This window comes from Eionea flava (assembly GCF_055393785.1).
In genome coordinates, this window is sequence record NZ_AP036018.1 from 1855458 (window position 1) to 1913128 (window position 57671).

At 43.7% G+C, this 57671-nt stretch carries 50 protein-coding genes and 1 other RNA gene (2 of these 51 cut by a window edge); 24 read left to right on the plus strand and 27 right to left on the minus strand.

The genetic code is table 11. The features are described from left to right. On the plus strand, positions 1 to 91 hold the 3' end of the coding sequence (locus ACZ5O6_RS08095; RefSeq protein ID WP_447092775.1) for a glutaminyl-peptide cyclotransferase. It extends 764 nt beyond the left edge of the window; the window shows 91 of its 855 coding nt (coding positions 765-855); its start codon lies off the left edge, out of view; the stop codon is at positions 89 to 91. Between the two features lie 107 nt (positions 92 to 198). Beyond that, positions 199 to 2190, plus strand: a complete 1992-nt coding sequence (locus ACZ5O6_RS08100) for a VacB/RNase II family 3'-5' exoribonuclease (protein WP_447092774.1) — start codon at positions 199 to 201, stop codon at positions 2188 to 2190. 71 nt (positions 2191 to 2261) lie between these two features. Here ACZ5O6_RS08100 and purU read toward each other — a convergent pair whose 3' ends face one another. Together purU and ACZ5O6_RS08110 are read right to left on the minus strand one after the other, a co-directional pair. After that, positions 2262 to 3128 (minus strand): formyltetrahydrofolate deformylase, encoded by an 867-nt coding sequence (gene purU / locus ACZ5O6_RS08105; protein ID WP_447092773.1) that lies wholly within the window; start codon positions 3126 to 3128, stop codon positions 2262 to 2264. A gap of 89 nt (positions 3129 to 3217) precedes the next feature. After that, positions 3218 to 4354, minus strand: coding sequence for a M15 family metallopeptidase (locus tag ACZ5O6_RS08110; protein ID WP_447092772.1), 1137 nt, complete (start codon positions 4352 to 4354; stop codon positions 3218 to 3220). A 383-nt stretch (positions 4355 to 4737) separates the two neighbouring features. On the opposite strand from ACZ5O6_RS08110, the gene ACZ5O6_RS08115 reads away from it, so the two are divergent. From ACZ5O6_RS08115 to prpF, 5 genes are all read left to right on the plus strand, one after another. Then, positions 4738 to 5412 (plus strand): GntR family transcriptional regulator, encoded by a 675-nt coding sequence (locus ACZ5O6_RS08115; RefSeq protein WP_447092771.1) that lies wholly within the window; start codon positions 4738 to 4740, stop codon positions 5410 to 5412. 8 nt (positions 5413 to 5420) lie between these two features. Next, positions 5421 to 6302 (plus strand): methylisocitrate lyase, encoded by an 882-nt coding sequence (prpB, locus tag ACZ5O6_RS08120; RefSeq protein ID WP_447092770.1) that lies wholly within the window; start codon positions 5421 to 5423, stop codon positions 6300 to 6302. Positions 6303 to 6422: 120 nt separating this feature from the next. Further along, entirely contained in the window at positions 6423 to 7547 is a 1125-nt protein-coding gene (prpC, locus tag ACZ5O6_RS08125) for a bifunctional 2-methylcitrate synthase/citrate synthase (RefSeq protein ID WP_447092769.1), read from the plus strand. Between the two features lie 115 nt (positions 7548 to 7662). After that, complete coding sequence (gene acnD, locus ACZ5O6_RS08130) at positions 7663 to 10257, plus strand: Fe/S-dependent 2-methylisocitrate dehydratase AcnD (protein ID WP_447092768.1); 2595 nt, start codon at positions 7663 to 7665, stop codon at positions 10255 to 10257. Positions 10258 to 10637: 380 nt separating this feature from the next. After that, a complete protein-coding gene (gene prpF, locus ACZ5O6_RS08135) occupies positions 10638 to 11816 on the plus strand; it encodes a 2-methylaconitate cis-trans isomerase PrpF (protein ID WP_447092767.1) in 1179 nt (392 codons plus the stop codon). 26 nt (positions 11817 to 11842) lie between these two features. Here the strand turns inward: prpF and ACZ5O6_RS08140 are convergent, their stop codons facing one another. Continuing rightward, positions 11843 to 13465, minus strand: a complete 1623-nt coding sequence (locus tag ACZ5O6_RS08140; protein ID WP_447092766.1) for a sigma 54-interacting transcriptional regulator — start codon at positions 13463 to 13465, stop codon at positions 11843 to 11845. A gap of 291 nt (positions 13466 to 13756) precedes the next feature. On the opposite strand from ACZ5O6_RS08140, the gene ACZ5O6_RS08145 reads away from it, so the two are divergent. The 5 genes from ACZ5O6_RS08145 (at position 13757) to ACZ5O6_RS08165 (ending at position 20453) form a co-directional block, all read left to right on the plus strand. Then, complete coding sequence (locus ACZ5O6_RS08145) at positions 13757 to 14992, plus strand: methionine gamma-lyase (protein WP_447092765.1); 1236 nt, start codon at positions 13757 to 13759, stop codon at positions 14990 to 14992. Positions 14993 to 15125: 133 nt separating this feature from the next. After that, positions 15126 to 17798, plus strand: coding sequence for an alpha-ketoglutarate dehydrogenase (gene mdeB / locus ACZ5O6_RS08150; protein WP_447092764.1), 2673 nt, complete (start codon positions 15126 to 15128; stop codon positions 17796 to 17798). A 119-nt stretch (positions 17799 to 17917) separates the two neighbouring features. Continuing rightward, entirely contained in the window at positions 17918 to 18886 is a 969-nt protein-coding gene (dusA, locus tag ACZ5O6_RS08155) for a tRNA dihydrouridine(20/20a) synthase DusA (protein WP_447092763.1), read from the plus strand. A gap of 42 nt (positions 18887 to 18928) precedes the next feature. Continuing rightward, positions 18929 to 19897, plus strand: a complete 969-nt coding sequence (gene tal, locus ACZ5O6_RS08160; protein ID WP_447092762.1) for a transaldolase — start codon at positions 18929 to 18931, stop codon at positions 19895 to 19897. 97 nt (positions 19898 to 19994) lie between these two features. Next, on the plus strand, positions 19995 to 20453 hold the full coding sequence (locus tag ACZ5O6_RS08165) for a tellurite resistance TerB family protein (RefSeq protein WP_447092761.1): 459 nt from the start codon (positions 19995 to 19997) through the stop codon (positions 20451 to 20453). A 9-nt stretch (positions 20454 to 20462) separates the two neighbouring features. Here the strand turns inward: ACZ5O6_RS08165 and ACZ5O6_RS08170 are convergent, their stop codons facing one another. The 3 genes from ACZ5O6_RS08170 to ACZ5O6_RS08180 are packed head-to-tail and all read right to left on the minus strand — an operon-like array spanning position 20463 to position 23505. Then, complete coding sequence (locus ACZ5O6_RS08170) at positions 20463 to 21731, minus strand: glycosyltransferase family 4 protein (RefSeq protein ID WP_447092760.1); 1269 nt, start codon at positions 21729 to 21731, stop codon at positions 20463 to 20465. A gap of 53 nt (positions 21732 to 21784) precedes the next feature. Then, the gene (locus tag ACZ5O6_RS08175) at positions 21785 to 22285 is read right to left on the minus strand and encodes an STAS domain-containing protein (RefSeq protein ID WP_447092759.1); all 501 of its coding nucleotides are present in this window, start codon (positions 22283 to 22285) and stop codon (positions 21785 to 21787) included. A gap of 29 nt (positions 22286 to 22314) precedes the next feature. Further along, positions 22315 to 23505 carry a SpoIIE family protein phosphatase gene (locus ACZ5O6_RS08180; protein WP_447092758.1) on the minus strand — a complete coding sequence of 397 codons (1191 nt, stop codon included), beginning with the start codon at positions 23503 to 23505 and terminating at the stop codon, positions 22315 to 22317. A gap of 211 nt (positions 23506 to 23716) precedes the next feature. Here ACZ5O6_RS08180 and ACZ5O6_RS08185 point away from each other — a divergent pair, with 211 nt between their 5' ends. After that, positions 23717 to 24043, plus strand: coding sequence for a PilZ domain-containing protein (locus tag ACZ5O6_RS08185; RefSeq protein WP_447092757.1), 327 nt, complete (start codon positions 23717 to 23719; stop codon positions 24041 to 24043). 68 nt (positions 24044 to 24111) lie between these two features. On the opposite strand, the gene ACZ5O6_RS08190 is transcribed toward ACZ5O6_RS08185, so the two are convergent. The 3 genes from ACZ5O6_RS08190 to ACZ5O6_RS08200 all read right to left on the minus strand — a co-directional run bounded on the left by ACZ5O6_RS08190 (position 24112) and on the right by ACZ5O6_RS08200 (position 30683). After that, positions 24112 to 24849 carry an MlaA family lipoprotein gene (locus tag ACZ5O6_RS08190; protein WP_447092756.1) on the minus strand — a complete coding sequence of 246 codons (738 nt, stop codon included), beginning with the start codon at positions 24847 to 24849 and terminating at the stop codon, positions 24112 to 24114. Positions 24850 to 24960: 111 nt separating this feature from the next. Next, entirely contained in the window at positions 24961 to 29070 is a 4110-nt protein-coding gene (gene hrpA, locus ACZ5O6_RS08195) for an ATP-dependent RNA helicase HrpA (RefSeq protein ID WP_447092806.1), read from the minus strand. 437 nt (positions 29071 to 29507) lie between these two features. Next, positions 29508 to 30683, minus strand: a complete 1176-nt coding sequence (locus ACZ5O6_RS08200; RefSeq protein ID WP_447093035.1) for an IS4 family transposase — start codon at positions 30681 to 30683, stop codon at positions 29508 to 29510. 316 nt (positions 30684 to 30999) lie between these two features. Here ACZ5O6_RS08200 and ACZ5O6_RS08205 point away from each other — a divergent pair, with 316 nt between their 5' ends. Both ACZ5O6_RS08205 and ACZ5O6_RS08210 read left to right on the plus strand, forming a co-directional pair. Further along, positions 31000 to 35178 (plus strand): hypothetical protein, encoded by a 4179-nt coding sequence (locus tag ACZ5O6_RS08205; RefSeq protein WP_447092962.1) that lies wholly within the window; start codon positions 31000 to 31002, stop codon positions 35176 to 35178. 75 nt (positions 35179 to 35253) lie between these two features. Continuing rightward, positions 35254 to 35748, plus strand: coding sequence for a YHS domain-containing (seleno)protein (locus tag ACZ5O6_RS08210; RefSeq protein WP_447092961.1), 495 nt, complete (start codon positions 35254 to 35256; stop codon positions 35746 to 35748). Between the two features lie 4 nt (positions 35749 to 35752). Here the strand turns inward: ACZ5O6_RS08210 and ACZ5O6_RS08215 are convergent, their stop codons facing one another. Together ACZ5O6_RS08215 and ACZ5O6_RS08220 are read right to left on the minus strand one after the other, a co-directional pair. Beyond that, positions 35753 to 36139, minus strand: a complete 387-nt coding sequence (locus ACZ5O6_RS08215) for a hypothetical protein (protein ID WP_447092960.1) — start codon at positions 36137 to 36139, stop codon at positions 35753 to 35755. Positions 36140 to 36163: 24 nt separating this feature from the next. After that, entirely contained in the window at positions 36164 to 37993 is a 1830-nt protein-coding gene (locus ACZ5O6_RS08220; protein ID WP_447092959.1) for an ABC transporter ATP-binding protein, read from the minus strand. 434 nt (positions 37994 to 38427) lie between these two features. Here ACZ5O6_RS08220 and ACZ5O6_RS08225 point away from each other — a divergent pair, with 434 nt between their 5' ends. After that, a complete protein-coding gene (locus ACZ5O6_RS08225) occupies positions 38428 to 38946 on the plus strand; it encodes a pilus assembly FimT family protein (RefSeq protein ID WP_447092958.1) in 519 nt (172 codons plus the stop codon). A gap of 7 nt (positions 38947 to 38953) precedes the next feature. On the opposite strand, the gene ACZ5O6_RS08230 is transcribed toward ACZ5O6_RS08225, so the two are convergent. The 3 genes from ACZ5O6_RS08230 to ACZ5O6_RS08240 all read right to left on the minus strand — a co-directional run bounded on the left by ACZ5O6_RS08230 (position 38954) and on the right by ACZ5O6_RS08240 (position 42362). After that, positions 38954 to 39547 carry a hypothetical protein gene (locus ACZ5O6_RS08230; protein WP_447092957.1) on the minus strand — a complete coding sequence of 198 codons (594 nt, stop codon included), beginning with the start codon at positions 39545 to 39547 and terminating at the stop codon, positions 38954 to 38956. A gap of 97 nt (positions 39548 to 39644) precedes the next feature. Further along, positions 39645 to 41861 (minus strand): VWA domain-containing protein, encoded by a 2217-nt coding sequence (locus tag ACZ5O6_RS08235; RefSeq protein WP_447092956.1) that lies wholly within the window; start codon positions 41859 to 41861, stop codon positions 39645 to 39647. A 276-nt stretch (positions 41862 to 42137) separates the two neighbouring features. Further along, positions 42138 to 42362: a hypothetical protein gene (locus ACZ5O6_RS08240; protein ID WP_447092955.1), complete on the minus strand. Its 225-nt coding sequence runs from the start codon at positions 42360 to 42362 to the stop codon at positions 42138 to 42140. Positions 42363 to 42517: 155 nt separating this feature from the next. Here ACZ5O6_RS08240 and ACZ5O6_RS08245 point away from each other — a divergent pair, with 155 nt between their 5' ends. Next, complete coding sequence (locus tag ACZ5O6_RS08245; protein ID WP_447092954.1) at positions 42518 to 42910, plus strand: hypothetical protein; 393 nt, start codon at positions 42518 to 42520, stop codon at positions 42908 to 42910. 364 nt (positions 42911 to 43274) lie between these two features. Next, the gene (locus ACZ5O6_RS08250; protein WP_447092953.1) at positions 43275 to 44612 is read left to right on the plus strand and encodes a hypothetical protein; all 1338 of its coding nucleotides are present in this window, start codon (positions 43275 to 43277) and stop codon (positions 44610 to 44612) included. A 47-nt stretch (positions 44613 to 44659) separates the two neighbouring features. Here the strand turns inward: ACZ5O6_RS08250 and ACZ5O6_RS08255 are convergent, their stop codons facing one another. Both ACZ5O6_RS08255 and ACZ5O6_RS08260 read right to left on the minus strand, forming a co-directional pair. Further along, the gene (locus ACZ5O6_RS08255; protein WP_447092952.1) at positions 44660 to 45088 is read right to left on the minus strand and encodes a DM13 domain-containing protein; all 429 of its coding nucleotides are present in this window, start codon (positions 45086 to 45088) and stop codon (positions 44660 to 44662) included. Positions 45089 to 45236: 148 nt separating this feature from the next. Then, positions 45237 to 46040 carry an isocitrate lyase/PEP mutase family protein gene (locus tag ACZ5O6_RS08260; protein ID WP_447092951.1) on the minus strand — a complete coding sequence of 268 codons (804 nt, stop codon included), beginning with the start codon at positions 46038 to 46040 and terminating at the stop codon, positions 45237 to 45239. A 546-nt stretch (positions 46041 to 46586) separates the two neighbouring features. Here ACZ5O6_RS08260 and ACZ5O6_RS08265 point away from each other — a divergent pair. From ACZ5O6_RS08265 to ACZ5O6_RS08280, 4 genes are all read left to right on the plus strand, one after another. After that, positions 46587 to 46832: a type II toxin-antitoxin system CcdA family antitoxin gene (locus ACZ5O6_RS08265; protein ID WP_447092950.1), complete on the plus strand. Its 246-nt coding sequence runs from the start codon at positions 46587 to 46589 to the stop codon at positions 46830 to 46832. Further along, positions 46832 to 47146, plus strand: coding sequence for a CcdB family protein (locus ACZ5O6_RS08270; RefSeq protein WP_447092949.1), 315 nt, complete (start codon positions 46832 to 46834; stop codon positions 47144 to 47146). Before ACZ5O6_RS08265 ends, ACZ5O6_RS08270 begins: the two co-directional genes overlap by 1 nt. A 127-nt stretch (positions 47147 to 47273) precedes the next feature. Next, the gene (locus ACZ5O6_RS08275; RefSeq protein ID WP_447092948.1) at positions 47274 to 47495 is read left to right on the plus strand and encodes a TA system antitoxin ParD family protein; all 222 of its coding nucleotides are present in this window, start codon (positions 47274 to 47276) and stop codon (positions 47493 to 47495) included. Continuing rightward, the gene (locus ACZ5O6_RS08280; RefSeq protein ID WP_447092947.1) at positions 47488 to 47772 is read left to right on the plus strand and encodes a type II toxin-antitoxin system RelE/ParE family toxin; all 285 of its coding nucleotides are present in this window, start codon (positions 47488 to 47490) and stop codon (positions 47770 to 47772) included. The genes ACZ5O6_RS08275 and ACZ5O6_RS08280 overlap by 8 nt, the downstream gene beginning before the upstream one ends. A gap of 23 nt (positions 47773 to 47795) precedes the next feature. On the opposite strand, the gene ACZ5O6_RS08285 is transcribed toward ACZ5O6_RS08280, so the two are convergent. The 10 genes from ACZ5O6_RS08285 to ffs form a co-directional block, all read right to left on the minus strand. Beyond that, positions 47796 to 48983, minus strand: coding sequence for a coiled-coil domain-containing protein (locus tag ACZ5O6_RS08285; protein ID WP_447092946.1), 1188 nt, complete (start codon positions 48981 to 48983; stop codon positions 47796 to 47798). A gap of 134 nt (positions 48984 to 49117) precedes the next feature. Continuing rightward, the gene (locus tag ACZ5O6_RS08290) at positions 49118 to 49477 is read right to left on the minus strand and encodes a hypothetical protein (RefSeq protein ID WP_464283501.1); all 360 of its coding nucleotides are present in this window, start codon (positions 49475 to 49477) and stop codon (positions 49118 to 49120) included. A 269-nt stretch (positions 49478 to 49746) separates the two neighbouring features. After that, complete coding sequence (locus ACZ5O6_RS08295; protein WP_447092944.1) at positions 49747 to 50103, minus strand: hypothetical protein; 357 nt, start codon at positions 50101 to 50103, stop codon at positions 49747 to 49749. 105 nt (positions 50104 to 50208) lie between these two features. After that, entirely contained in the window at positions 50209 to 50658 is a 450-nt protein-coding gene (locus ACZ5O6_RS08300) for a YcgN family cysteine cluster protein (protein WP_447092943.1), read from the minus strand. Between the two features lie 31 nt (positions 50659 to 50689). Further along, the gene (locus ACZ5O6_RS08305) at positions 50690 to 50983 is read right to left on the minus strand and encodes a YcgL domain-containing protein (RefSeq protein WP_447092942.1); all 294 of its coding nucleotides are present in this window, start codon (positions 50981 to 50983) and stop codon (positions 50690 to 50692) included. 51 nt (positions 50984 to 51034) lie between these two features. After that, positions 51035 to 52186, minus strand: a complete 1152-nt coding sequence (gene rnd / locus ACZ5O6_RS08310) for a ribonuclease D (protein WP_447092941.1) — start codon at positions 52184 to 52186, stop codon at positions 51035 to 51037. 48 nt (positions 52187 to 52234) lie between these two features. After that, positions 52235 to 52885, minus strand: coding sequence for a recombination mediator RecR (locus ACZ5O6_RS08315; RefSeq protein WP_447092940.1), 651 nt, complete (start codon positions 52883 to 52885; stop codon positions 52235 to 52237). A 42-nt stretch (positions 52886 to 52927) separates the two neighbouring features. Next, positions 52928 to 53248, minus strand: coding sequence for a YbaB/EbfC family nucleoid-associated protein (locus tag ACZ5O6_RS08320; protein WP_447092939.1), 321 nt, complete (start codon positions 53246 to 53248; stop codon positions 52928 to 52930). Positions 53249 to 53278: 30 nt separating this feature from the next. Then, on the minus strand, positions 53279 to 55381 hold the full coding sequence (dnaX, locus tag ACZ5O6_RS08325) for a DNA polymerase III subunit gamma/tau (protein WP_447092938.1): 2103 nt from the start codon (positions 55379 to 55381) through the stop codon (positions 53279 to 53281). A gap of 157 nt (positions 55382 to 55538) precedes the next feature. Beyond that, positions 55539 to 55635, minus strand: an RNA gene (ffs, locus tag ACZ5O6_RS08330) — signal recognition particle sRNA small type. 230 nt (positions 55636 to 55865) lie between these two features. Between ffs and ACZ5O6_RS08335 the strand changes: the two genes are divergently transcribed. Continuing rightward, the gene (locus ACZ5O6_RS08335) at positions 55866 to 56480 is read left to right on the plus strand and encodes a lytic transglycosylase domain-containing protein (RefSeq protein ID WP_447092937.1); all 615 of its coding nucleotides are present in this window, start codon (positions 55866 to 55868) and stop codon (positions 56478 to 56480) included. Positions 56481 to 56526: 46 nt separating this feature from the next. Here the strand turns inward: ACZ5O6_RS08335 and ACZ5O6_RS08340 are convergent, their stop codons facing one another. Continuing rightward, positions 56527 to 56949: a hypothetical protein gene (locus ACZ5O6_RS08340; RefSeq protein ID WP_447092936.1), complete on the minus strand. Its 423-nt coding sequence runs from the start codon at positions 56947 to 56949 to the stop codon at positions 56527 to 56529. Positions 56950 to 57219: 270 nt separating this feature from the next. Here ACZ5O6_RS08340 and ACZ5O6_RS08345 point away from each other — a divergent pair, with 270 nt between their 5' ends. Beyond that, positions 57220 to 57671 carry the 5' portion of a 6-carboxytetrahydropterin synthase gene (locus ACZ5O6_RS08345; RefSeq protein WP_447092935.1) on the plus strand. The gene runs 397 nt beyond the window's last position, so only the first 452 of its 849 coding nucleotides appear in the window; its start codon is at positions 57220 to 57222; its stop codon lies beyond the right edge, outside the window.

Consider the following 57671-nt stretch of genomic DNA (forward strand, 5'->3'; position numbering starts at 1 on the left):
GCTATGGGTCACGGGAAAATATTGGCCGTCCCGTTACCTGATTCAGTATCCCGAAATAGACACCCAGAAAATTCATAACACGGCCTGCTAGGTAAGAGCCTGTTAACACTAATAAAAGCCAATAGATAACGTGTTTATTCTGGGATTTCATTGTAAACTGTCGCCCTCTTTTTAAGCCCTACAGAATCGATACCCCTTATGTTTTCTAACGATCAACTTTCTGCCCTGACACAACTTAAACAAAACATTCGCTCCAGCCGAGACATTGCCCAAGGCATTGTTCGCGCTACGTCAGGCCGCTTTGGTTTTGTCGGTTTAGATGATGGCAGAGATGCTTACCTTAACCCTGAACAGATGGAACGAGTATTTCCGGGAGACCGAGTAGAAGTTGAAACCAAACAAAACGATAAAGAACAATTTGAAGCTAAGTTAGAAAAGCTCATCAGCTCGTCTGTCGATTTTCTTTCTGGTCGCTACCGTATTCGTGGTAAAGGCCATTTTATTGCGACCGACATGCACAACTTTGATCGCTGGATTTTTATTCCTCCAAAGCTACGCATGAAATGTACTGACGGTTGCTACATTACTGCCAAAGTCACTCAGCACCCATTTAAAGAGGGCCGAGCACAAGCGAAGGTGACACAAAATCTAGGTGATGAAAACACGCCGTTTATTGAGAAACTGTATACCATTGCAAAGCATGGCTTATCCAACACATTTGACACCTCAGTAGAAACTGCCGCTACAGCACTCATTGAAAACGCAAAAGAAGAAAACACTTCCAGCGATAATCACTGTGCTCAAGTATCAACTGAAGACCTACGACACATCCCTTTTGTGACCATTGATTCTGCCGCTACACGCGATATGGATGATGCTTTGGCGATTGAAAGCCTTGATACTGGCTGGAAACTGTCGGTTGCCATTGCAGCACCCAGCGTGGATATTTCCTTCAATAGCCCATTAGATAAGGCCGCTAAAAAACGAGCGCAAACAACCTACTTTGCTGATAAGCCTCTAACCATGTTGCCCGAAGGACTATCAATTGAGCGTTACTCACTCAAAGAAAACGAAGAGCGCCAAAGTTTAGTATTCCAGTGTCACGTTGATGATAGTGGGCGTGTTAGCAATAGCACATTTATTCCAGCCACTATCAAGTCACACGGTAAACTCAGCTATATGCACGTAGCCGCATTTTTACAGGGTGATGAATATAAAACCAGCCCAACGTTGTCAGACCCGGCTAATTTTTCTGAGCCATTAAAGCAACTACACGCCTGTACACAAGCATTACATCTGTATCGCCAAACACATCATATTGTCTTAGATAATCGTGCTGATTTTGCGCTATATGTCGATGCTAAAGGCAAGCTTGATAAAATAGAAAAAATCGAGCGTAACTGCGCTCATCGTATTGTAGAAGAGGCGATGCTGCTCACCAATCGCTGTGCAGGTGACTTTTTAGCATCGCATAATGTTGGACTATTTGTGCATCATCAGGGCTATCGTGACGAGCGTCGAAAAGATATCGAAACACTCTTAACAGAAAAAACGCAACAAACCATTGCCAACACTCAAGAACTATCCAACTACATTGACACCCTAAGAACATTACAAAAACATGAAGAGGCTGAGGCCTTACTCTCTATTCAACAGCGCTTTTTAGAAGCCAGCCAATTGAGTGGCACACCTCAACCTCATTTTGGCTTGGGCTTTGATTACTATGCTACCATCACTTCACCGATTCGACGCTATCAAGACCTATACAACCAGCGAGTTATTTATCAACTATTAGGACAGCAAGCCACTGACAAACTGTCGCAAGTAGACATAGAGCAGTTACAAGAGAGCATTAAAACTAGTCGTAATGCCTCACTGTTTATGGAAAAGTGGCTCATTTGTGATTATATGCAGAGCAAAATCGGCGAACAATTTACTGGTTCCGTTAGTTTGCTGACTAACCAAGGTATCGGCGTGCGCTTAAACGATACCGGTATCGAAGGATTTGTTGCGGCAAAAAAAGCCGATAAACGTAAGCCCAACGCAGCATTTGATAAAGTGTCTTTTAACAACCAACGTATGGAATTAACGTGGAATGACCAAGCCATCGCGCTCGATCAAACGATCACCGTCACGTTACTGCGCTGTGATCATGAGAAGAAAAAACTAGAATTTGGTTTTGCAGAATAGAGAAATCATTCCCCCATGCCGATATCAGGCTTGATTCGGCATAGGCATAAACAGCAACAACTGTTTACAGGCTAACGGTCAAACACGACCGTTTTATCGCCATTTATCAGTACACGGTGTTCGGCGTGCCAGCGTACCGCTCGACTCAGCACGACAGCCTCAATATCTTGGCCTATCTCGACCAATTCTTCTGGGCTATTAGCATGGCTAACACGCTCAACAGCTTGTTCGATAATAGGCCCTTCATCCAAGTCTGCCGTTACATAGTGGGCGGTTGCACCAATCAATTTAACCCCGCGGTCATAGGCTTGATGATAAGGCTTTGCTCCTTTAAACCCAGGCAAGAACGAATGATGAATATTGATTGCTCGCCCCGATAGGGTTTCACATAATTCATTCGACAAGATTTGCATATACCTCGCCAACACTAAAAAATCAGCATTAAGCGTATCATTCATTAGCGTTAACAACTGAGACTCTTGCTGAGGTTTTGTCTCGGCTGTTATCGGTCGATAATAAAATGGCACTTCATACCAATCACATAAAGAACGCATGACTTCGTGATTAGAAACCACACCCACAATATCAACGGATAATGAACCACGCTTCCATGCATTGAGCAAGTGGCTCAAACAATGCCCCCATTGAGACACTGCGATAAGCACTTTAGGTTTTTGCTGAGTATTCACCAGCTCCCAAGTCATACCATAACGTTCAGCTAATGGTTGAAAGCAAACATTCATGTCATCTAAAGGCTTACCCCCTTCACACGATTCAAAGACGGTACGCATAAAAAAGCGAGAGGCCGATACATCCTCAAACTGAGATGATGCACGAATATTGAACCCTTGCAGAGCAAATAAGTTAGCAACGGCAGCCACAATGCCTGGCTGGTCTTTACAGCTAAGTTTAAGAACAAGATCGGTGGTATGAGTCATAAGCCATATACTGAATAAGTAAAGGCAGGAATACTAACTGAAGGGAAAAAGATATGAAACTATTTTACTGCTCTATTTTAATATCACGCTTACACGACTTGAATATGCCAAGGTTCGAAACGCACACCCAAATGATTACCTTCATCGTAGCGAATAGTGACATAACCCAAGTCTTGCATCCGTTTAAATTCATCCGTTTGAGAGAAGGCATCGGTAAAGTTTTTGCCCCCCCATCCTTTACGACCCACATCAAAGTCACCTATGCCATGATAAGAGTATCCAGGAGGTGCTAATGATCGCGAAGCTCGAGATAAATTGCCTTTTACTCGCACCACTTTCGCTAAAAACAGATGTAACTGCTTAACGTTAGAACGAATACCCGATGTGAGAATAATCCCTTCGCCTATGTGCTCTCGTAATTTTTTATAATACTGAAATGATTGGTCTTTAAATAAATAATGGCCCGTATAGGGAACCTTAAACGTATGTTGCTTATTAATATTATCCGTGAGCGATGGTATAACTTTTTCGCCATAAAAGCCGTAATCTGCCGCATTCGTCGTAAATATTTTCTCAATAAATGCTAATTCAACCGGTGTGAATTTTCCGACAACATCAAAACGTTTAGCGAACGTTAGCGCATCATCAAAATTTAAAATATTAAAATGCCCATAACCAATTTGGCGCTGGAGATTTTTGAGCCTTAAGTGCACTGAATGCAACACCGCATGATCGCTGTCACTAACAAAAATATCATCGTCGTAATCTTGCTCAAAGTAGATCACCTTATTAAGGGATGACGGATTCACTGATGGTGGTGGCGTAGGATGAGTCGCGTTGGCTGACTGAGCGTCAACCGTATGCGCTAAGGCATCAACCGAGGGGGTAATGCCATTTTCTTGTGAATTAGTACCTAACGAAGCTAAAGGGCTTGGTGGAATAGCGGGCGTTTTTGTAGCAAGAGAATCCGTCGTTAACTGTGTAGAAAGTTCCAGTACTGATTCGGGCGCTGCTTGTTTAAGCACTTGCTCTATATTCACCACATGGCGATTTTCGTGATCACTGAGCGGTTCAACAAGCGGCGGTTCTATATCGGCCATGGTATTACTAGGTAATTCATCGCCTGTATTTATGGTATCAGTCATTATTCGATGACGTGAAGCATAGGGAATAGCCCCAACAACACCTGCTGCCAATAAACCGGTAATGACTTGTCTACGCTTCATAAGGCCTAACACCTCTCACTGTAAGCACCACTATATGGTATTAATTGTAGCAATAAACTCGTGTTTACGCGCGAAAAACCCATAAAGGGCAGCCTTAACAAACAATAAGCCCGTAAACTCGTTAAAACATGCCATTCCAACATCGTATAGATGAACACTCGCTTAAAGAATATCTCAATAAACCGTAGAGACTCGCCTTAAATGTGTCGACAGGTATTGCATTTCATATCCTCTCAAAAAAACACAAGCTATTGATTTTAAAAGGCATCCCAAAAAATCAATATCATAAAAAATTAAAAAACAATAAAGTTGTCGACAAAAACTAGTGTTTTTCGCTATTATGGTAAAAATAGAGCCAATTAATCATATATTTGTCGACAAAAATGACTAAAACATCCGAACAAACACTCGCCAGTGACATCAGTGAAAAACTAATCGCATCAATCGTCAATGGCGAAATACCTCCAGGCAGTAAACTGAGTGAGCCGAAGTTAGCCCAGCAGTTTACCGTGAGCCGAGGACCACTTAGAGAAGCGATTAGGCGATTAGAAGGGCTCAATTTAGTTCGCCATGTGCCTCGCGAAGGTGCCAGAGTTGTCACACTAGACCTAAAAGAAGTGATAGAAATTTATCATGTTCGAGAAGCCCTCGAAGGGCTTGCTGCAGGGTTAGCCGCACGCAACATGACAACACAAGAAATAGACGAGTTATACCAGCTACTTGACGTGCATGAACAATATATTGATGACAACGGTGAGTATTTTAGGCAAGAAGGTGATTTCGATTTTCACTATAAAATCATTCTTGGTAGTAAAAACCAACTTCTTATCAAGCAACTATGCCATGAGCTATATCACCTCGTACGCATGTTTCGTTATCAAACACGAAAACTTAAATCACGTACACAACAAGCACTCATTGAACACAAACAGCTCGTTAATGCGATTGAACAGCGTGACGAACAGTTAGCCGAATTATTAATGCGCCGCCATATATCTCGCGCGCGAGAAAATATTGAAAGTAAATTGCGCGAACAACCTAACCTCAACCACACATGAGAACCGCTATGATGAACAGCACACCCGGTTATCGATTTCGTCAAGCCTTAGCCGATACCAAGCCCTTACAAATTGTCGGCACCATTAATGCCTACACCGCCATGATGGCCACACAAATTGGCCATAAAGCCATTTATATTTCTGGGGGCGCTTGCGCTAATGCATCTTATGGCTTGCCTGATTTAGGAATGACCAGTCTCAATGATGTTGCCGAAGATGCCCGGCGTATTACCGCGGCAGTCGACACTCCTCTCATGGTAGATATTGATACCGGATGGGGAGGTGCATTTAATATTGCACGCACCATTAAAACCATGGAAAGCGCTGGAGTAGCGGCGGTTCATCTTGAAGACCAAGTGGCACAAAAGCGTTGCGGCCATCGCCCTAATAAAGAAATTGTCAGCGAACAAGAGATGGTTGATCGCATCAAAGCCGCCGTTGATGCCAAAACTGACAAAAACTTTTTTATTATGGCTCGCACCGACGCCTATGCCATTGATGGTTTACAAGCCGCTATTGATCGCGCTGCCGCCTGTATAGAAGCGGGTGCTGATGGTGTCTTCGCCGAAGCAATGTCTAGTCTAGACGAATATAGCGCATTCAAACAACGTATTGACGCACCCCTACTCGCTAATATGACGGAGTTTGGTATGTCGCCCTTATTTGATACGACGGAGTTATCCGGTAGCGGCGTCGATATGGTGTTATACCCGCTCACCGCAACACGAGCGATGCATAAAGCCGCCGAAATGGTCTATCAAGATATTCTCAATAAAGGCCATCAAAAAGATATGGTTGAACACATGCAAACCCGTATGGAATTGTATGATTACTTAAATTATCACGAGTATGAACAACGTTTAGATACATTATTTAGCGATAAAAAATAATCTCAATCCGTTAACAACAATCACAAAAAACCAAAAATGGTTACTGTTACAAACTTCACAAGAGATTGTTTACCAGAGCCATCATTATGATTGCCATCAAAAATGGCAGAGGAGCAAACAATGACAGATAAAAAAATAGGTGGTGCAGGCTTACGTGGTCAAGTCGCAGGACAAACAGCATTATGTACCGTTGGCACACAGGGTTCAGGGCTTAACTATCGTGGTTATGACATCGACGATCTTGCCGACAATTGTACTTTTGAAGAAGTCGCCTACCTTATTTTAAAAGGCGAACTCCCCAACCAAGCAGAGTTAACTGCATACCAAGATAAATTAATCTCTCTACGCACATTACCGGAAGCACTGAAAAAAACCTTAGAGCTCATCCCCGCTAATGCTCACCCTATGGATGTACTTCGCACGGGTGTATCCATGCTGGGGAATATAGAAACTGAAGAAAATTTTGATCAACAAGAAGATGCGGTTGATCGCATACTCGCGACGCTGCCGGGTATCATCACCTACTGGCACCGCTTTGTCACCGACGGTGTAAGAGTAGATACCAACACCAATGCATCATCGATTGGCGGACAATTTTTAGAGCTATTACACGGTCAATCACCGAGCGAATTACACGAACGAGTCATGAATGTATCGCTGATTTTATATGCCGAGCATGAATTTAATGCATCCACCTTTGCAGGTCGTGTGTGTGCTTCTACTCTTTCTGATATTCACAGCGTTATTACCGGCGCTATTGGCACATTACGCGGCCCATTACACGGTGGCGCCAACGAAGCGGCAATGGCTATGATTGAAAACTGGCAGTCCCCCGACGAAGCCGAGCAAGCCATCATGGGGAAGCTAACGCGCAAAGAGTTAATTATGGGTTTTGGTCACGCGGTTTATCGTGATCGTGATCCGCGCAATGACATTATCAAAAAGTGGTCAGAAAAACTGTCTCACGCAGTGGGTGACAAGGTGTTATATCCCGTCTCGGTTCGCTGTGAAGCAGTGATGAAACGTGAAAAAGGCTTATTCTGTAATGCTGATTTTTTCCATGCATCTGCTTATCATTTTATGGGCATACCCACTCTCTTGTTCACCCCTATTTTTGTTATGTCTCGCGTAACAGGCTGGGCAGCACATGCCTTTGAACAGCGCGCCAACAATCGCATCATTCGCCCAAGTGCAGAATATACAGGCCCTGCTCATCGCAAGGTTATAGCTATTAACGAACGATAAGCATCAAGGGGTCAGAGTCATTGATTTTTGATCCAACGAGATATTTTTTGTATCAAGTATCAAGTGAAATCAATGACTCTGACCCCTTGATACTTGATATGTATTGGAACAATTTATGAATACTTTATACCGTAAATCATTACCGGGAACAGCACTAGATTTTTTTGATACGCGTGAAGCAGTAAACGCTATTAAACCTGATGCTTATGCCACACTACCTTATACTTCTCGCGTATTTGCTGAAAATTTGGTTCGTCGATGCGATCCTAATCAACTGACTGATGCGCTGACACAAATCATCGAACGTAAGCGCGATTTAGATTTTCCGTGGTTTCCCGCACGGGTGGTTTGTCACGATATTCTAGGGCAAACCGCGCTCGTTGATTTAGCGGGTCTGCGTGATGCCATTGCTGAAAAAGGTGGCGATCCCTCGCAAGTGAACCCAGTCGTCCCCACACAATTAATTGTGGATCACTCACTTGCCGTTGAGCACGGTGGCTTTGACAAAGACGCATTGAGTAAAAATAGAGCCATAGAAGATCGTCGCAACGAAGATCGCTTTCACTTTATTAACTGGACTAAAAAAGCCTTCAAAAATGTTGATGTCATTCCACCCGGCAACGGCATTATGCATCAAATTAACTTGGAAAAAATGTCACCGGTAGTCCACGCTCGTGATGGCATTGCGTTTCCCGACACGCTCGTCGGTACCGATAGTCATACCCCACATGTTGATGCATTAGGCGTTATTGCTATCGGTGTGGGTGGCCTTGAAGCCGAAAGTGTGATGTTAGGCAGAGCTTCTTATATGCGTCTGCCCAATATTATTGGCGTGCAATTAACAGGTAAACGCCAACTGGGCATTACCGCCACGGATATTGTATTAGCACTCACTGAATTTTTACGTGAGCAAAAAGTCGTCTCCTCTTATCTAGAATTTTTTGGTGAAGGCGCCCGTGATCTCACTCTTGGTGATCGCGCCACTATTTCTAATATGACACCTGAATTTGGCGCCACCGCTGCCATGTTTTATATCGATGAAAAAACCATCGATTATCTCACACTCACCGGTCGCGATGACGAGCAAGTCAAACTCGTAGAACAATACGCAAAAGAAACCGGCCTATGGGCAGATAGTCTCAACGACGCCGAATATGAACGAGTACTCACCTTTGACCTATCGTCGGTCGGGAGAAATATTGCAGGACCATCTAATCCGCATCGCCGAGTACCCACCAACGCACTTGCCGCCCATGGTATTAGTGGTGATTTTGATTGCAACGGCGATCAAATGCCCGACGGTGCGGTCATTATTGCAGCCATTACAAGCTGCACTAATACGAGTAATCCGCGCAACGTTATCGCCGCTGGTTTACTCGCACGTAATGCCAACCGTTTAGGGCTAACACGTAAACCTTGGGTTAAGACCTCCCTCGCGCCCGGCTCAAAAGCGGTACAACTATACTTAGAAGACGCAAACTTATTACCCGAACTCGAACAATTAGGTTTTGGTATTGTAGGCTTTGCTTGCACTACCTGTAACGGCATGAGTGGCGCACTTGATCCGTCTATTCAACAAGAAGTCATTGAGCGTGATTTATATGCCACGGCGGTATTATCAGGCAATCGCAATTTTGATGGACGTATTCATCCGTATGCGAAGCAAGCCTTTCTCGCTTCACCCCCTTTAGTGGTTGCCTACGCCATCGCGGGCACCATACGTTTTGATATTGAAAAAGATATTTTAGGACACGATAGCCAAGGCAAACCAATTACCCTTATGGATATTTGGCCCAGCGACGAAGAGATTGATGGGATGGTGAGCGCCAGTGTTAAACCTGAACAATTTAACCAAGTGTACATTCCGATGTTCAATATCAGCGATGAAGACAACCAAGCCACATCCCCCCTCTATGACTGGCGACCACAAAGCACCTATATTCGCCGCCCACCCTATTGGGAAGGCGCACTCGCAGGTGAACGTACCATGAAAGGCATGCGCCCACTGGCCATCTTGCCCGACAACATCACCACAGATCATTTATCGCCCTCGAATGCGATTATGATGGATAGCGCGGCGGGTGAATACTTACATAAAATGGGTGTACCCGAAGAAGACTTTAACTCCTACGCAACACACCGTGGCGACCACCTAACCGCCCAGCGTGCCACCTTAGCCAACCCAAAACTGATGAACGAAATGGTGAAGGAAAACGGAGAGGTTAAACAAGGCTCTCTCGCGCGTATCGAACCGGAAGGCGAAGTCACTCGTATGTGGGAAGCCATCGAAACCTATATGGAGCGTAAACAACCGTTAATTATTGTTGCCGGCGCTGACTACGGCCAAGGCTCTTCTCGTGACTGGGCCGCCAAAGGCGTTCGTCTTGCGGGTGCTGAAGTCATTGCCGCTGAAGGGTTTGAACGCATTCACCGCACCAATCTTATTGGCATGGGCGTACTGCCGTTAGAATTTACGGCGGGTACCACTCGCCATACACTCGAACTTGACGGAACCGAAACCTATGACGTCACCGGTGATATCACACCGGGTGCCACACTCAACCTCACGATTACCCGACAAAATGGTGATGTCGTGAGTGTACCGATGACGTGTCGTTTAGATACTAGAGAGGAAGTGATGATCTACCAAGCCGGTGGTGTATTACAACGCTTTGCTCAAGATTTTCTTGAATCGACAGCGAACGGCTAAGTATCAGAATCACAAAAGTGCAAGGGACGATAAAGCGGAAAGACGAGCAAGAGTGCCGCCAAGGATGGCAGATAGGTGCAAGACACGCTGCGAGTACGTGCATGTAAGCTCTACTTCGGCATCCATGCCTCAGAAGGTCTTGCACCTATCTGCCACCCTTGGCTAGTGAAATGTATAAAGTCACTTCAGAGCCTCACAAAATAGATATTGTATTCAGCAACCATCGGCAGCAGGGAAGCTGCCGTTGAGTTTATAAGGACATATTTACAACGTGTTGCTGAATACAATATCTATTTTGTGAGGCGGTGTTTCAGAATGCGCCTAAGGTTTAGAAAATACTCACTAAAAAAACTGCAAAAACATTAATTAGAGAAAAAATTATGTCTCACTCACCACAAATAAAAATCCCTGCGACTTATATGCGTGGCGGCACCAGCAAAGGGGTTTTCTTTAATTTGCACGACCTACCGCCAGAAGCACAAACACCCGGCCCCACACGAGATGCCATCCTGCTTCGCGTTATCGGCAGCCCCGATCCTTACGGCAAACATACCGACGGTATGGGAGGCGCCACTTCCAGTACCAGCAAAATTGTTATCGTTTCTAAAAGCGACCGCGATGATCACGATGTTGATTATCTTTTTGGCCAAGTCGCCATTGATAAACCCTTTATTGATTGGAGTGGTAACTGCGGCAATCTAACCGCAGCCGTAGGCTCATTTGGTATTAGTCACGGCTTAGTAGATGCTGAACAAATACCACAAAACGGCCACGCCAATATCAGAATATGGCAAACCAATATTGAAAAAACTATTATTGCAAAAGTCCCCGTGACCAACCGCAACGTCCAAGAAACCGGCGACTTTGAACTCGACGGAGTGACCTTTCCCGCAGCGGAAGTCAAAGTAACATTTGTTACACCTGTTGATGCTAGCGAAGCCATGTTTCCTACAGGAAACCTAATCGACGAGATTGAAGTCCCCGACGTCGGCACCTTAAAAGCCACCATGATTAATGCCGGCATCCCCACTATTTTTATCAATGCCGACGATATTGATTACACCGGTATCGAATCGCAAGACACAATCAATAGCGACCCCAAAGCACTCACTATGTTTGAAAAAATACGTGCGTATGGCGCATTACACATGGGGCTTATTGAGCACATCGACGAAGCGGCTCGTCGCCAACATACGCCCAAGATCGCTTTTATCAATAAACCGGCAAGCTATACCAGCGCGAGCGGAAAAGTCATTGAAGAAAACACAATTGATTTAGTCGTACGCGCACTTTCTATGGGAAAACTTCATCACGCCATGATGGGTACCGCAGCCGTTGCTATTGGTACAGCCGCAACTATTCCAGGAACGCTAGTAAACAATGCCGCAGGGGGGAATATCGACAACAGCGTTACCTTTGGTCACCCTTCCGGTACATTAACCGTGGGCGCAGAAACTAAAAAAGCGAGTACCGGCTGGACAGTGAATAGTGTGACTATGAGCCGCAGTGCACGTGTACTTATGGAAGGCTGGGTACATATTCCAGCAACTCAGATATAAAGAATTGGTAAGCGGATTCGGGCCTGTTAACGCTCATTTTGCCGTACAGAATTGGAAGCAGAGTGAGGAATACCGTAAGCGCGTAACTTATCGGCAATGGTGGTGTGAGATACCTCTAAACGTTTCGCCAATTTACGCGTACTGGGATAATCGTTGTAGAGTCTTGTCAACAAATCCTTTTCAAACGCAGCTTGTGCGGCTTTCCAATTAGTAGGCCAATCATCCGGTAGCGTTTTATCCGCAGCGTGATCTAACCGTATACCCGCGCTTTCTAAATCTTGGGCAGTCATCACCTTATGTTGATGCAAAGCAATGCAACGAAACAACACATTTTCAAGTTGCCTCACATTACCCGGCCACAAGTAACGCGTCAGCAATGTTTTTGCTGAATCATTAATAGTTGGAATAGCACAACCAATTTGCTTCGCAGCGCGAGCAACAAACACATTGGCCAAATCAATAATATCGTCTTTTCGCTCTCGTAATGGCGGCAACAATAAGTTCAGCACATTTAAACGATACATTAAATCTTCACGAAACAGCCCATCACTAACTAATTGCTCGAGATCACGATGAGTTGCACACACAATGCGTACATTAATTTGCCGCTCTTTTTTACCGCCCACACGAAGAAAGGTGCCGTCTTGAACAAAGCGCAGTAATTTCGCTTGCACGTAAGTCGACATCTCTCCAATTTCATCTAAAAATACCGTACCACCATCGGCCAACTCTAATAAGCCCGGTTTACCATCACGTGTCGCACCACTAAATGCACCACCCGCATAACCAAACAATTCACTTTCAATAAGGTTTTCGGGCAAAGCGGCACAGTTAAGTACTAAAAATGCAGATGCCGACCACGGGCTCGCCTGGTGCACCGCCCGTGCAAACAACTCTTTACCAGTGCCCGTTTCACCTTGAATCAATAATGGTGCATGAACACCGGCTAGCTGCTGCGCCCGACGTTTAATTTGCTGCATCGCTTGTGACTGCCCTGCGATATTATCAAAACCATCAATATGCCCCATCTGCACAGTAGAAATGTGGTGCCCTAAACGTGAAGGCGTATGCAAAATTAACATGCTATCACTAATCACCGGGGCTTCCATGGTAAGAGGCTCAGAAGAATGATGAGCGGTAGAATCCACTGAAGACATAAGCGGAGCAACGGTCATCAATTGGCGTTCCAATAAATACGGCTGCCCAGCTAACGTTACTTCTTGTGTTTGACCATTTGCGGCATCACTTAAAGAAAAACCACCTTCAATAACCGTCGTAATTTCACGACCTTCTAACATCAACGTCTGCAAGCCTAAAGGCGTCGCGGCCGCCGTATTAGCCGATAAAATAATACCATCAGTATCAATGGCAAACACCGGATCAGGGAAGTTAGCGAGCAAAGCATCTAAGTGATGACGGCGACGTTCATTGGGTAATAAATCTATGCGATGAATGCCCTGCAAACCGGGAATATTTTCTAAGGCAAGAAAAACATCTTCCATGTTGTCATTTGTCAGTCTTGGTACATCGATATAGATATGTCCTGCCACCACCTCCATAGACGCGAGCTCTAATTGCTGCGCAGTAATAACCGATAACACTTCCTGCGTAATACCGAATCGATTTTCGCCCACTAATTCAATTTTCATTGTTTGCGATGCCCACACCGTAAAAAAACATCATTATACCACCAAAATGTAAACATAATCATACAGTGTAAATTTATTATTACACTCTGCACGCCATGATTTCTAAGGCCTGTAAACATAATGCCAGAAATCGTAAGAAAATCTTTACATTCAACATATCAACGCCAAGCAAAAAACATGCAAGCCATTGATTTAATTGAAAATAATTATTGGCACGATGATTGTAATAGAAGCGCAAAGAAATACTTTCAATCACCCAATGTAAACCATAGATCGAATTAGGCTACTGCTATGAAAAATACTAATACTGACTCACCCCAAGGCTTTGCGACACGCGCTATCCATAAAGGCTACGACCCAATGAGCCATCAAGGATCATTAGTACCACCGCTTTATATGACATCAACCTTTGCATTTCCCGATGCAAAAACAGGGGGCGATCGCTTTGCAGGTGAAACCGAAGGCTATATCTACACTCGTCTAGGTAATCCAACACAAGCCCTCTTAGAAGAACGATTAGCTACACTAGAAGGTGGCGAAGCGGCGTTAGCGGTATCTTCAGGTATTGGCGCTATCACCTCAGCCTTATGGTCTTTGGTTTCACCGGGTGATGAGATCATTGCTGACAAAACCATTTATGGCTGCACGTTTTCTTATATGCAACACGGACTGCAAAAGTTTGGAGTCACTATTACGCACGTGGATATGAGCGATCCGCAAAATGTAGCGGATGCCATCAGCGATAAAACACGTGTGGTTTACTTTGAAACACCGTCGAATCCAAACAATGGCCTTGTTGATATACAAGCCGTTTCAGATATTGCCCACACTCACGATGCTTTAGTAGTTGTCGATAACACCTATTGCACACCCTATCTTCAGCGCCCCATCGAATTTGGCGCTGATATTGTTGTTCATTCCGCCACAAAATATTTAGGCGGGCACGGTGATTTAATTGCTGGTGCGGTTATTGGCAATAAAGAACAAATAGATCATATTCGTTATTTTGGTTTAAAAGATATGACCGGTGCGGTGATCTCACCTATGGATGCTTTTCTTATTTTACGCGGACTAAAAACCCTAGAAGTTCGAATGGATCGCCATTGCTCTAGCGCATTAACTGTGGCTCAACAAATTGAGGCACACCCTGCGGTCGCAAAAATTTATTACCCCGGTTTAGCATCATTCCCTCAGCATGCGTTAGCCAAATCACAAATGGATAACTTTGGCGGCATGATTTCTTTTGAGCTACACGGTGGTGTTGATGCTGGCGTCGCCTTTATTGATTCACTCAAACTAGCCACTTGTGCAGTGAGCCTAGGCGATGCAGAAACACTAGTACAACACCCTGCTAGCATGACACATTCACCTTATGAGCCAGAAGAGCGTGCAAAATTTGGTATTAGTGAAGGGCTTATTCGCTTATCGGTTGGCCTAGAAACGCTTACTGACATTCAAGCCGACATTGCTCAAGGGCTGGACTACGTTCATGCCACCATAACTAAGTCTGCTGCTGCAGTAGCATAATTAGCACAGTCCCATCATTCATCAGTAATTTCTCTGCCATAGATTCATTAATCAGTAGGAGAAGTTACTGACCCTGTATGCAAGCAACATGCAGTAAGCATTCATAAAAAATTGGATAAAGAGCAATACGACCATGCCCAATACTCATAATGATCAAACTGAAATTAACGAATGGATTGAATCATTAGATAGCCTTATTGCACATAGTGGCGACGAGGCGGCACAAACTATTTTGTACGAACTCGATAAACGTGCCAAAGAATTGGGGGTTAATCAAGATAGTCAAAAGTTTTCTGCTTACCGCAATACCATCGCTGTCAATGATCAACCAGAATATCCTGGAGATATCACCATTGAAGAAAGAGTCACAGCAATTTTACGTTGGAATGCTCTGGCAATGGTTATGCGCGCCAACGAAGTCTATGGCGGTTTAGGCGGGCATATTGCCAGCTACGCATCGGCAGCCGAAATTTTTGAAGTAGGCTTTAATCATTTTTTTCGTCACGACGATGCCATTTATTTTCAACCACATTCGGCACCGGGTGTTTATGCCCGTGCATTTTTAGAAGGCCGTTTAGACGAATCTCATCTATCACGCTATCGGCAAGAAGTGGATGGCAATGGGCTTTGCTCTTATCCTCACCCTTGGTTAATGCCAAACTTTTGGCAATATCCAACCGGCTCAATGGGTATTGGCCCACTTAACGCTATTTATAATGCACGCTTTATGCGTTACTTACGCGCACGTAAAATCACCGACACCTCACAAAAACATGTGTGGGGTATTTTTGGTGATGGCGAAATGGATGAGCCCGAATCTATTGCAGGTTTATCGTTAGCGGCACGTGAAAACCTCAGCAATCTTACATTTATTATTAATTGTAATCTCCAACGTTTAGATGGCCCCGTACGCGGTAATGGGCAAATTATTCCTGAACTAGAATCCTTATTTGAAGGCGCTGGCTGGCGAGTGATTAAAGTACTCTGGGGTAGCGAGTGGGATCAATTATTTGCACGCGATAAAAATCATGCACTGTTACGAAAGTTTTCAGAAACCGTCGATGGAAAATATCAAACCCTAGGCGCCAACGACGGTAGTTATAATCTCAAGAATTTTTTTGCTGAAGACCCTGAAATTATGCAACTGGTTGCACATATGAGTGACCAACAAATTAATAATTTAAAACGCGGCGGCCACGACATAAAAAAATTATTCGCCGCCTTTAATGCCGCCAAAAACAGTACCGACAAACCTACCGTTATACTCGCAAAAACGAAAAAAGGATACGGCATGGGATCTGCTGGCGAATCAAAAATGGTCGCCCATCAAGCTAAAAAACTCGACATTGATGGCTTATTGGCTTTTCGTGATCGCTTCTCTTTACCACTTTCAGATCACGACGTGGAATCATTAGCTTTTTATCGGCCCGATGCCTCCAGTCCCGAAATGCAGTACATGAAAGAAAAACGTCAAACGCTTGGTGGACACTTGCCTAAACGCTCGTCCTCTGCTCCTTCGCTGACGATGCCAACGCTCGCAACGTTCGGGCAATTTGCACTCGACGCAAACACCAAGGGAATGTCGACCACGATGGCCGCCGTTAGGATGATGAGCAACCTCCTCAAAGACACGGTTATTGGCCCGCGTATCGTCCCCATTGTTGCTGACGAAGCTCGCACCTTTGGCATGGCCAATCTGTTTCGACAAATTGGTATTTACTCGCCTCACGGACAACAGTACGAACCCGAAGACTCATCCAGTCTACTCAATTATAAAGAACAAACTGATGGCCAGTTACTAGAAGAAGGCATTACCGAAGCCGGAGCAATTGCTTCATGGACGGCGGCTGCCACATCCTACAGCACACACAATGAACCGATGCTGCCAGTTTATATTTACTATTCCATGTTTGGTTTCCAACGCATTGGCGATCTTATTTGGGCAGCGGGAGATCAACGTGCACGAGGTTTTTTACTCGGTGCAACCGCAGGTAAAACCACGCTCAGTGGCGAAGGTCTACAACACCAAGATGGCACCAGCCACTTAATGGCATCCACCATTCCTAACTGTAAGTCTTACGACCCCTGCTATGCCAACGAGCTCGCCGTTATTTTTCATTACGGTGCTAAACGTATGCTAGAAGAAAATCGAGATGAGTTTTATTACATCACCGTAATGAACGAAAACTATCCGCAACCTCAACACCCAACCGATAAAGATGAAGACATCATTAAAGGGATGTATCACTTATCTTCTATAGGCGACACTCCCGCAAAGAACGCAAAAAAAAGCACAACAGAAAACACCTCTGATTTACACGTACAGCTATTAGGCAGTGGCACCATACTACGAGAAGTCGAAGCCGCAGCTGAATTACTCCACAATGATTTTTCTGTGCATTCAACTATCTGGAGCGTGACTAGCTTTAACGAACTCGCCCGCGATGCACAAGCAACCGCAAGGCAACAGCGCACCAACCCTAAAGACAACATTAGCAGCCACCTTAGCCAATGCTTAAGAGGCAACACCTCCCCCGTTGTTGCCGCCACCGATTATGTAAAGCAATATGCCGAACAAGTCAGCAGCTTTATTACCGGTGATTACTACGTACTCGGTACCGACGGTTTTGGCCGCAGCGATACACGTGACAAACTACGCCACTTCTTCGAAGTCGACCGCTACTACATCGCCATTACCGCCTTATATGGTCTTTATCATCAAGATAAAATCAGTATCACTACATTTAACCAAGCCATCGGCAAATACAATATCGATCACGAAAAAATCAACCCTATGCAAGCATAATCAATAAACAGCGCGCCTGCTCGCGCTGTAAAATACCCCTAGATTCTTATTCTGTAAAAGCGTCCGCTACCATATTCATGTAAAATGAAAGCACTATATGTAGCCGATACACAACACTTATGAACTATTCCCCCCACCGTTTCTCTATTGCCCCGATGATGGATTGGAGTGATCGTCATTGTCGTTATTTGTGGCGACTGATTTCTCGGCATTCGCGCTTATATACCGAAATGGTGACGACAGGTGCGTTGCTGCATCGTGATCCCGCACGATTTTTAGATTACAACCCTGAAGAACATCCACTCGCCTTGCAATTAGGCGGAAGTGACGCGGACGAATTGGCACGGTGCGCATTATTGGCTGAACAATGGGGCTACGACGAGGTGAATTTGAATTGCGGTTGCCCGAGTGATCGCGTGCAAAATGGCATGATTGGCGCGTGCCTAATGGCGCACCCGAATAAGGTGGCCGACGCTTATCAGGCGATGCAAGATAAGGTCGATATTGAGGTGACGATCAAACACCGTATTGGTATTGATGATATGGATGACTACCAAGGCATGATAGATTTTATCCGCCCAATCGCTGATCGCGGCTGCAAAACGTTTATCGTGCACGCGCGTAAAGCGTGGTTGCAGGGCTTAAGCCCTAAAGAAAACCGTGAAGTGCCACCGCTGCAATACCCTTTTGTTTATCGCTTAAAACAAGAATTCCCCGACTTAACCATTGTCATTAATGGTGGTATTAAAACCCTAGACGACACACTAAACCATCTAGCACATGTTGATGGCGTGATGATTGGGCGTGAGGCCTACAGTAATCCTTATTTATTGGCCCAGGTTGATCAGCAACTGTTTGCCGATGATCACCCCATTGCTCCTCGGATTGATATTGCGCAGCAATATATTGAGTACTGCGCTCGCGAAATAGCCAAGGGGTCGCGACTAAACCACCTAAGCCGACATGTTTTAGGTTTATTTCAGGGTGAGCCTGGCGCGCGTGCTTTTAGGCGGCATATTAGTGAAAATGCGCATAAAGAAAATGCCGATGTGCAGGTATTAGTTGACGCTCTTGCAGCGATTGCTTAGGGTTATACCAATAGAATAAATAAAAAAATAAAGGTTCAGACAATGACGAGCAGCAAACTAGTACAATTAAAAACAATGACTGATGTGGTAGCCGATACAGGTGATATAGAAGCCATTCGCCAATACCAACCTCTTGATGCGACGACTAACCCATCACTGCTATTAAAAGCCGCCGCAATGCCTCAGTACGCTCACCTGATAGAACAATCAATCACATGGGGCAAACAACAAGCTCAATTAGTATCGAATAATAGCCAGCATGTAGCCATCGCTTATGCGGCTGATAAACTAGCCGTATTAATTGGCTGCGAAATTTTATCGATTATCCCCGGACGCATTTCAACTGAAGTCGATGCACGCTTATCTTTTGACACACAAGCGACTGTTGAGAAAGCAAAACAACTCATTGCACTATATAAAGATGCCGGCATCGATAAACAGCGTGTACTCATCAAAATTGCGGCGACATGGGAAGGTATTAAAGCGGCTGAAGCGCTAGAAAAAGAAGGCATTAATTGCAACCTCACATTGCTATTTAGCTTTGCTCAAGCCGTGGCTTGCGGCGATGCCAAGGTCTTTTTAATTTCCCCGTTTGTTGGGCGTATATTAGATTGGTATAAAGCCAATACCGATAAAACTATCAACACAGCAGCAGAAGACCCGGGCGTGATATCGGTAACTGAAATCTATCGCCACTATAAGCAACACGGTATTAATACCGTCGTCATGGGCGCAAGTTTTCGTAATACAGGAGAGATCGAGGCCTTGGCCGGTTGTGACCGTCTAACAATAAGCCCAGCACTGTTAGCAGAACTAGAGGCCGACATGGGCACACTCACCCAACAGTTATCGCCAAATACTGATAGGCAAAATGCACCTGCAGCAATTAGCGAAGCAGAATTTCGCTTTCAGATGAATGAAGACCCGATGGCAACAGAAAAATTAGCCGAAGGAATTCGTCAATTTGTCAAAGATCAAATCAGCTTGGAAGTATTGTTAAGTGAGCGCTAATTAAACTTAATGAGATTTGATTGAATTGAATTCATTTCACTCGATACCGATTTTTACCGGTATCGCTGAGTTCACCCTTTAGGAAACTATTAACACGATGCTTGCCACGCTTAAGTCTCTACTAGACAATTTAGTCGACACGTCTTCAGGGCAGTCGGCTTCGCTATCCAATGACGAACTACCTATTGCCACCGCCGCCTTACTCATCGAAGTCGCCACGATTGATCAACAATTTGACCCTGTAGAATTGGATGCACTCAGTGCAGCACTCGCCGAGCGATTTTCATTAGAAAAGAGGGAATTAACTGAACTCATCGAACACGCAAAAACTGCATCCAGCGAAGCCTCTTCGCTGTACCAGTTTACTCAATTGATTAACCAACATTGTGACGAGGAAGCCAAATACCAATTGGCTTGTGAGTTATGGACGGTAGCTTACGCGGATGGCGTGCTGGATAAGCATGAAGAGCATATTGTGCGCCGTATTGCAGATTTGATTCATTTACGGCATAGCGATTTTATTCGCTCGAAACATCAAGTGAGAGATAACATTTAACCGTCACTATTATTTGGATAGAAATTCTTTAGTCCATTCTAGGCGACGATCCATCCATATTTTTTGAGTATTATTAATAGCGAATTTTCTGCAAGCCAAAACCATCGATTTAACGTGTTCGGGAGTACTCGATAGCTCTATAATTTTATCAGCCATAGCAGAGGGTGATAACCATGGCACTGTTTTAACAGTACCCGTGCTTTCTAGATCTTTATAATAGTAAGTGTCGTAGGCAATCATAGGTAGACCGCATGCCATCGCATCAAATACACTTCTCGGTGTATCTTCACTATGCGGCGCAGCTAATAAAAAATCATACTCTCTTAAACATGAAAACAATTCTTCACCATAACTTATTGCTCCTTTAAAGGTTACCAACTCTTCTAAGCCTTGCTCTATCACCGCTGCTTGTAATTCAGCTTCTTGTATACCCGAGCCAATAATAGTCAGAGACACTGTCTTTTTTGAACCAGAATTAACGAGGTTGTCAGCGACCATTTTTGTCGCCTGTATCATATCGTGAATACCTTTGTACTGAACGATACGCCCGAAGTAAACAAGGCGGATACTATTATTATCATTACTTAAGGTCGTCAGCTTTTCGCTTAACTGCTGCTCATTAATAACAAATGATAAATCGTGAGCCGTGTTGTAAAAATTTTTAACGTGAGCACGCCCTTTACCGTAATCATCAGCTAACGCTTTACCTTTCAGCATTACTAAATCACAGAATCTCGATGCAAAACGAATTTGCAAACTAATTAAGGGGTTATAAATATATTGGCTCAGCAGATAGCTTTTTTTCGAAAACTTTCCTGTCTTATAAGACATTTTTGCTGAGCTACGATGATCAATATCCATGACAAAAATTGTTTTTTTATGTTGCAAAACCGCAAAAACAATTGAAACAATCGTAAATAGCCGAAAGATATCTTTAGAAGCACTGGCATGTACCACATTAGCAGAACGCACAACTTGCCAAATTTTAGGCCAAATACTAAAAGGGGAGCGGAGTAAAAATGCTGTTCTTGATAATTCTATAGGCGGGCCATCAATATAATGAACATTTTCTTTATCACAATTAATATGCGTTAAATGATGTCTATTTTTGTTGTAGGTTTCGTTATCCATTTGAGGGGAATGTATAACTATGCGATTTCCCCATTCACTGATCCGCGGAAACAGTTCCTGCAAATGTTTAGCAAAGGCTCCTTCACAAGCAATGACATTACTATCAACACGATAAATAGGTACCAATAGCACCATAACGTAATTCATAAAGACACTCTAATATTTATACTATTTTTTAGACTAGCTTGTACGACAGAGAACTAACTATTGCCTAGTGTCTGCACTAAATCTTTAAAGGTTTCTCGATTTGATTCATTCAGCCCCATCAACACACAATGTGCTTCTAGTACCTTTTCTTTGACTTTACCTTCATCATCATCGCACACGCTCAGGCCAGAAAAAGATTCCGTAGGACAATACTCTTGCGGGGGGCTATCGATAATTTGACAGACAGAGTCGATACCCATTGAGGTCAATAATTTAATAATATCGGGATTATTACAAATAGCGATAGGTTGGATATTTTTGATACTCTCGCTTTTAACAGCGATTTTCGCAATCAATCCCAAGGTTGTACTGTCTAGACCTTCAGCTTCAGATAAATCAAATAATATGGTACAAAAATCATTTTTACCAAATAAGGTTTCAATATATTGATCAAATGACACACAAAGGGTTAGGCGCACATCGCCAACCATTTTTATCACATAAACACCTAGATGGTCGGCAACTAAAATTCGACCCAATGCTGCTTCCAACATAACGCTATCACTACCTATATAAAAACGTTTTATACCACTTTTCTAATTGAGAGAATTGCCACATCATCGGGTAACTCATCAACCTCTTTCACACCCACATCATCCACAATACTATCGACATGCCCTTGCGCTATTTCAACAATATTAAGCAGACGCTCTTCTTTAATGGTCAATTCTTTGTCTTCTATTAACTCTAGTACGCCATCAGAGAATAGCAAAAGAGAGTAATCACCTTTAGGTAATTGCACATGCGATACATCCCACTTGGCATTTTCAAACAAGCCCACGGGCTTACCGCTACCCGGTAAAAACTTCGCTTTATTATTATGCAGTAATACCGGTAACGGTAGATGCCCTGCAACCACGTAATAAAGCTGATCCGTTTCGGTATCCAATACACCGATAATGATCGTAAGGTGATTATTAATACCAATCTCGATAAGTTGTCGATTAATTAAATTCAACAAATGTAACAAAGCCGAATCGGCGTTATCGAAATCAACCAACATTTTTTTCAAGCGCACTAATTGAGCAACCACATTGCGTAGCCAGATAGTGACAAACGCAGGAGCAGAACCATGCCCCGATACATCGGCTAAATAAAAAGCATAGTAACGCTGCTTAATAAAAGCATAATCTACGCAATCACCGCTGAGATATAACGATGGAATAAGATCATGTTCACAAATGTACTGCCCTGCTGTAAAAGGCGATACTGGCGACATTGATTGCTGCACAAAATGGCCTGCTCGTTGATCTTGTTCTAAGGCTGCAACGTGTCGTCTTAGTTCTATATTGGCTTTTTCTGATTCTAGGCGATAGCGTTCGTTATCAACTAGCAATTGGCAGCGTTCGAGGCTTTTATGAATCGCTAATACCAATACTTCCATATCAACAATAGGCTTAATCAAATAGTCCGTTGCACCTAGACGTAACGCCTGCACAACATCGCCCATCACTCCCGCACCGGATATAACAATAACGGGTGCACTTGGCAGGACATCATGAATTTGCTGCAGTAGCACTAAGCCATCTGTTTCAGGCATGCTCAGGTCGGTAATAACAAGATCGGGGAGATGTTCTTTAAATAGCGCCAAGCCTATGTCTGCATTTTCAGCATCATAAACGTGAAAACCACTATCTTCTAAATATGCAGTGAGGCTCTGTCGAACACCGAGCTCATCGTCAATTACGAGTAACTTATATTGAGTATTATCCATCTATAATAGGCTTTCGGGCATACAGTAGCGGCAAATTAGCTGCCACACTACTCTTTTCTAAACGGGCAAGCAAGACGTTTTATAGAAAAAACGTGCAGGATATGATTCATTGACTATACTGAATACGGTGTTGTTTTATTCGCCAAGTAATGGCTCATCTTATTACGAGCAAATAGACCATTAATTATCAATAAACAGGCAGGATAGAAGAATGATAAAGCGCGATTATTCAGAGAAGCGAGACTTTATCCGCATGACAATTAACACACCCGCCGAGGTCATATTAGAGCAACAAAATAAGACCACTCAAGGTGTGTGCAATGATTTAAGCGGCAGCGGAATGTTACTGACCGTGGATGACATGTTACCCGTTAATAGCGAATTAATGGTAACGCTGATGCCAGAAGGCGGTGCAGAGCCCATGTTACAGGCGCGATGCTCGGTAGCCCGATCATTAAAGGCAGCGGACAATAAGTGTTTATTAGGGCTAGAAATACTTGATATTATCGATGATAAAAACCGAGCGATGGCTTCTTAGCTCGGTCTTCCACTCTATTCTTGTGTGCGAGAAAAAGTGGCGGCGGCGCGATTAGTCCACGTGGTTAATTAAAAGTCTTCATCAATAAGATCATCGCCACCAAAAGTATCTTCTACTTCACCATCATTGACTAAATACTCACGACGCTGAAGGTAAGCATCTCGTATAAATACGTATTTGTCACCACTGATCAATTTTTCTGCTTCAAGCAAGCCTGCGCGCGTATCGATCACCTCTAAAACCGTAAGGCCGGTACGAACAGAGTCTTGCTCGTGATAATTAGCCGGATCCAAATACATATCCACAGGAATACCTACACCATCACGTACCGTTGACGGGCCGAGTAATGGTAGTACAAGATAAGAGCCCGAACCCACACCCCAAGCACCCAGGGTTTGGCCAAAATCTTCGCCCTCCTCTTTTTCTAAACCTAGGCCACCGGCAACATCAAACAAACCGGCCAAACCAATAGTTGAGTTAAAAATAAACCGGCCGGTCGAATTCGCCGCTTTTTCGCCCTTACCCTGTAAGAGAGAATTAACAATATTTCTAATCTCTAATAAATTGCTGAAAAAGTTACTTACTCCCGTTTCTGCAACATCCGGCATCACAAACTTATAGCCTTGCGTCACCGGTTTTAGAAAATAAGCATCGACACCGCTATTAAAACCAAACATCGTGCGATTGAAGCCCTCGTAAGGATCAATTGCATGCGCATACTGATCTTGCCCCTTACCTTCGGGGGTTGATGCGCATGCACCAAGAAAGGCACACAAGATAACGATAAGAAAATGTCGATTATTCATAAAGGATATATTTGATGGTATTAATAAATAGAGTAAAACACAGAATAACAAGTGGATTAGCGTCCTAGCGAGGAAACATGCCCAAGTGAGAACACTGCAGATCTATTTATTTTAGCATAACTCCCATTGTTTATTGAGCCGTTTTGTTGAGACTGGCATCACGGTTTTTACGGTTTGCGCAAATAGCGAGACCCGTAACTCCTCTAGCATCCAACGATAAGTGTTTAACGGCTGATTAAGTCGAGCCTCCACATTGCCCACCTGTTGCACCTTATCATCAAAACGGGCGATAAGTGGCTGCAACTCGGCCATGAGTGCGCGGTCTTTATGTACCTGCCCCGCAACCTTATCTAAGCGTAGGGCGATTGCCTGCAAATAACGCTCATACTGCTGTAATGCAAAATAAGGGGTGTCGTACACCATCCCCTTGTAAAACAAACCTTGTAATTGCTGCTGAACATCACCTGCGGCATAGGCCATCACTAGTGGATTTTTGGCCTGCTTAATGGTCTTTTTAATACCCACAACATGCGCTAGTGCCTTGACGAGCAAGCTCACCAAGGCTTCTGCACGCGCAACAATCAAACCGCGCCCTTGCTCAACAGCATGCAAAAATGCCGTTCTGTCTCTTTGCAGTAACTGCGCCATTGGCTCCTGCTCAAAAGGAGCAGCCGTGACACCTTGCGATTCAAAACACACCTGTCTTACCGCTGCGCAAATAATATCGTCAATGACCTGCTCTTTTGAGCCAATATCAACCACGCTTAACCCCAGTTCTTTCCCTTTAAAAAGGTTTTTTTGCAGATATTTAACGGTCTCTTTTTGGCTAAGCACGGCTAAACGTACCTGACCTTTAACACTATTAACCACCGCCTCCTGAGGATTATCAAGTAACTTCAGATCGACACAATGCCCATTATCGACAAACGCAGGGTAAGCGCGAATCGACATGCCTTGCTGCTGAATATCATGACTTTCCGGCAAACGATTACCCACCAACAATGCAGGCTCCCAATGTGTAAAACCACTGATCTCAAAGTCATCGCCCACCACTTCTAAATGCGCCTGTACGTGATCGCGATAACGTGCTTTCAGTTGTACTAAATCACGCCCAGAATCAATCAATTGTTGGTGTTCATCGGTCACCATAATATTCATTCGATAATAACTATCGAGCTCGATGTTATGCCAAAGCTCATCCGGTATTTTTACACCCGTTTGGCGTAACAATTCAGCACTTAAACCACCAACAAGGGTATGATTTTTCGGCGATAAACGCCCAAGAGCTTTATCTACACAGCTAGGCACAGGAACAAAATGCTTACGCCACTGCTTAGGTAATGCCTTAACCATAGCGATGCATTTTTCGCGTAGCAAACCCGGAACCAGCCATTCAAGCGGCGCATCATCAATTAAATGAAGTGCCGTTACTGGCACATGAAGTGACACGCCATCGTGTGGATGATTCGGTTCAAAGTGGTAGCTTAGTGGCAAGGTATAACCTTCTACCACCAAACTGTCGGGGAACTGCGCTTCGGTAATATCGCTCGCATCATGCTGCATCAATCGATCGCGATCAATAAACAGTAACCTAGGTTCTGTTGTTTCAGCCGTTTTACGCCAATGCTCAAAGCCCTGCAAGTTCACAATATCACTGGGCAAGCGGCTATCATAAAACGCAAACAAAATATCTTCGTCAACCACAATATCACGTCGACGAGATTTCGCTTCAAGTGCATGCAACTCATTGAGCATGGTTTGTTGATGCACAAAAAAATCATCTTTTGCCGACGGCTTACGCGCTAAACGCTGTTTAACTCGCCCATGATCGGCATACTGCCCTTCGACCAGCGCCGAGCGAATAAATAATTTGCGAGACTCTACGGGATCAATAGCCCCGTAACTGACGCGCTGCTTTTCGATTAAGGTAATACCGTATAAAGTAATTTTTTCATACGCCATTACCTGCCCTGACTTAGCGGTGTAATGCGGTTCTGAATGGTGGCGCTTAATTAAATGCTGGGCGTTAGATAATATCCACTGCGGATCAACTTTTGCCACATGATGTGCATACAATTTAGAGGTTTCGAGTAACTGCCCCGCCACTATCCATTTAGGTTTCTTTTTAAATTGTGACGAGCCAGGAAATAAAGAAAAGCGGCGATTGCGCGTTCCTAAATATTCGCCTACTGTGCCTTTTTCTTCTGATAAAAAACCAATGTAACCTAACAAGCCAGACAACAAAGAAGAATGCACACCCTCGTAATTAGCTATAGGCGTATTTTTAGCGGGGGGATGTGATGGATTTTTTACCGATGACTGTTTTACCACCGGCTGTTCTGATTTTTTGACTTCGGTGCTGCGCGCTTTCGGCACCAAGCCTAATCGCTTCAGTGCTACACAAATTTGCGTATGAATATCACGCCACTCTCTCATTCGCATATAAGCTAAGTAGTGTTTCTTACACCACTTTTGTAATTGGTTACCGGATAGCGTTTGGCGTTGTTCTTCGTAAGCAGTCCATAAATGAATATAAGCGACAAAATCTGATTGTTCATCCCACCATTGTCGGTGGGCTTGATCAGCGGCTTGTTGTTTATTGGCGGGACGATCTCGCGGATCTTGAACCGATAACGCGCTGACAATCACTGTCATTTCATGCAAACAATTGTGTTGATTCGCCGCGAGTAACATACGCCCTAAACGAGGATCAACCGGCAACATGGCCAACTGCCTACCTAAGGGCAATAACTTGCCTCGCTCATCAACGGCTTGTAATTCTTGTAATAATTTATTGCCGTCATTAATTAATCGATGATCCGGCATATCTACAAAAGGAAAGCGGCGCACATCGCCTAACTTTAATTGCGACATTTGCAAAATAACAGCCGCTAAATTTGTCCGCAAAATTTCAGCATCGGTAAATTCGGGGCGCTGATTAAAATCTTCTTCGCTGTATAGGCGAATACACACCCCTTCGCTGACCCGTCCACATCGCCCTTTTCGCTGGTTAGCACTGGCTTGCGATATAGGCTCTATCGGTAAACGCTGGACTTTGGTACGAAAGCTATAACGGCTGACACGCGCTAAGCCAGTATCAATCACATAGCGAATACCCGGCACGGTTAGCGCGGTCTCAGCCACGTTTGTCGACAGAACAATACGCTGCCCACGGTGTGACTGAAAAATTTTATTTTGTTCTGCTACCGTTAAGCGTGCATACAAAGGTAAGACTTCTGTATGAGGTAACTGCGCACGCCGCAAAGTTAATGCGGCTTCGCGGATTTCACGTTCGCCACTGAAGAAAACCAAAATATCGCCGGCAGTATCTTCATTGCGAATCTCATCAATGACCATAAGCATAGCGCGATACATATCAACATCGTCACTGCTTGAGGAAGAATCAGAAGATGAGTCGGAAGATAAATCAAGCGGTGGTCGATAACGAACCTCTACCGGGTAAGTACGACCCGATACTTCAATCACTGGAGCATCATTAAAATGCTGCGAAAACTTTTCAACATCAATAGTTGCCGAGGTAATAATCACTTTTAAATCGGGGCGTTTAGGGAGCAACTGTTTTAAATACCCTAACAGAAAATCAATATTTAAACTGCGCTCATGCGCTTCATCAATAATGATGGTGTCGTAACGACTTAAAAAACGGTCTTGCTGAATTTCGGCCAACAAAATACCGTCCGTCATTAATTTAATATGGGTGTTATCTGATGCTTGGTCGGTAAAACGGACTTGGTACCCTACCGACTCACCTAGCGGACTACCTAGCTCTTCGGCGATACGCGTTGCCACGGTACGTGCCGCAATACGACGAGGTTGAGTATGGCCGATCATGCCGTGTACGCCGCGACCCATCGACAAACAAATTTTCGGTAATTGGGTGGTTTTACCCGAACCTGTTTCACCCGCTAATACTACAACTTGATGCTGCTTAATAATGCCTGCAATATCTTCTCGCTTATCACTAATCGGTAGCTCATCAGGAAAAGTGACCACAGGTAAGGCGTCACGGCGTTGTTGAACACGCGAACACGACGCATGAATTTTGCTGCTTAACGCCGACCACTTATCTGTTTTAATCAGCGCATCGACGTCTATATTTTTATCCATTGACGACGCATCCAGTAATTGCCGCCACTGGCGAGACAGACGAAAGCGCTCTCTTGATTCCACCTCGTCCAACAAACGGGAATAATACGCCAGCGCGTCTTGTACAGAAGCAAAAGCCGGCGGCTTATCTAAGGCTGGAGAGAGCTGGGATATCGATGAATCAGAGGAAGACAACAGTTTACTCGCAAAGAGGCCAATGGAAGACTGAAAGTGGAATGTGTTTTGGATAAACAATTATTCGGTTTCAAGCCGATATTGTATCAAGCATCGAGGGCTGTTCACATCTCCTCAATAGCATCTATTTACCGACACGTGTTTATATTTTTGATCACTGCTGTCCAGTTAACTTAAAGTAAATTAACGACACGCACAATGAATCATAGCCAAAGAGCACTATTACTTGTTAGGCGACATAAAAATAGAAAAGAAGCACGTCATTCTGGAAAGCGTTTTTTGCTTATCCGGAAGCCACAGGTTTCAGTGATTGACTGGATACCGGGTCAAGCCCCATAACTGTCCGGAATAAATATTCATAGAGCAAGAGCTCCTTGCATGGATTGGTAATACAAGACTTTCTTACGCCTCTTTTTCTCTATTTGCCACTCTGTTTCAACTCTCTGAAACAGAGTCGCTCGCAAGCTCATTAGGCACATCTTCAAGCTCACATCTTGTCGAAAATTGCGCTGATACAATTGCACCAACAAGTACGTAATAATGGCGCTATAAATTTGTATTTTTACCGCATTTTTACTACGACCCAAGAACACTTTTATTTTTAAGTGTTGCTTGATCCATTTAAAAAACAATTCAATTCCCCAACGCTGTTTATACAACTGAGCAATCTCTTTCGCTGACCGCGTCATGTCATTGGTCGCGATAATTAACGGCGTATCTTTATCCGGCCGACTCACTGTAATCTTTCGTAGTGGCGTACCGTGATAATGATTAACCCTAGCGCCTCCCGGACGTTTGTTTTTAAAACACACTATCGCATCTTCTAAAATTATCGCCTCATCTTTGGCTTCGATTGGACGATACGATTCAACCACTAAAGACGCATTACGTTTAAAACGAGAGACGAATACGCTACCTGATTCATGTAAACGATACCACCAGTTATAGTCGGTATAACCCCTATCAAACACATACGTCGCGCCTATTTCCGCTTCCGTTTTTCTACCTACTTCAAGATCACCTATCTTAGGTTCTGTTATTTCAAGGTTGACCGGAGTATTACTCGGAGACGCTATCGTTAAATGCGCTTTTAATCCCTGAATACGATTATCTTTTTCTGCTTCAGCCCACTCATCGTAACCTAAACCCACTAACGGTATCGGTGTGGAATCTAGTAAATACAATAGGTCACTGAGTTCACCTTTCACTTTTTTGTGTCCGCGCTTTAAGAGCAATGCACAGATATCAGCAAACACGTTATTCGAACGATATTTATTCGCATCTGATAATGTCGAACGCTTAATTTTACGACAACCTAAATGGTAATGATGCGTCTCCTGACTATTAAAACCCGCCTCTAATTCTCGTAAGCTTTGGCATCCTGATACCTGCGCATAGATCATTGCGAGCAGTTGATTCCAGCAACGAAATCCTTTGTTGTGCTTATCTGCTTTATGCTTTGAAACCACTTTTTCTACTGCTTGGCGAGGAAGTGCTTTCATTAATTCAGTAAATCGTGTATTTCTATACATATTGCAGCCTCTAGGTTATGAGTCGTGTCAGTGGGTTTTACCCTTTAAACCTAGAGGCTGCAACCTCTTCAGCAATACGCTTAACTTTTATTCCGGACAGTTATGGGGTCAAGCCCGGTATGACGAGGCTAGGTGAACCGGATGGTAATGCTTTTCGACTTAAAACTTGCGATGTCAAGATACGCATGACAAGATTCAAATACTCATTAGCTGCGTTTAAGCTCTATAAGAAAATCCCATAGATAGATGATGCTTAACATGTATCACGCGCATAAAAACAATAATAACCAACCGCCACACAACGAGGATGGACTCCATGATAATTCAGGCTTTACAACCGCTCATTCGATTGCTCATTGCCGTATATTGCCTGCTACATGCCGCTACGGGGCTCGCTAATAGCCAAGCGTTAGGCGCATCGTCGTGGGAGTCGTGGATACTCCAAGAGCACCCAACGCATCACTGCCCTTGGGAATTATCGAATGATAACCGTAAAACCTGCGTGTGGCCGGGTGTACTCGCTTTCGATATTACCGATACCGAAGGCACATTCTCGTATACCGTTGATGTCTATAGCCCACAGGCCATTAGTTCGCTGCCGGGTAATGCTGTTCACTGGCCTGCAGAGCTTATGGTGAATGGAAAAGCCGCTCGCATTGTGGAACAAAAAGGCTCTCCTGCTATTTCGCTCACACAGGGAACACATAACATCAGCGGGCGCTTTATTTGGAAACAACGACCAAGACAACTCACTATTCCAGAAAATACAGCCATTATTTCACTGGCGATCAATGGCAAAACACAACACGCCGACCGCCGAGGCAACCAACTTATTTTTTCTAAGAACGAACGCAGCAGCACAGAAAAAACCAATGATAGCTTGCACGTTGATGTGTTTCGCTTAATGACCGACGGTGTCCCTGTTACCGTAAATACCCATATACGGTTATCGGTTAGCGGAAAAGCACGAGAAGTTACCATTGGCCGCGCAATGTTAGACAGCACCGAAGTATTAAGCATAAACTCCCCTATTCCTGCACGTATCGAAGCTGACGGTAATTTGAGAGCACAGGTAACACCTGGGGAACACACCATTGAAATTAACGCACGGTTCACTACATCGCCATCGATTATCACTACGCAAAAAATCACCGAATATTGGCCGACAACAGAATATATTAGCTTTCAATCTGCACCGTTGATTCGCCAAGCTAAATTGTCTGGCGCTGCCAGTGTCGACACCAGCCAAATCACTATTCCGACTCATTGGTCACAATTTCCAACTTACCAACTCAATGAGAGAGAAAAATTACAGATCGCTACAGAGTTTAGGGGTGACCACTCACCGGCGGCGAATACACTCAGCCTCAAGCGCGACTTATGGCTGGATTTTGATGGCAAGGGGATCACCTCGTTCGATCGTATTAACGGTGAAATGAACCAAGATTGGCGTTTAAATATCGCCAACAATGTCACACTAGGACGCGCCACGGTTGATAACAAAGCCGTACTGATTACCAACGATAAGGGCGCACAAGGTATCGAAATACGCAGCCCCTCCGTACAGGTGGAGGCCATCGCACGTATAGACGCAACCTCGAATTTTTCAGCGTCAGGCTGGCAAGCGAATGTGGCAGACTATACGGCAAAACTTCATCTCCCTCCGGGATGGCGTGTCTTTCATGCCTCTGGTGTCGATCAAATATGGGGAACGTGGGTTAGCCAGTGGGATTTATGGGATGTGTTTTTACTGCTCATTATTGTATCGGTCACTCGCCGATTACTGGGTAATAAAATAGCTGCCCTCTCAGCTGTCACTTTTTTAATCGCCCTACATGAAAGCGGCACGCCGTTATTTATCACTCCAGTGCTACTCATTATTATTGCACTACTGCCTATTATTTCTGGCAAATTCAAACGCGGGTTACGTAATACCGGCGCCCTATTTTCAGCATTGCTAGTATTGATGGTTATTGGTTTTGCGGTTGATCGATTTCGTTTGGCGATTTATCCGTCACTGGAACAAGCTCAGGTAGGTACCTATCATCAAACGCGCGCTTACTCGCGCGTAAAACAATCCACGCAATCCTCACAAATTCTTATGGAATCGGCGGATATGGCTGCCGTAGAAACACGAAGCGCTAATAGCCCTAGTATTGAATCAGAGCCGCTACGCAAACACAAAAACCTCTATGAGGTCACCGAAAATGATCGCGTACAGACCGGCCCCGGGCAGCCTAATTGGACATGGAACGCGATTCAATTACGTGCCAACGGCCCCGTATCCATCGATCAGACCTTATCGATTTACTACAGCAGTCCACTCCTTACGTCGATATGGTTAGTACTTTCAGTGCTATTGGTCTTTGCCTATTCCGCCGTATTGATTACTCGACTTCTGCAACTGAGCGAATGGGGATCAACACTAACGCCAAAAGATCCAGATAAACCATCATCCCAAGAAGGTAATGAATACAGCAGCACAGCAACCGCACTCTGTATTGGCTTGGCGATAATGGCTTCCCTATCCTATAGCCCTAATAGCATCGCCAGTACGCTTGCGGATAGCTCGTTCAAGCATACAGAGCGTAGCCATACAGAATTTGAACAGAACAATGCTTATCCGCCAGCATACTTACTGAACCAATTAAAGGAGCGCTTAACCAAAGCGCCTCTCTGCTTACCTGATTGTGTCAGCTTAAATAATGGTGAAATACGCGTTGAAAGTAACCGCATTAACATCACGTTTACAGCCTATGCCGACACACATATCGCCTTGCCCTTACCCAACGGCGATAACAGTTGGGAGTTGTTATCCGTCGAGCAAGAAGGTAAGACTTTACCGTTGCAGCAATCAGGCAATCGCCGCTTAGTAGCGTTACCGCAAGGGCATCACACGCTAACACTTAAAGGGAAAATAATTGGCGATAGAGCGTCTATACGTTTGCCTATACCCATTCATAATCTATCCGCATTCGCAGATGGCTGGGTTATTGACGGGCTTATTGATGGCCGAGCCAGTAATAACACACTTACGTTGCGCGCAATAGATCCAGAAACCACGACAAGCAATACCGCCGACACACTAAAGGCAAGCCCACCACCCACATTTGCACGTGTTATTCGGCATTTCACCTTTGGTAAACGCTGGACGGTTAATACGACGGTTGTCCGAGAGACCACTCAAGGTGCAGTGTCGCTAGCGATTAACTTACTACCAAATGAGCGACCACTGCAGGATGTCGGTATCATTAACGATAGAAATATCACCTTGCAGTTTCAACACAATCAACGACGCATTCGCTGGTCTTCATCACTAGACCCCTCGCAAGCAATGCGACTGGAAGCCGCACAACAATCCAGCTATGTTGAAGAATGGTCTTTCACACCATCGTCGTTGTGGCGCTTAGAATACGACGGGATACCTCCTCGTAAACCACAGGTGAATAGCAATGCGTTTGAACCCCGCTTTGCACCTTGGCCCGGAGAAGTGCTCAATATCAGCATTCGAAAACCTGAGGGTGTAGCCGGTGCTGTTCATACCGTTGAGCGTGCCACATTGCAGGTAGAACCCGGAAATAATTTACAGCGCTCGACTCTCACCTTAACAATACGCGCCAGTATTGGCACTGACTATCCCATTACGCTGCCAAACAATGCCGAAGTTCTCAAATTTAGTATTGATGGCAGAGCAATGAACACACCGGCTAATAATAACATCGTTGCTCCACTACAACCTCGGGAACAAACGCTTGAGGTCGTCTTTCAAGTGCCCCAACGTGTGGCGGTCATCAGTCGTAGCCCACAAATATTACTACCCGATAGTGCTAGTAATATCGTCGTGGAATATCGGCTACCGCGCGATCGTTGGCCTTTATATGTCAATGGCCCGGCAATAGGCCCTGCCATGCTGTACTGGGGAGTATTATTGGTTATTATCTTGGCTGCGCTAGGCTTGCCTTATCTTACTCGGCGGCTGGCACTGGACGTACCCATATCCACCATCGGTTGGCTATTACTCGGGCTGGGGCTGTCTACGATAAATAGTTATGGCGTACTCGTCATTGCCATTATGTTTCTATTACTCAGCGCTAGAAAGCAATATATCAACCCTTTATCAATGTCACGACTTCAATTTAACACCCTGCAAATTGGCATTTTTCTATGGGTTGCATTCGCCTTAATCAGTGTATTAATCGCTATTCCTATGGGGCTATTATCCACCCCTGAAATGAAAGTGGTCGGCAATGGTAGCAGCAGCCATTTTTATCGCTACTATCAAGACGGCAGTGGTGGTGAGCTACCTATCGCAACGGTTGTCAGTGTTCCTTTGTTTGCCTATCGTGTTGTGATGTTGCTATGGGCATTATGGCTATCAACGCGGTTAATTCAGTGGGCAATATGGACATGGCAATGTGTTAAAGAAAAGGGCGTTTGGCAAACCAAACCTCCACAGGAAAAAAAGCTACCAGTGCGTAAAAACGAGAAAACATAGCGTTATCTGTGGTGCATTCGGAGCTTTAGAATGCACCACAGATCAAGTCAAACTATTATCATCGAAGGGTATTTTATGTTAAATAATCGCAATAAAAGCATTCGCTTTTTACTTTTACTATTCGTTCTTGCCAGTACTTCTGCCTTCGCAAAAGGCCCGATCAATACCTTAGAAAAATCCGGCTTTTTTGGTTACGAACCGTCTGAGCTTGCCATACGCGGCGCAGATACCGTTGCCTATTTTACCGAGGGAAAATATATTGCAGGCAGCGAGCAATTTTCCACACAATGGCAAGGTGCCACATGGCAATTTGTCTCTCAAAAACACCTCGATTTATTTACTCATTCGCCAGAACAATACGCACCACAGTACGGTGGCTACTGTGCCTATGGCGTCTCGCGTAATTATTTAGTGAAAATCGAACCAGAAAACTGGACCATCGTCGACGGTAAGTTATATCTAAACTATGACGATGGCGTACAAAGAAAGTGGGAAAAGGATATACCGGGTTTTATTAACAAAGCGGATCAGCAATTTCCTGAGCTATTAGTGAAAAATAAAAAATCGTAAGGTTTTAAGGCGATGGTGGCAACTCAACAACCATCATTTTTCCACCTAAGGCATGTTGTGAATCTTGCCCCTGAATAGTGATCAACTTAACTGATTCTGGAATAGTGAGTATGGTACTTCGAGTAAAAGGCTGCTCATTAACGTGCGGATGATGCAAAATACGCTCGCCAATTTTTTTTCCATCTTCATTAAACACCAACCATGCATTAGCATAGTGGTCCCAACCGGTATCATCGTGTGACAACGTAACAGATATACGATATTGCTGTTCGCCTAAAGGCTCAACATCCACACCCAATACACTCACCTCTCCTGCATTCACAATCGCTGCCGCGATAAGTGAAGAACAAGCGAATAAGCCGACAAAAAATTGTTTAATCGTACTGCGCATAACACGCTCCTTATTGTTCACCTTTTATTCCTCACCTAAAAAACCGCCCGACTGATGTGCCCATAGTCGTGCATAGATCCCACTCTGGCGAATAAGTTCCTGATGATTGCCTTGCTCAACAATTTGCCCATTATCCATCACAATCAAACGATCCATAGCGGCAATGGTGGATAAACGATGGGCAATAGCAATCACCGTTTTGCCTTCCATTAATTGATACAAGCTTTCTTGAATCGCCGATTCAACTTCTGAATCTAGTGCCGATGTTGCTTCGTCCAGTACTAAAATGGGAGCGTCTTTTAATAACACTCTAGCGATAGCGATACGTTGTCGCTGCCCACCAGAAAGCTTAACGCCACGCTCGCCCACCTGTGCGTCGTAACCCGCTGCCTGGTGGGCGTCTTCTAAGGTTTGAATGAACGTGTGTGCTTGGGCTTTTTTCGCGGCTGCAATCATCTCTTCATCGGTGGCATCTGCTCGTCCATAGAGAATGTTTTCACGAATAGTACGATGTAATAACGACGTATCTTGGCTCACTACACCAATCGCCGAACGTAGACTGCCCTGCTGCACCGTATTAATGTTTTGGCCGTCAATCATAATACGCCCTTGCTCCACCTCGTGAAAACGCAATAATAAATTGACCAAAGTCGATTTACCCGCGCCTGAACGGCCCACAACACCCACTTTTTCACCCGAGCGAATCGCCAACGATAGTTCATCAATCACACCACTGCCTTTGCCATAATGAAAACCTATACGGTCAAAAGTAATTTCACCATGCTTGACCTTTAGCGCTGGAGCGCCCTCTTCATCAACAATGGTTTTTTCGGTTGACAGCGTATTAATACCATCTTGCACCGTACCTATATTTTCAAATAAGGCCGACACCTCCCACATAATCCATTGCGACATCCCGTTAAGGCGCAAAATAAGGCTAATGGCTACGGTAATCGCACCTGCCGACGCTGCACCCTCTAGCCACAAACTAATAGCTAACGCTGCCACACTAAAAAACAGCAAGGCATTTAAGCTCCACACCATCACCTGCAACTTGGTGACTAAGCGCATTTGTGGATGAACCGAATCAAGAAAAATTTGCATACTATCTTTGGCATAAGATAGCTCTTTGGCGTCATGAGAAAATAATTTAACCGTACTAATATTGGTATAACTATCAACGATACGCCCAGTCATAATCGATCGTGCATCCGCCTGAATAGCCGATACACTTTTTAAGCGTGGAATAAAATACATCAACACACCGAGATAACACAGCAACCAAATAATCAGCGGAATAATTAAACGAATGTCAGAGTCGGCGATCAGAAACAACATCCCGATAAAATACACCGATACAAATAACAGCACATCCAACACCTTCATCACAGACTCTCTGACCGCTAAAGAGGTTTGCAATACTTTTGTTGCCAAGCGACCAGCAAATTCGTTCTGATAAAAAGAAATACTTTGTGAGAGTAAGTATCGATGCGCTTGCCAGCGAATAATCATTGGGTAATTGCCTAGCAAGGTTTGGTGAATAATCATCGAATGAAAAAACACGGTTAACGGTAAGCCAATCAACACCAAACCGCCCATCCACCATAACATTGAGGATTCCTCCGCTAAAAAAGTAGCGGGATCTTTAGTGGATAACCAATCAACCAAATTGCCTAAAAAGCCAAACAATGCGACCTCTATCAGAGCCAGCATCCCGGTTAATATCGCCATAATGCATAAATAAGGCGCGACATCGCGAGTGTAATGCCAACAAAATGCCAATAAACCTTTGGGGGGCTGAGTGGGCTCTTGTTCAGGAAATGCAGGAATTAAGCGTTCAAAGAATCGAAACATAGGTTATGTCATACATCTGTAAAATGATTAAAAAAAGGCCGCGTCCATTACCCCATAACAACGGCTAAGTGAATGGCAACGCAGCAAGCTAGTGTAACACCGAAGCTATAAGGAACCTCTATTTATAAAATAACGGTATGAAAAGCACATGTAAGCAGCACGACCAACGGCTAAACTTACTATATAAGGCACCGGTTATTAAACACTCTGTACCAAACTTAAGCTGCAATCAAAGCATCAACACGTGATCGATTGGTTAACTATCTATTAGAGACCTTTGCACGGAAGATGATTTTGTTCTCAGGCAAGGCAAAAATGCACGGAGAGAGGGAGTTTATGCATGATAAATGACCGATTGAGTACATTTTTAACGCCGCATGAGAGCGAAATGGTTTTCGTGCAAAGGTCTCTATTAAACATATGAAAGGTCAACATTGAAGGCTATTAATGTAAAAAACCACCAAGGCTTTACGCTTATCGAACTTATGTCGGTTATTGTGATTTTAGGTGTGCTAAGCGCGGTAGCCGTTCCACGATTTTTAGATCTTGGTAGCTCGGCTAAGATCGCTGCACTGCAGGGTGTTGAAGGCGCAATGAATTCGGCAATTACTCTAGTTAGGGCGAAAGCAATTACTCAAGGGCTCACCGCTGCAGATAGTAACCCGGGTAATCAGTCTGATCTTATTATTGATTTTGACGGTTTGAGTTCGGAAATAGATTGGCGTAATTTATGCCCTGAAAGCGTCGCCGAATTAGGCGATAGAATGACCATGATTGACTTTATTAACCTAAATACAGCGGGCGGTTTAAGCGCTGAGCTAAACAATCAATACACTCTAGTAGGATATGACATCCCGGGGTTTTCTGTTCCTACTAATCAAGGCTGCTACGTAATATATGACTCTTTTGGCTCCCCTAGCTGCACGGTGACAGTAGTAACGGCAGACTGCTGATTAAATACTATCGGTTAAAACGGCGGCGAATATCCTCTGGCATACCCCAAGAATACTTCTGTAATATGAGCTGCTCTAAATCAATCCAAGCATTTTCGTTAGTTAAATTTTGCTTATTATTAGAGAGTACTTTTTCTAACTCGGCAACATTATGATATTCAGGCCATATCTTACGAGCCGACTGAAATTGACTAATCGCCACATCAATATTGCGGTCTAAAATAGCTTGAAAACCCGCACGCTCCGCAGTAGAGGCAGCAAGTTTAGATACCGAACGATTTTCAATTAGCTTTATATTCGTCGATGATTGCTGAACCTGCGCCAATTCACGTGACGCATTCTTTTCTATAGCTTCTACCTTTTTAATCAAGGCATCGTTATTTTCGGTTTTAGCAATAGCCGCTTTCAAAGCTCTAATTTCGTTTTCATAATTATTCGAGAAGTCTTCGATTCTTGCGCCAATTTTTAAGCCAAAGGCATCAATTTCTCGATTCTCGAATAAGCCCACCACTTCTTTTTCGTAAGAAAAAATAATGACGAGTAATATAACCGGCCAGATAAGTGTTTTAATATAATCGAGTAATAATTTGGCCAATTCCATACGCTACCCACTTTATAATTTTTATTGATTCAAGTGGTGGTATTGTATAAGGAATCGAGAAATAAGAAAACAGAACGATTATTAGATACGGCGCTGGCTAATTTTTACTTTCTTCTTCGTCGAGATCGAGCTCTTCATTAAGCTCGTCTTCTTCTAAGTTTTCAGGCGCAAAATCATCTAAAGAAAAATCAGGAATATCGTCATCATCTTCACTATCTTCTGCGTCTGTGAGTGCAGCAGCCATCGCATCATCCGCAGACGTGTCAGACAAATCATCAAGATCACCTTCTAGCTCTTCATCATCGTCTAATGGCTCAGCTTCAGGCATCTCTTCTGGCACACTTTCTTCCGGCAAACTCTCTTCAGAAAGCTCATCTTCTAATAGTTCATCAACCGCCATTTCATCCATTGGAGGTTCAGCAAAGGGATCTTCTTCTGCTTTCTCCGATGCGTCATCATTTTCACTATCATCATCAGCAGAAGGCTTTTTAAATAATTTACGATAAATTATATAACCAATAATAATGATCAAAAGATTAATAAAGCCAATAATGCCATACAATATATATTGGCTATAATCTGTTTTTTCTTCGGTTGAATTATCTTCTTGAACCGGCGTCTCCTCAGTAGCAGGCTCTACAGTTGGCTCTTCAACGGGCGGTTTATTTTCTACCACCGGAGGTTCGACTACAGACTCAACAATAGGAGGGGGTGACGTAAAAATATCATCATTAAGCGATAGGCGCAGAGGCTCCAAGGTGATTTTTTCACGTACGCCTTGGTTATCGGTACTATTAACGCGAATATCAACGAGATAATCGCCACTTTCTTTTACGGGGATATTGAGCAGCCACGAGCCATCATTCTGTTGATCAAAGCGTAAAGTATTAATACTCCCCGACGGAGCTTCAACAATACCCGTAACCGTTGTCTGACTGACATCAACCGTAGGCGATTGCGAAATAACTTCAACCGTATAAGTGGTTAAGCCATCCGTTTTTGACTTATCAGAGTCCACCGAAAATGGGGTGCGCACCGATAACAAATGAGAATACTGCCGATTAAACGTTTTTCCTTCGACAACAAAGTCAATCGTATAATCACCCTGCTGAGAGAATTGATTAAATGTCGCAGAATAAATACCATCACTAGGCGCCTGACTAGACGACAGCTTTTGAGACCACGTATTACCCGTGTCAGACGTAATATTAGCGGTAATTGTTAATAACTCTAAAAACTCACTCCGAGTAATAATGGCATTTTCTTCGCGTAAAGCGAGAGATGTTTGTATGACTTCGTCGACAGCAATATTTGTTGGCATAGACTTTACGGCAACACTCAAATCACTAACGACTGTCACGCGGCTTTGCGGAGCAACATCTGCCGATACGCCCCACTCACCTTCAATTGGCTGTTTAACCGTAATTAAGTCATATTGCTCCGTATGGTACCAACGTACATTTTTATCTTGCGTATTTTTATCATAAGACACACCATCAGGTGCTACAACAGTGGTTGCTTTGGCATTACCCTGACGAAAAATGAGTGCCGTAAATTCTTCAATGCTTGAATCAACCGCAAACGTCTCTCCATCAAAAGCCACGGTTTCTAGCGGTACAGCCTGATTAAACACCTGTAAAAAAACGCTCATTAACTCTTCAGCATTTTTCGCCACTGCAACTTTAGCGTCTGTTCCTAAAGCGAGCTGGTTCAGCAATTTTTTATCTGCATTATCAGACAATGCAATAGTATGCAAAGCGATGCCCGCTTGCTGATACAGCGGCAACACATCATCTAAAATTCTCTGCCGCTCTATAATATTGCGAGCATTATCACGATCAATATCAACCATACCATCGGTTAATAAAATAACATGTGTTTGATAATTAGCATTACCATTCAATAACTGTTTGTGATCGTAAGCCGCTTTCTTTAAAGCTGCACCTATATTAGTGAATTGCGCAATGGAACGAATTTCAGAAGAGGACGCTGTTGCCTGTCTTCCCCACGCCGTTGTTACCGGCTTATGGGGTACTAACATATTCACATATTGCCCAAACGTCCAAATACCCGCCTTACTGCCCTCAGGTAATAACTGCACCAACATATCTAATGCGGGGCGGCGTAAATTTTGCGGATCATTTTTTTTCATACTTCCAGAAATATCAATCACCAAACGAACATCCGATGGTGAATTAGCTTCTGGGGCCTGCGCATGTGACATAGACACAAACAGAAATAGCAGTAACGGTAAAACATACCGACACCACGGAGTGATACAAACTACGCCCTCACTAACATTCTTCACGTACATCACGATCCTATATTGTTGATCTTGCCGTACTACTTCCGCCTTTAAATAAACTCAAATTAGTGGATAGTCATTTAAAACGTTGTATTGAGTGCCACCTATACAAAACCAAACGAGCACAGCCTTACAAGCATACGAAAGTAGAATAATCTTACTTTAGGTATAGCAGGAAATAAGGGTTTAGCAATGAAGGCAAGGCGAACAGCATGCCCTGTTTAACGAGAAATATTTTAGTGATTCTGAGGTAGTAATTTTAGTAGAGAGGAGAATGTACTTTACTTACCGATTATCTGGAGGCGTAAAGGGCAAGACTTGATGAATAAAATCTACCCTATCGTTTTTTAGCGTATCCCGATCAAATATTTCTAAAATATCTTTTAACTGGCTTTCAACATAATCATATCGTCCTTTTTGCAGTGATTGATATGCATCTTCTACAAGATCCAAACATAGCTCTAAGTAGACTTTATTTTTATAGCGCTCAATATCAATAACTTTTTTCATAAGACTATTCTTATCAATGACTTTAAAACATAATGGCACCTAAAGTATATTACACAAAGCTATAAATCCATTACTTTTCGCAAAAAAACTATATAAATCATATATCTACAATAGCAGACGAGTCTACTATTGTAGATGCTAAAGGAATAATTTATATGTTCAGTAAACAAACAAAAACGCCTCATATTCCGCTAAATACACCCGCAGACATTGACTTTGTTTTACGCCAAGAAATTAACAAGAAGATTAAGCAAGAAAAAATGAAGTACGACGCACTAGCCAAAATGATTGCCGACGATGTTTTTTCTCGCTTTCAGCAAGTTCACTACTTAGTTGATCAAGGGGTCATGTCTCAAGAAGATTTTGACAAGCTAATCGAAAAAAATACGCCATCTAGAGCGTATATTGGAAAATATGCGTTAGGGCAATCCATTTGTATACGCTATACCAACAGTATCGCATTAGCATTGGGTATTAACTATACCGTTAATGCCTATGACCCTGCACAAGATACGCTAAGAGAGCTGGAACTGCATGGCCGCATATAGGAATCTAGAGCATATGGAACAGTCAATAGGACAACAGCTTTCTCACGCGCGAAAAGAGAAAAAATTCCATGAAAGAGCTCGCTCTCCGAGGAAAAGAGGCCGTCTGTCGTATTTAACTCTACTTTATTTTTTAGGTGATAAAAAACTGTTATCCCTTTCACTTTAAGAATACGCTTGACCCGCATGGGGACTAAAAGCGGGGCAGTAATTACCCTGTAGGCTATAGACTTGCTTGTAGTATTTCATTATTTAACCTGCCATGGTGCGCTATTACACTCATACTAAATTGTCATTACGCTCTATCGCTTTGGTATCTTTATTGCTAAAGAACTAACATGCAAAATATTTTTATAGTCAACTACTCATGAGCGACCCACGAACAGGCCGTGGTGGCAGAGGCCGTTCATTTTCCTCCAAACCTCGACCATCTCCGCGCGAACAAAGCCAGCAACGTAATGGTTACGGGCCGAGTCACGCCGACGTCAGAGCATCTAAACGTATTTTTGCGGATACAGGCTCTTCATTTCAAGCCGCTGAACCGTTGTATGGTGGAAGCCAAGTATCAAGCGGGTCGGGTAAGCGCGCGCATCTTCAACCCATGCCACCACCGCCCAGAGGACGCACACCGCCGCCAAGACCACCGACACCTGAGCCATTTCCACCAATGGTAAGTCCGAGTCCGAGTCGGAGTCCGAGTCCGAGTCCGAGTCCGAGTCCGAGTCCGAGTCCGAGTCCGAGTCCGAGTCCGAGTCGACCAGGATCAGCGACATCAACCACCAGTACAACTTCATCTGCAAGCGATATTAGCCTGTCTGACATTTCCGTAGGCGTGCCGCTATTACCTCCTATTGCCAGACCTAGCCCACCGCCTAGCCCACCAACACCAGAACCGCCAACACCACCTCGTGTACCCCTCCCTCCTATTGACCACAATGTGCTAGCAGAAGCTGAACCGAGTGACGACTATCGGCGTTCGTATTCGCCGATACCCACCACAAGAGAGCAAGCACAAAAAGCGATCGACTTGAAAGGCCGAGGGCCTCTAATGCGAAGATTACGCCCCGGATCTCCAGAAACACAAAGAAGAGCGGCGATGCTGGAATCCATTGAGCAAGCGGATAGACGTATGATTGGAGGCATGGGAGAGCATGATGATAGCGCTGCACGCGCAGAAACTGTAGCTAAGGTGGGTGGTGCTGTGGGAGGCGTTACTACCGCTGTTCTTGGTTTTACACCGGGCGCACCAGCAGCGCCCTTTGTGGGTGCGGCTACTGCTGCACTCACAACCGGCGCACGTTCTAAAGCGGCCTATGAAGCGCATGCCTCAAGGCAAGCTATTGACCATGTCAGGCAATATGAGGTTGGAGACTCACATCTCACACAGCGATCCGCTACACGAGATGCACAAATGCGTGAAAATATCGGGAAAGCCGTTGGCGGTGTTGTAACAACGGCAGTAGACGCGCTGGCACCGGGTGCGGCCTCACATGCCGCATCCGCAATTAACAGAGCAGCAGGACGAAGGCTAGGAACTGATACAGAATCAGCACGCGTAGATGAGGCTCTAGCCGTATTAGGCACATCAGGGCATGCTAGACCTAGAACACCACCGGCGGATGGGGAGTTTCATTCAATCGCACCAACACCACCCTCAACACCATCACCGGCAAATCACAACACATCACCGCGTTCGCGTCGCTAGCGGCCTAAAGCGGTATTAGCCACCCCTACACTACACAGGCTTATCACTTATCGTAGCGCGCTAGTGCCCCACAACTTACTAAACTCTTCACAATGAAAAACCAACGATTGATACTCATCAAGAGTGGCAGTTTTAGGTATTGCTATACGGTATTGGCCTTTAAAGCGTGTAATTTGTGTTACATACAAACTGCCATCAGTCGCATTGCTCCCTTCAATCTCATTTGCTGGTTTAGGCGAAAGAAAGACTTTTACATCGGGTCCCTCTTTCGCTGAAAAGTCATCGCCCAATACAATAAAATGCTGCCCTTCCTCTTCGACAATCTGCCACGACCCCACCACCGATTTTTTACCCCAAGAACTAAAAGCGGGTTGTAACACTCCCGATGACACGGTTTGTGCAAAAGAAGCCACAGAAAATAAACTTGTGACAAGTGCAAACACTAAAACAACAAAGTAATTCGATAATTTCATCATGTGTCTCTCAAAATTAATGTTCATAACAACAATCTACTCATTCAGAGTTGATAGAGAGAGCTTAGTTCATTATTAAGTGCCTAGCTTACGAAAAAGACAGCTTACACTTGGCAAAAAATAGAAATAAAAAACGACGAAATAACCATAGCTACTGTGTAATAAATTGAGTAACTGGTGGGGTAGCTAGGTATAAGTGGCTTGACGACAATGTCGAACGTAATGCGTTTGCCTGCTTTTCTATATAAGCAATCGCGGCATCAGATAAACTATTACCTAAACTAAAGCGTTTAACACCTAAGGAGTGTAAACGACTTACATCCGTAAGTGAGGGTAACGACATCACATTAACCGGAATATTCACCGTTTGAACCAACTGACGAATATCGTCCTCATCGCTAATACCCGGCACAAAAATACCATTAACACCGCTATTAACGTAAGCCTTAGCACGCGCTATTGTGTCTGTTTTTGAACCGCCTTGTTGCAAGTAGGTATCGGTTCTCGCATTGATAAAAAATTGGCTGTAACCACGCATATCAAGCGCATGACGAATTTTCTCCAAATTCTGACAATGCTCTTTCACGTCTCTAAGCTTTGAAACGCCCTTTAAAGAATCTTCAATGTTAATACCTGCCACGCCAATATCGGCAAGCTGCAAAACATTATCGACAATGCCACGAACATGAGTAGAAAAGCCAGACTCAATATCAACACCTACCGGTATCTTAACGGTATTAACCATTTCGTTTACGGAACAAAAAACATCCTGAAAGCGAATATTTTCTCCATCTGTATAACCTTTTGCGTTAGCCATACCCCAACTGGTTGTCCCTATGGCTTTAAAACCGGCTTGCTCTAAAATCACCGCCGATAAGGTATCCCAAGTATTAGGGAGTAATAATATGTCTTCTTGTTGATGTAACTCTGTAAAGTTATACGGATGATTTATCATAGCTGCCTCTCATTAGTCATTCATAATGAAAGGCATGCTATAGGATTGAAAAGGGTTCGCTAGCCATAACCGGAACTGAACCGTAAGTAATATTACAACCCTTTTGGTTAATCCACGTGAGCCTACATTAAACAGCTCGACGATACATTAGCAAATTTAAGCTTGGTAATTACCCTGATAAGAAGAATGAATTTTTACGATGGTGTAGAGAAAGAGTGTAAATTTGGCTTGTTTGCTGTTCATATTTTAATTAAGAATTCGTTAGAATATTAAATTCAGATTAATAATACTTGCTGTAACTGATTCATAATATCCTACCTATCTAGTTACAAACGCTTGTAAATACTTTTAAAAAATGTACAAAACTCATGAGCTTCTTCTAACTCAGATTCTATAACAGAGCGTAGAGATGCCCCATGGCTGTTAAATGGTAGCAATTGACCAAATTTTCTAAAAGGAGCAACGGAAAATTTGTCTGACTATATTGCCTTGCTAAGTGCCTGCAGGTAGAATTTGCGCATCAACTTTGCGCATAAGGTACCCGCAATGAATATGCTATATGATAGAAAAGCACCTAAAAAAGCAGCAAACTTGAGCATAAACAGCAGCTTACTCGCTAAAGCTAAAGATTTAGACATAAATCTGTCTGCAACATTGGAAGAAGCATTAGAAACCGCAGTGCGAGAAAGTGCACGCGATAAGTGGCTTAAGCAAAATAAAACTGCACTTGAAAATTGCAACACCTTAGCCAATGAAAATGGCTTATTTGCAGATAAACATAGAGGTTTTTGATGCTACAGTTTGATGTATATCAAAATACCGATAGCGATACCAATCAAGCTTACCCCTATTTTGTTGATATACAAACAGACCTCCTTGAGGTACTAAATAGCCGCGTTGTGATACCTTTAACAAATGTGAGACCGGATAGAGGCCTGCCGAATAATATTTGTCCCGCGGTTGAAATTAATGATGAGTTTTTTTATCTACTGACATACCAAATTACTACAGTGTCTGTTGCATTTTTAAAAAATAAACAAGGATCACTTTCATTAAATAGAACGGATATTATCAATTCTGTCGATTTTCTTTTTTCAGGCATTTAACGCCCAAATATGGGGCGTGCTGCTTTTTGCCGTCCCAGCCGAAGGCGATTTAAACACCTTGTTACAACTTGCCTCAACTGTGGCACATTGCTACAATCTAGCTATATATGCCAACGAGGAAGTACAAATGGCTAGTAATAGCATACGATTAGACCAAAGCTTGATTGAAAAAGCCACCATAATGGCCAAAGCACTTAACCGCACGCCCCCCAAACAAATTGAACATTGGGCAAAAATTGGCGAAATAATGGAGGATAACCCCGATTTACCTTATGAGTTTGTAAAACAGGCCATTATTGCTGAAGCCGAGCGCGAAGCAGGAAAGTTGGAGAATTATAGTTTTGACTAAGGTAAAAGTCGTTTTACAAACACCAACCTTTAAAAAAGTGGTTAAGAAGCTAAAATCAAAACAAAAGAAAGAGTTGGATGATGCCATTAAAGCTTTAATGGACGAACCTACTCTCGGAGAGCGAAAGAAAGGCAACTTAGCGTTTTTACGTGTATATAAATTTAAAATGAATAAACAGCTTACCCTTCTAGGCTACAGCTTCGATGATGGTACATTAATACTTACATTAATGGCCCTTGGCTCTCACGAAAATTTTTACCGAAATATTAAACGTTAACTATAAGAGTTGTAACGCCCACCTCACGCGCCATCTTGCAGCGACGAAGGAGCGGAAAGATGGTCGCTGTGCAGGTGTTTGTTAGGCTTAAGTTTATCTATTTCTCGCAATAGCTGATTAAACGTATATTCACTGAAGCTGATACTTTCTTCACTATTTCTTCTTTCTGCCCAATGCCTACGATATTCAGACCACCAGTTTTTCATTGCTGGAACATCTTGCTTAATAAATTCAGCCACGTTTTTTTGATGCAGCTCGATTTCTTCTTGCTCCTGATGCCTGCCCTTTGGCTGTTCGTACTTGCCGCTTGATTCCAAGCAGCCTTTGTGCCCCAAATGCATATTGTAAGGAGTATGCAAATATGGATGCTTTTCTGAATTAAGCTCTTTACTCCAAAAAACATATGACTCATCGAACTTCAGACTTTTTGAGCATATTTCACATTTGGCACTAAATGAAGGTGTTAAATTTCTTTTAACATTCTTAAAGATGATCTTTATTTTTTCCTTTCTAGATTGGTTATAGCTCTGCCCGAGAAGATAGTAAATTACGAGCGTGCCGGGAATTATGGCCAACATGACCATCGTAACTGCAAGCCATGCAGGCAGCGATAATACTAGAATTGTGCCTGTAAATTGCAGAACAAAACCTGAAAACAACATGAAGCTAGCAATTGACCCTAGAAAGTCTATTCGTGGCTCAGAGTTGACGTCAGTCATGCTCAAATCGTTAGAAGGAGGCGTAGATTTAAGCGTATATACCTCTTTTTGTTCAGTTACCAAGTGTGTGCCAGCCAAAACTGTGGCACCAATAATCTCAATTAGGAGACCTGAAAGAAGCACTATTGCACCTAGCTTGGCGATATCCGAAGAGTGAGACCAAGCTAATGTGATTTTGTTTACAGACGCCTCAACGGATTCGATTTGATTATTTGTTCCTTCAAACTCTTTGTCTATTCGTGCAATCTGCTCTCGAGTATTTTTCTCAACTCTAAATAAATTAGTTTTTAGGTCGGCCGAATTCACTTCAGCTCTTTTATCAGACTGCTTGACTTGTTCGTTTAGGCTATTTAGCCCTAACTTTAAAGATTCAAGTTCATCGTTAAGTTGTGCGATATTATTTTTCAGAATCTCCCGATCACCTGAGGATTCTTCAGCAGTAGCATTCACTGAAAATATCAACATCGCTACCACCAAATATAGAATTTTCATACCACTTTCCTTCGATGCACATTAACGCCTAACGCCGCTGTAATGGGCATTTTTTGTGTAGTGGAGTTTTGGTGTAAAGTAGCGAAGCCACACCAAAACGGAGCGAAGCAAAAAATGTCCGATTGACAGCTTTGTTAGCTTTTTGGTTGCCATTGATCTACAAATGCCCTAAGCGCTACCAGTTTATTATTTTGCATGACGAGAGTTAAAATAGCCAAATGTTCACCAACAGCTTTAGAATATTTTTGCTTCCAGTAAATATTTATAAAATCAGAATTTCTGGTTAACCCCAAATACTCACGGGTAGTAAAAACCCCGTCTCGTACTTGATATTCCGCGCAATCCTTCTCAAACTTCTCTTTTGTAAAAAGTTCAGGGATAGGCTTATAATAATCTCGAATATGAGCTTCATAATCTATATTGGTTGAAGCCTCCATAAGATTATCCATAATGGGATTGGCAATCTTAAGAACTTCATTTTCTGATGTTTCCATAAAATCCATGACTTTCTCCTGAAAGCTAACAACTTATTGGACGTAGACCTGACGCTTTTAAAAACACCAAATCTACACATTAAAACACGTCGCTTAGACGCCTATCTCTGTCTATTCAACATCAAGCCAGTAATCAAGTCAAAAATTAGAACTATTCTTTACGCAAGTGCAATTTAAAGTGACACTCCGTACCTTAAGACATTAAAGATGAGAAGTAGAAGGGCTGTTCATTTTTATTATTATTGATAAAAAACCAGCACTTGTACCTACTAATACACACTAACTTTTTTCTTTTTCTCTTTCGGTTTACGCAAGAAAACGAGTTTGATAACGGTGTAGCTAATAAGTGCGACGAGCCAGACGATTAGTAGCATACGTAGTATAGGCAAAATGGTTTCTAAGTCGCTAAAGAGTAGTTCTAGTACGGCAACGATCCATGCGGGTGCCCAGTAGCTGTTTTCTGCCACTACGGGGGTGAGGAATAGTACAGCGGCAGTGACAAGTACAATGCCACGCAAGTAGGAGAAGCGAATCCATTGGCTAATACGCCATGTAACGGCAAGTAAGCCGATAACGGCAATACCATATAGTAACCATGATGCGCTGTATTCTTGAAATTCTGCCATTGGGATTGTCTCTTTTTTGTCGCTGCTATTTATTTACATTAGTGTTGTTTAAGGTTGGCTCTGCTAAACCCTATAGTTTGAATAATTTTTGACTGTTATTGCGTGCTATTCAATCCACTGAATAACACGCTCTTGGTAGTCGTCTTCGCTGATTGTCTTTTCATTTACCGTACGCCCTTTTACGGAAAAACCTAATTGATGAATCAAATCAGGCTGACCAGATAATAGGTGATGCCATAAAGGTAAGTCGTCACCTTCTGCTAATAAGCGATAAGAGCAGGTTTTGGGTAGCCAATGAAAATGTTCGACATCTTGTGGGCGTAGCTGCAAACACTCAGGAACGAGTGTGAGGCGATGCGTGTAATCTTTGCAGCGGCAGGTATTATCGTCTAGGTACTGGCAAGACACATCGGTGTAATACACTTCGCCATCGTCTTCATCTTCGAGTTTATGCAAGCAACATTTACCACAACCATCACAGAGTGATTCCCACTCCTGCGAACTCATTTGGGTAAAGCTTTTGGTTTTCCAAAAAGGGGCCATATCTGCTTGCATATCATCACCTAAGATTAACGTTGCTTACACACTACAGCTTGCTATTTTTATCACGTACGGTTTGCATTTCTTGATCAGCCGCACTGTGAAGTGTCGGTGGCATTTGCAAATAAAATCCATTGTCGCTAATAGAGACGAGTATATCTTTCGCATTAGCACGGGCAAGTTTTTTATTTTCGTCGATCATCAATGTCATCGCTAATTCGAGTTCGCCCACTTGGCGACGCAAGTTATCGGGAATACTTTCTATACCTGCCGCTTTATCGATATATAAATACATGCCTTCTTTTTTAGAGCAGCGAAAAATTGAACAAATACGTTTCATATTTTTTATGTCTTAGTGTTTACTGTGTTGAACGGTGAGAGCAAAGAATGATTAAAGCGATACCATGTATTGCAATAAGCGATCGCCGATCACGGCTTGTCGCCACGTCGTTAACGATTCGGGTAAATAATACTTCGGTGCCGAGCGAATAAGGGCTTCGTAATCCTTTTTACGCACGAGCAATTCGGGTGGTAAAGATAAGGCATCGGCTTCTTTTCTAACGATGGCCTTCAGTTGTTTAAACGTCGCATTTTGCTCGGGCGTTAACGGTCTATCGAGTAGTTCTTTGTAATAACCTGTATCATTTAATGTATCGATAATAACGGTTAGCAATTCATTACCCGATGTTTCTACAAAGCGCGATGGCATTTCCTGTATGCGCAATAGTTGCGAGCTATCCATTGGCAGTTTAGACGCTATATCAAATAAAGTGGGGTCTTTTAAAATACGACCACGAGGTAAATCTTTTTGCTTTGCGCGTTCTTCACGCCAACGGCAAATAGCGGCTAGAACGGTTAGTTGTTCTGCATCTAACTTCCATGCAGATTTAATACGTGTGTAATAGGTATTTTCGTGATGCGTATTACGCAGCTTGTTAACAATAGCCAAACAATCGGCTTCAGCCCACGATAATCGTCCTAGCTTACGCAACTGCTCGGTTAGGCCATGATAGATTTCTAATAAGTACTCAACATCCAAAGCGGCATAACGCAATTGCGCATCGCTTAATGGCCGCTGCAACCAATCCGAACGCGTTTCTTGTTTCGGAATATCAATCTGTTTGATTTCACGTAGCAAATTAGCATAACCAATTGATGAACCAAAACCAGCAAAACCGGCGGCTATTTGTGTATCAAATAACGATTCGGGCAGTACACCAAAGGCATGCTGAAACACTTCTAAATCTTCTGAACAGGCATGTACCACTTTAACAATATTCGGATTTTTTAAAATATCCGCAATCGCTTGTGTATTACTCATTGTTAGTGGATCGATCAGGTAAACACCGTCCTGATCCGCAATTTGTAACAAACCAATGTGCGGGTAATAGGTGCGAGTGCGCACAAATTCTGTATCTAAAGCAATGGCGCGCTGCGTTGCTAAACGCTTGCACAGCTCAACCAATGCCGCATCGGTTTCGATCCATTGGTAATCAATATCGGGGGCAGTACTTAAGGGTAAAGGCGTATGTTGTAAGGTCATTAAAATACCAAAAGAAGTAAACTACCAAATATACACTACATATATAAATTACATGGTGCGACGACTAGAAAATGCGTGAGTTAATGTACCGCCATCAATATATTCCAGTTCGCCACCTAAAGGGACTCCGTGAGCGATACGAGAAACGGTAATCCCGCATTGGCGAGCTTGTTCAGCAATATAATAGGCGGTTGCTTCGCCCTCTACGGTTGGGTTAGTGGCTAAAATTAACTCTGTTATCGGTAGCTCTGCACCCTGCTGCGCATCGTTCATATCACCATCTACCGGTACCGTAGGCTGTTCGCTGCGCAATTGCTCAAACAGTTGCGATAAGCCCAACTCATTAGGGCCAATACCATCAATGGGAGAAAGACGGCCGTTAAGTACAAAATACTTACCCTGATAAATACCCGACTGCTCGATGGCGACGACATCCGCCGGGGTTTCAACCACGCATAGCACGCCGGTGCTGCGCTTGGGGTTACTACAAATATAGCAAATAGGCTGCTCAGTTAAGATGCGGCAGCGCTGGCAACGACTCACTTTTTCTATCGCTTTATCTAGAGCCCCCACTAACCGCCCTGCCCCTTCGGGGTCGCGCTCGAGCAAATGCAAGGCCATACGCTGCGCCGATTTTCGCCCAACACCGGGCAAGCAACACAAGGAATGAATTAACTCGTCAATTAATGGACTAAACACATTGCGGCCTATAGTTATCGATAATAATTAATCGCCTGACAATCAAAAGGGCATCTTAAAACTCGGTGGCATTTGAAAACCACTGGCTAAATCACCCATCATATTTTTATTTTCTTGCTCGACTTTACGCACTGCATCATTAACGGCAGCAGCGAGTAAATCTTCTAGAATGGTTTTTTCTTCGGTTAATAATGATGGATCAATCGTCACGTTTTTAACATCGTGACGACCATTCATGGTAACGGTGACCATGCCTGCACCAGACTCACCGTTAACCGTTTTATTGGCTAGTTCTTCTTGCATTTTTTGCATGTTTTCTTGCATGGCTTGCGCCTGCTTCATCATATCGCCAAGGCCTTTCATAGTTCACTCGCTGTCTTTTTTCTGTCTGATTTAATCAATGGGTTTAATCGATTCGGGCACAATATGCCCGCCCATGGTTTCTTGTAATTGCTGCACAACCGGGTCACTTGCAATGGCGGCTTCGGCTTGTGCTTGTCGTTCCTGTCGCTGTCGAATAACAATTTGCGAGGGGGTTTCGTAGGGAACATCTCCCAATGTAATGGTCACATCAATGGGCTGACCAAAGTAATCGCTTAGTAGATCAGCTAAATACTGCTGGTGCTTTGTGTCGTAAAGAGTGCTCTGCTGATGATCTAAAATAAAGGTTAAATGCGGACTACCCCATTCGGTGAGCGCACAATTGGCGACGGTGCTTTGCAGCAAGCCCCCTGTATCGATGCCGTTATATACGATAAACCATGTCTCTGCGTTAAGCGCACTCCATGAGATTTTAGGGGCACGCGCCGCAGGTGCTTTTTCTATCGATGAGGAGGCGTGACTTTCTGCGGAAGGCTCATCGTTATCCGTTGATGGTTCTTCGCTGTCCTCTGCTGTTGCTTCACTTTCTGTTGATGGCCTTTTACTATCTACTGACTGCTCTTCACTTTCCGCTGATGGCTCTATTGTTGCAGCTAAAGATTCTGCCACCGCTGTGGCAGCTTCAGACTTTTTTACCGGCGGTTCACCTCCGGTCATCGGCGCCTGCTCTTGAGCGGTCTCGGCTACACTAGAAAAATATTCATCTTCTGGAGTGGCCACTGCGGTTTGGGTTTGTATAGATGGTGATAATGGCTCACTAGATATTGGGTTTTCGTGTGATGCTTCGGGTATTTGCGGGGCTTGAACATGATTAGGCGATTGGCTATCGACTATGTCTGTATTGGCATGGCTATTTTCAGTGCCGTTATCATCAACACTATGATTAACCACAGCCTGCGGTTCGTTCGCGTGACTATTTTCTACCGCCGTCTCTACCACTGCCTCTTTTTGCTGATCAGATACGTTTTTTACCGAAGGCGCACCATCCGCTGCTTGAGCCGCCAAGCCTGCTTTGGGCAGGTGATTAACACCCTGCGGCTTAAAGGCCAGCATACGCAACAACACCATTTCAAAGCCACTACGTGGATCGGGTACTAACGGCAAGTCACGGCGGCCTAATAGTGCAGTTTGATAATACAGCTGCACATTTTCGGCACTGATCGCTTGAGCAAAGTCATAAATTTGTTGGCGATCCCCTTGGCTATTATCTACTGCCTCTGGCAACGCCTGTGCGATAGCAATGCGATGTAATGTGGCTATTAACTCCGCTAGTGCCGCACTATAATCGGGAGCATGTTCTGATAAGTTCGCCACCGCTGTTAAGATTTGTTGTATATCTTCGGCAATCAAACCATTAAGTACGTCATACACCAACGATTGGTCAATGGTACCGAGCATCACACGCACGTCGTTATCGGTGATTTTTCCATCACCAAAAGCAATAGACTGGTCGGTCAAGCTCAAGGCATCTCGCATACTTCCATCGGCTGAACGAGCTAGCTGCCATAAACCGGCATCTTCGAAGGGTACCATTTCTTTTTCAAGCACAAACTGCAAGTGCGACACAATGCGCTCTGGGTTCATGTTTTTGAGATTAAATTGCAAACAACGCGACAAGATAGTCACGGGTAATTTTTGCGGATCAGTGGTAGCTAAGAGAAATTTAACATGCGGCGGGGGCTCTTCTAAGGTTTTTAACAATGCGTTAAAACTGCTGTTAGAGAGCATATGTACTTCATCGATCAAGTACACTTTATAACGACCACGCGTTGGCGCGTACTGCACGTTTTCCAGTAACTCACGGGTATCTTCTACTTTGGTACGAGAAGCCGCATCCACTTCGATTAAATCAACAAAGCGCCCTTCATTAATTTCGACACACGAACTGCACTCGTTACAGGGCACCGAACTCACCCCCACTTCGCAATTCAAGCATTTAGCTAATATGCGAGCAATGGTCGTTTTACCAACACCGCGCGTCCCTGTAAACAAGTAAGCATGGTGCAATCGGTCGTGATCAAGCGCGTTAATCAGCGCTTGCAACACATGCTCCTGCCCTACCATTTCGCGGAAAGTACGTGGGCGCCACTTGCGAGCGAGAACTTGGTAACTCATGATATAGGCTGCTTCTTATCGATGGGTGGTAACAAAAATAGACAGGGATTATAACGGAAGCCAAGCAGAACAGCTAACCACGACGGCGCCTAGATAGAGATAAAACCGATGTCGACGGAATGATAGAAAGGAATACGAGGAAAAATAAGGTGGAAAGCCTAACCAGCCACGCTCCGGCACATAACAGCACTGCTACCGTTGCTCCCTTCCGGGCCTGGCGGAGTTTACAGATAGTCATTGCGAAGGCACCAGCTAGGCTCTCCATAACGGCTGTCGAACAAACATGCGTCTACTCAACAGGGCGTGGATTATGGAGAGTTTAGCGCTAAGTTTCAAGAGCTGTTCGTGAGCTTCTGTGTAAATTTGCGATAAATAATGGTAAACATTCATTCTTAAAAGTACGTCCAAATAAAACGACGTGTGCAGATCCTCTGCCTATACTGAATAGTACACCTCTTTACATTAGTCGCAGTGTTAGCAAACTATGCATGCTCATTTATTCATCGCTTTTAACATTCTATTGTCCATTAGCCTATTTTTTGTCGGTATGAGTAGCGCTATAGCAACCGACATTTACCGCTATATTGATCCCAAAGGCCGTTTATTACTTACAGACACCCCCAAACACAGTGGCTATATTCGCTTAGAAAAAACAGCAAGAGGCTGGGAAGTTGCTAAACGCTTATCGAGTAAAAACCATCAACGCCGCTATGCTAAAACTGTAGAAAGAATGGCAAAACAGCATGGCCTATCTGAACATTTAATTCATGCGGTTATTTTTGTCGAGTCTGCCTATAATCCATCAGCAGTCTCTAGTGCTGGCGCACAAGGCTTAATGCAGTTAATGCCTGCCACGGCTAACCGCTTTCGCGTCGCTGATGCATTTGATCCTGTCGATAATATTAGAGGCGGCACGACATACCTTAAATTATTATTACGCCTATTTAATGATGATTTAACACTTGCTTTAGCGGCTTATAATGCCGGAGAAAACGCAGTAAAACGCTACAATAATCGCATACCACCCTTTAAAGAAACTCAAGAATACGTAAAAAAAGTCTTAAAGCGATATGAGCAATATCGTAACCAAGCATCTTAGAGGGGAGTCGGAGAGGGAAGCGTGGAAAGTAGCCGGAAAGCCATGGCTATGCTATGCGATTAAGGTGTAGCATGTCCCATAGTTTTTTAGCCACTTGCTGTGTGTGAGCGGCAGTATTAGTGTGGCGGTGACGGCGTTCGTGATGCTGTGATTCACCCACATTGCCATCTGGATGATGACGACTATATAAAGCAAACTCTGCCTGTAGTTGCTGGGGTAATTGGCCGATTAAGTCTACCGTATCGGTTAACAACAGCTTATTCTCACTCATCATCGCTTGCTGCAACATAGAAAATAAAACTTGTGGTGATTGAGGAACTTGAAACGGACGCCCCATTATCGATTCATACTCTGCGGCGAGCGATAAAAAGTTGCCTTCTACTTGCGCATCAATTTGCTGAAGAAAATAGTTCCAAGCGTCTCTATTGAATCTCGTATTATTCGATGAAGTGTTTAATGAAGTGTTCAAACCGATACCTCTGGGCGTTTACTCTACAAACAAAATTGATCGTTTTTTAATCATAGCGAGATCCTGCGATAAGAACAGTGTATGAGGTGACACTTGCGTGAACTGAATCACACTTTATCAAAACGGTCTAATAAGACTACAAAAGCAAACCGAATCGAATATTCATATTTAAGACGGCTATAGACTGACCGACATATCCCTAACGCCACCTACCGCAAAACCCTTAACTGCTATATCATGGCGGCTTTTTGCACTACTGAAGATACCGCTATGCACCTATTCGTCGACAACCTCACCAATGTAGATTTTAGTTATTTAGATACCCAGCGCGGCATTGTTGGCGAAACATGGCTGGCGAGCATTGCACTGGAAGGCGCACTTGATGAACAAGGCATGGTCTGTGATTTTGGTATTGTAAAAAAGACAATACGCCAGTGGCTAGATACTTATATCGATCACTGTCTTGTCGTTGCCTCTAAATCTTCAGCCGCAACGATTGTAGAAACCGAGCAAGTAATCGATGTGACATGGCAATATGCAGAGAGCCATTTACAATGCGTATCGCCTAACGAAGCTATTTGCTTAATTGATGCGACACAAATCACTCCCGAAAGTGTCGCCAGTTGGTGTATTAAGCAATTACGTGAATGCCTGCCCGATACCATTGACCGCATTGCTCTAACGTTTACGCCTGAGAACATCGATAAGCATTGGTATCATTA

Coding starts and splice junctions, on each gene's coding strand:
- ACZ5O6_RS08100 (WP_447092774.1), top strand. CDS start 199: ATGTTTTCTAACGATCAACTTTCTGCCCTGACACAACTTAAACAAAAC.
- purU (WP_447092773.1), bottom strand. CDS start 3,128: ATGACTCATACCACCGATCTTGTTCTTAAACTTAGCTGTAAAGACCAG.
- ACZ5O6_RS08110 (WP_447092772.1), bottom strand. CDS start 4,354: ATGAAGCGTAGACAAGTCATTACCGGTTTATTGGCAGCAGGTGTTGTT.
- ACZ5O6_RS08115 (WP_447092771.1), top strand. CDS start 4,738: ATGACTAAAACATCCGAACAAACACTCGCCAGTGACATCAGTGAAAAA.
- prpB (WP_447092770.1), top strand. CDS start 5,421: ATGATGAACAGCACACCCGGTTATCGATTTCGTCAAGCCTTAGCCGAT.
- prpC (WP_447092769.1), top strand. CDS start 6,423: ATGACAGATAAAAAAATAGGTGGTGCAGGCTTACGTGGTCAAGTCGCA.
- acnD (WP_447092768.1), top strand. CDS start 7,663: ATGAATACTTTATACCGTAAATCATTACCGGGAACAGCACTAGATTTT.
- prpF (WP_447092767.1), top strand. CDS start 10,638: ATGTCTCACTCACCACAAATAAAAATCCCTGCGACTTATATGCGTGGC.
- ACZ5O6_RS08140 (WP_447092766.1), bottom strand. CDS start 13,465: ATGAAAATTGAATTAGTGGGCGAAAATCGATTCGGTATTACGCAGGAA.
- ACZ5O6_RS08145 (WP_447092765.1), top strand. CDS start 13,757: ATGAAAAATACTAATACTGACTCACCCCAAGGCTTTGCGACACGCGCT.
- mdeB (WP_447092764.1), top strand. CDS start 15,126: ATGCCCAATACTCATAATGATCAAACTGAAATTAACGAATGGATTGAA.
- dusA (WP_447092763.1), top strand. CDS start 17,918: ATGAACTATTCCCCCCACCGTTTCTCTATTGCCCCGATGATGGATTGG.
- tal (WP_447092762.1), top strand. CDS start 18,929: ATGACGAGCAGCAAACTAGTACAATTAAAAACAATGACTGATGTGGTA.
- ACZ5O6_RS08165 (WP_447092761.1), top strand. CDS start 19,995: ATGCTTGCCACGCTTAAGTCTCTACTAGACAATTTAGTCGACACGTCT.
- ACZ5O6_RS08170 (WP_447092760.1), bottom strand. CDS start 21,731: ATGAATTACGTTATGGTGCTATTGGTACCTATTTATCGTGTTGATAGT.
- ACZ5O6_RS08175 (WP_447092759.1), bottom strand. CDS start 22,285: ATGTTGGAAGCAGCATTGGGTCGAATTTTAGTTGCCGACCATCTAGGT.
- ACZ5O6_RS08180 (WP_447092758.1), bottom strand. CDS start 23,505: ATGGATAATACTCAATATAAGTTACTCGTAATTGACGATGAGCTCGGT.
- ACZ5O6_RS08185 (WP_447092757.1), top strand. CDS start 23,717: ATGATAAAGCGCGATTATTCAGAGAAGCGAGACTTTATCCGCATGACA.
- ACZ5O6_RS08190 (WP_447092756.1), bottom strand. CDS start 24,849: ATGAATAATCGACATTTTCTTATCGTTATCTTGTGTGCCTTTCTTGGT.
- ACZ5O6_RS08200 (WP_447093035.1), bottom strand. CDS start 30,683: ATGTATAGAAATACACGATTTACTGAATTAATGAAAGCACTTCCTCGC.
- ACZ5O6_RS08205 (WP_447092962.1), top strand. CDS start 31,000: ATGATAATTCAGGCTTTACAACCGCTCATTCGATTGCTCATTGCCGTA.
- ACZ5O6_RS08210 (WP_447092961.1), top strand. CDS start 35,254: ATGTTAAATAATCGCAATAAAAGCATTCGCTTTTTACTTTTACTATTC.
- ACZ5O6_RS08215 (WP_447092960.1), bottom strand. CDS start 36,139: ATGCGCAGTACGATTAAACAATTTTTTGTCGGCTTATTCGCTTGTTCT.
- ACZ5O6_RS08220 (WP_447092959.1), bottom strand. CDS start 37,993: ATGTTTCGATTCTTTGAACGCTTAATTCCTGCATTTCCTGAACAAGAG.
- ACZ5O6_RS08230 (WP_447092957.1), bottom strand. CDS start 39,547: ATGGAATTGGCCAAATTATTACTCGATTATATTAAAACACTTATCTGG.
- ACZ5O6_RS08235 (WP_447092956.1), bottom strand. CDS start 41,861: ATGTACGTGAAGAATGTTAGTGAGGGCGTAGTTTGTATCACTCCGTGG.
- ACZ5O6_RS08240 (WP_447092955.1), bottom strand. CDS start 42,362: ATGAAAAAAGTTATTGATATTGAGCGCTATAAAAATAAAGTCTACTTA.
- ACZ5O6_RS08245 (WP_447092954.1), top strand. CDS start 42,518: ATGTTCAGTAAACAAACAAAAACGCCTCATATTCCGCTAAATACACCC.
- ACZ5O6_RS08250 (WP_447092953.1), top strand. CDS start 43,275: ATGAGCGACCCACGAACAGGCCGTGGTGGCAGAGGCCGTTCATTTTCC.
- ACZ5O6_RS08255 (WP_447092952.1), bottom strand. CDS start 45,088: ATGATGAAATTATCGAATTACTTTGTTGTTTTAGTGTTTGCACTTGTC.
- ACZ5O6_RS08260 (WP_447092951.1), bottom strand. CDS start 46,040: ATGATAAATCATCCGTATAACTTTACAGAGTTACATCAACAAGAAGAC.
- ACZ5O6_RS08265 (WP_447092950.1), top strand. CDS start 46,587: ATGAATATGCTATATGATAGAAAAGCACCTAAAAAAGCAGCAAACTTG.
- ACZ5O6_RS08270 (WP_447092949.1), top strand. CDS start 46,832: ATGCTACAGTTTGATGTATATCAAAATACCGATAGCGATACCAATCAA.
- ACZ5O6_RS08275 (WP_447092948.1), top strand. CDS start 47,274: ATGGCTAGTAATAGCATACGATTAGACCAAAGCTTGATTGAAAAAGCC.
- ACZ5O6_RS08285 (WP_447092946.1), bottom strand. CDS start 48,983: ATGAAAATTCTATATTTGGTGGTAGCGATGTTGATATTTTCAGTGAAT.
- ACZ5O6_RS08290 (WP_464283501.1), bottom strand. CDS start 49,477: ATGGAAACATCAGAAAATGAAGTTCTTAAGATTGCCAATCCCATTATG.
- ACZ5O6_RS08295 (WP_447092944.1), bottom strand. CDS start 50,103: ATGGCAGAATTTCAAGAATACAGCGCATCATGGTTACTATATGGTATT.
- ACZ5O6_RS08300 (WP_447092943.1), bottom strand. CDS start 50,658: ATGCAAGCAGATATGGCCCCTTTTTGGAAAACCAAAAGCTTTACCCAA.
- ACZ5O6_RS08305 (WP_447092942.1), bottom strand. CDS start 50,983: ATGAAACGTATTTGTTCAATTTTTCGCTGCTCTAAAAAAGAAGGCATG.
- rnd (WP_447092941.1), bottom strand. CDS start 52,186: ATGACCTTACAACATACGCCTTTACCCTTAAGTACTGCCCCCGATATT.
- ACZ5O6_RS08320 (WP_447092939.1), bottom strand. CDS start 53,248: ATGAAAGGCCTTGGCGATATGATGAAGCAGGCGCAAGCCATGCAAGAA.
- dnaX (WP_447092938.1), bottom strand. CDS start 55,381: ATGAGTTACCAAGTTCTCGCTCGCAAGTGGCGCCCACGTACTTTCCGC.
- ACZ5O6_RS08335 (WP_447092937.1), top strand. CDS start 55,866: ATGCATGCTCATTTATTCATCGCTTTTAACATTCTATTGTCCATTAGC.